The 57,012-nt window shown below is 71.8% G+C and carries 48 protein-coding genes (2 of these 48 cut by a window edge); 38 read left to right on the top strand and 10 right to left on the bottom strand.

The features are described 5' to 3' along the window. The 9 genes from LUTJ29_RS0103620 to LUTJ29_RS16000 form a co-directional block, all read left to right on the top strand. A protein-coding gene (locus tag LUTJ29_RS0103620; protein ID WP_027071356.1) for a dihydrodipicolinate synthase family protein crosses the window boundary here: on the top strand, positions 1 to 711 show its 3' portion. The gene continues 189 nt to the left of window position 1, outside the view; the window shows 711 of its 900 coding nt (coding positions 190-900); the start codon falls outside the window, past its left edge; its stop codon occupies positions 709 to 711. 11 nt (positions 712 to 722) lie between these two features. Beyond that, positions 723 to 2,309, top strand: coding sequence for an aldehyde dehydrogenase family protein (locus LUTJ29_RS0103615; RefSeq protein ID WP_232221152.1), 1,587 nt, complete (start codon positions 723 to 725; stop codon positions 2,307 to 2,309). Continuing rightward, the gene (locus LUTJ29_RS0103610) at positions 2,306 to 3,508 is read left to right on the top strand and encodes a Xaa-Pro peptidase family protein (RefSeq protein WP_027071354.1); all 1,203 of its coding nucleotides are present in this window, start codon (positions 2,306 to 2,308) and stop codon (positions 3,506 to 3,508) included. Before LUTJ29_RS0103615 ends, LUTJ29_RS0103610 begins: the two co-directional genes overlap by 4 nt. A gap of 65 nt (positions 3,509 to 3,573) precedes the next feature. Next, positions 3,574 to 5,142 (top strand): APC family permease, encoded by a 1,569-nt coding sequence (locus LUTJ29_RS0103605; protein WP_027071353.1) that lies wholly within the window; start codon positions 3,574 to 3,576, stop codon positions 5,140 to 5,142. Between the two features lie 40 nt (positions 5,143 to 5,182). Next, on the top strand, positions 5,183 to 7,498 hold the full coding sequence (locus LUTJ29_RS0103600; RefSeq protein WP_027071352.1) for a prolyl oligopeptidase family serine peptidase: 2,316 nt from the start codon (positions 5,183 to 5,185) through the stop codon (positions 7,496 to 7,498). A gap of 20 nt (positions 7,499 to 7,518) precedes the next feature. Beyond that, the gene (locus tag LUTJ29_RS0103595; protein ID WP_027071351.1) at positions 7,519 to 9,318 is read left to right on the top strand and encodes a DUF885 domain-containing protein; all 1,800 of its coding nucleotides are present in this window, start codon (positions 7,519 to 7,521) and stop codon (positions 9,316 to 9,318) included. 360 nt (positions 9,319 to 9,678) lie between these two features. Further along, positions 9,679 to 12,648 carry a TonB-dependent receptor gene (locus tag LUTJ29_RS0103590; protein ID WP_084524610.1) on the top strand — a complete coding sequence of 990 codons (2,970 nt, stop codon included), beginning with the start codon at positions 9,679 to 9,681 and terminating at the stop codon, positions 12,646 to 12,648. Between the two features lie 117 nt (positions 12,649 to 12,765). Beyond that, on the top strand, positions 12,766 to 14,379 hold the full coding sequence (locus LUTJ29_RS0103585; protein WP_051322668.1) for an amidohydrolase family protein: 1,614 nt from the start codon (positions 12,766 to 12,768) through the stop codon (positions 14,377 to 14,379). A 3-nt stretch (positions 14,380 to 14,382) separates the two neighbouring features. Beyond that, entirely contained in the window at positions 14,383 to 16,800 is a 2,418-nt protein-coding gene (locus LUTJ29_RS16000) for a glycoside hydrolase family 127 protein (protein ID WP_084524608.1), read from the top strand. 51 nt (positions 16,801 to 16,851) lie between these two features. Here LUTJ29_RS16000 and LUTJ29_RS0103575 read toward each other — a convergent pair whose 3' ends face one another. Beyond that, positions 16,852 to 17,868, bottom strand: coding sequence for an Ldh family oxidoreductase (locus tag LUTJ29_RS0103575; RefSeq protein WP_027071348.1), 1,017 nt, complete (start codon positions 17,866 to 17,868; stop codon positions 16,852 to 16,854). A gap of 130 nt (positions 17,869 to 17,998) precedes the next feature. Here LUTJ29_RS0103575 and rsmD point away from each other — a divergent pair, with 130 nt between their 5' ends. From rsmD to LUTJ29_RS0103540, 7 genes are all read left to right on the top strand, one after another. Continuing rightward, positions 17,999 to 18,562: a 16S rRNA (guanine(966)-N(2))-methyltransferase RsmD gene (gene rsmD / locus LUTJ29_RS0103570; RefSeq protein ID WP_027071347.1), complete on the top strand. Its 564-nt coding sequence runs from the start codon at positions 17,999 to 18,001 to the stop codon at positions 18,560 to 18,562. 69 nt (positions 18,563 to 18,631) lie between these two features. Continuing rightward, positions 18,632 to 19,135: a pantetheine-phosphate adenylyltransferase gene (gene coaD, locus LUTJ29_RS0103565; protein ID WP_027071346.1), complete on the top strand. Its 504-nt coding sequence runs from the start codon at positions 18,632 to 18,634 to the stop codon at positions 19,133 to 19,135. Between the two features lie 37 nt (positions 19,136 to 19,172). After that, a complete protein-coding gene (locus LUTJ29_RS0103560; RefSeq protein WP_027071345.1) occupies positions 19,173 to 19,658 on the top strand; it encodes a hypothetical protein in 486 nt (161 codons plus the stop codon). A gap of 119 nt (positions 19,659 to 19,777) precedes the next feature. Continuing rightward, positions 19,778 to 20,032: a YfhL family 4Fe-4S dicluster ferredoxin gene (locus LUTJ29_RS0103555; protein ID WP_027071344.1), complete on the top strand. Its 255-nt coding sequence runs from the start codon at positions 19,778 to 19,780 to the stop codon at positions 20,030 to 20,032. After that, entirely contained in the window at positions 20,029 to 21,780 is a 1,752-nt protein-coding gene (gene ggt, locus LUTJ29_RS0103550) for a gamma-glutamyltransferase (protein ID WP_027071343.1), read from the top strand. The genes LUTJ29_RS0103555 and ggt overlap by 4 nt, the downstream gene beginning before the upstream one ends. Before the next feature lie 10 nt (positions 21,781 to 21,790). Next, positions 21,791 to 22,693, top strand: a complete 903-nt coding sequence (locus tag LUTJ29_RS0103545; protein ID WP_027071342.1) for an MBL fold metallo-hydrolase — start codon at positions 21,791 to 21,793, stop codon at positions 22,691 to 22,693. Beyond that, complete coding sequence (locus LUTJ29_RS0103540; protein ID WP_027071341.1) at positions 22,690 to 23,091, top strand: MAPEG family protein; 402 nt, start codon at positions 22,690 to 22,692, stop codon at positions 23,089 to 23,091. The genes LUTJ29_RS0103545 and LUTJ29_RS0103540 overlap by 4 nt, the downstream gene beginning before the upstream one ends. 7 nt (positions 23,092 to 23,098) lie before the next feature. On the opposite strand, the gene LUTJ29_RS17990 is transcribed toward LUTJ29_RS0103540, so the two are convergent. After that, complete coding sequence (locus LUTJ29_RS17990; protein WP_051322667.1) at positions 23,099 to 23,479, bottom strand: helix-turn-helix transcriptional regulator; 381 nt, start codon at positions 23,477 to 23,479, stop codon at positions 23,099 to 23,101. Positions 23,480 to 23,961: 482 nt separating this feature from the next. Here LUTJ29_RS17990 and LUTJ29_RS0103530 point away from each other — a divergent pair, with 482 nt between their 5' ends. Next, positions 23,962 to 25,659: a glycoside hydrolase family 9 protein gene (locus LUTJ29_RS0103530; protein WP_232221151.1), complete on the top strand. Its 1,698-nt coding sequence runs from the start codon at positions 23,962 to 23,964 to the stop codon at positions 25,657 to 25,659. Positions 25,660 to 25,681: 22 nt separating this feature from the next. Here the strand turns inward: LUTJ29_RS0103530 and upp are convergent, their stop codons facing one another. Continuing rightward, positions 25,682 to 26,314 (bottom strand): uracil phosphoribosyltransferase, encoded by a 633-nt coding sequence (upp, locus tag LUTJ29_RS0103525; protein WP_027071339.1) that lies wholly within the window; start codon positions 26,312 to 26,314, stop codon positions 25,682 to 25,684. Positions 26,315 to 26,452: 138 nt separating this feature from the next. Here upp and LUTJ29_RS0103520 point away from each other — a divergent pair, with 138 nt between their 5' ends. Continuing rightward, positions 26,453 to 29,011, top strand: a complete 2,559-nt coding sequence (locus LUTJ29_RS0103520) for a TonB-dependent receptor (RefSeq protein ID WP_027071338.1) — start codon at positions 26,453 to 26,455, stop codon at positions 29,009 to 29,011. A gap of 39 nt (positions 29,012 to 29,050) precedes the next feature. Then, positions 29,051 to 30,187 carry a phytase gene (locus tag LUTJ29_RS0103515; protein ID WP_051322665.1) on the top strand — a complete coding sequence of 379 codons (1,137 nt, stop codon included), beginning with the start codon at positions 29,051 to 29,053 and terminating at the stop codon, positions 30,185 to 30,187. 25 nt (positions 30,188 to 30,212) lie between these two features. Here the strand turns inward: LUTJ29_RS0103515 and LUTJ29_RS0103510 are convergent, their stop codons facing one another. Then, positions 30,213 to 31,709, bottom strand: a complete 1,497-nt coding sequence (locus LUTJ29_RS0103510) for an aminotransferase class III-fold pyridoxal phosphate-dependent enzyme (protein ID WP_027071336.1) — start codon at positions 31,707 to 31,709, stop codon at positions 30,213 to 30,215. Positions 31,710 to 31,882: 173 nt separating this feature from the next. On the opposite strand from LUTJ29_RS0103510, the gene LUTJ29_RS0103505 reads away from it, so the two are divergent. From LUTJ29_RS0103505 to secF, 9 genes are all read left to right on the top strand, one after another. Beyond that, positions 31,883 to 32,314 carry an Lrp/AsnC family transcriptional regulator gene (locus tag LUTJ29_RS0103505; RefSeq protein WP_027071335.1) on the top strand — a complete coding sequence of 144 codons (432 nt, stop codon included), beginning with the start codon at positions 31,883 to 31,885 and terminating at the stop codon, positions 32,312 to 32,314. A 488-nt stretch (positions 32,315 to 32,802) separates the two neighbouring features. After that, positions 32,803 to 33,837: a tRNA preQ1(34) S-adenosylmethionine ribosyltransferase-isomerase QueA gene (queA, locus tag LUTJ29_RS0103500; RefSeq protein WP_027071334.1), complete on the top strand. Its 1,035-nt coding sequence runs from the start codon at positions 32,803 to 32,805 to the stop codon at positions 33,835 to 33,837. Between the two features lie 110 nt (positions 33,838 to 33,947). Next, the gene (locus LUTJ29_RS0103495; RefSeq protein ID WP_084524606.1) at positions 33,948 to 35,024 is read left to right on the top strand and encodes a Fe(3+) ABC transporter substrate-binding protein; all 1,077 of its coding nucleotides are present in this window, start codon (positions 33,948 to 33,950) and stop codon (positions 35,022 to 35,024) included. Positions 35,025 to 35,077: 53 nt separating this feature from the next. Further along, a complete protein-coding gene (locus tag LUTJ29_RS0103490) occupies positions 35,078 to 36,781 on the top strand; it encodes an iron ABC transporter permease (protein WP_084524604.1) in 1,704 nt (567 codons plus the stop codon). Further along, complete coding sequence (locus tag LUTJ29_RS15990) at positions 36,778 to 37,785, top strand: ABC transporter ATP-binding protein (RefSeq protein WP_198012651.1); 1,008 nt, start codon at positions 36,778 to 36,780, stop codon at positions 37,783 to 37,785. Before LUTJ29_RS0103490 ends, LUTJ29_RS15990 begins: the two co-directional genes overlap by 4 nt. Before the next feature lie 32 nt (positions 37,786 to 37,817). Continuing rightward, entirely contained in the window at positions 37,818 to 38,963 is a 1,146-nt protein-coding gene (gene tgt, locus LUTJ29_RS0103480) for a tRNA guanosine(34) transglycosylase Tgt (RefSeq protein ID WP_084524602.1), read from the top strand. Positions 38,964 to 39,064: 101 nt separating this feature from the next. Next, entirely contained in the window at positions 39,065 to 39,406 is a 342-nt protein-coding gene (gene yajC, locus LUTJ29_RS0103475) for a preprotein translocase subunit YajC (protein WP_027071330.1), read from the top strand. Positions 39,407 to 39,535: 129 nt separating this feature from the next. After that, a complete protein-coding gene (secD, locus tag LUTJ29_RS0103470) occupies positions 39,536 to 41,422 on the top strand; it encodes a protein translocase subunit SecD (RefSeq protein WP_027071329.1) in 1,887 nt (628 codons plus the stop codon). A gap of 19 nt (positions 41,423 to 41,441) precedes the next feature. Beyond that, positions 41,442 to 42,407 (top strand): protein translocase subunit SecF, encoded by a 966-nt coding sequence (gene secF, locus LUTJ29_RS0103465; RefSeq protein ID WP_027071328.1) that lies wholly within the window; start codon positions 41,442 to 41,444, stop codon positions 42,405 to 42,407. 847 nt (positions 42,408 to 43,254) lie between these two features. Here secF and LUTJ29_RS0103460 read toward each other — a convergent pair. Further along, the gene (locus LUTJ29_RS0103460) at positions 43,255 to 44,085 is read right to left on the bottom strand and encodes an inositol monophosphatase family protein (protein ID WP_027071327.1); all 831 of its coding nucleotides are present in this window, start codon (positions 44,083 to 44,085) and stop codon (positions 43,255 to 43,257) included. 100 nt (positions 44,086 to 44,185) lie between these two features. Here LUTJ29_RS0103460 and LUTJ29_RS0103455 point away from each other — a divergent pair, with 100 nt between their 5' ends. The 3 genes from LUTJ29_RS0103455 to LUTJ29_RS0103445 all read left to right on the top strand — a co-directional run bounded on the left by LUTJ29_RS0103455 (position 44,186) and on the right by LUTJ29_RS0103445 (position 48,082). After that, the gene (locus tag LUTJ29_RS0103455; protein WP_186442000.1) at positions 44,186 to 44,950 is read left to right on the top strand and encodes an RNA methyltransferase; all 765 of its coding nucleotides are present in this window, start codon (positions 44,186 to 44,188) and stop codon (positions 44,948 to 44,950) included. A gap of 151 nt (positions 44,951 to 45,101) precedes the next feature. Beyond that, a complete protein-coding gene (locus LUTJ29_RS0103450; RefSeq protein WP_084524662.1) occupies positions 45,102 to 45,956 on the top strand; it encodes a phosphate/phosphite/phosphonate ABC transporter substrate-binding protein in 855 nt (284 codons plus the stop codon). Beyond that, complete coding sequence (locus LUTJ29_RS0103445; protein WP_027071324.1) at positions 45,953 to 48,082, top strand: EAL domain-containing protein; 2,130 nt, start codon at positions 45,953 to 45,955, stop codon at positions 48,080 to 48,082. Before LUTJ29_RS0103450 ends, LUTJ29_RS0103445 begins: the two co-directional genes overlap by 4 nt. Positions 48,083 to 48,092: 10 nt before the next feature. On the opposite strand, the gene LUTJ29_RS15985 is transcribed toward LUTJ29_RS0103445, so the two are convergent. Further along, positions 48,093 to 48,743: an exopolysaccharide biosynthesis protein gene (locus LUTJ29_RS15985; protein WP_051322664.1), complete on the bottom strand. Its 651-nt coding sequence runs from the start codon at positions 48,741 to 48,743 to the stop codon at positions 48,093 to 48,095. Further along, positions 48,733 to 50,070 (bottom strand): hemolysin family protein, encoded by a 1,338-nt coding sequence (locus LUTJ29_RS0103435; RefSeq protein ID WP_027071323.1) that lies wholly within the window; start codon positions 50,068 to 50,070, stop codon positions 48,733 to 48,735. The genes LUTJ29_RS15985 and LUTJ29_RS0103435 overlap by 11 nt, the downstream gene beginning before the upstream one ends. Before the next feature lie 243 nt (positions 50,071 to 50,313). On the opposite strand from LUTJ29_RS0103435, the gene LUTJ29_RS0103430 reads away from it, so the two are divergent. Together LUTJ29_RS0103430 and LUTJ29_RS0103425 are read left to right on the top strand one after the other, a co-directional pair. After that, positions 50,314 to 50,940, top strand: a complete 627-nt coding sequence (locus LUTJ29_RS0103430) for a DUF47 family protein (protein ID WP_027071322.1) — start codon at positions 50,314 to 50,316, stop codon at positions 50,938 to 50,940. Positions 50,941 to 50,953: 13 nt separating this feature from the next. Further along, complete coding sequence (locus tag LUTJ29_RS0103425) at positions 50,954 to 52,081, top strand: inorganic phosphate transporter (RefSeq protein WP_027071321.1); 1,128 nt, start codon at positions 50,954 to 50,956, stop codon at positions 52,079 to 52,081. Positions 52,082 to 52,179: 98 nt separating this feature from the next. Here LUTJ29_RS0103425 and LUTJ29_RS0103420 read toward each other — a convergent pair whose 3' ends face one another. Next, complete coding sequence (locus LUTJ29_RS0103420; protein WP_027071320.1) at positions 52,180 to 52,590, bottom strand: hypothetical protein; 411 nt, start codon at positions 52,588 to 52,590, stop codon at positions 52,180 to 52,182. A gap of 42 nt (positions 52,591 to 52,632) precedes the next feature. On the opposite strand from LUTJ29_RS0103420, the gene LUTJ29_RS0103415 reads away from it, so the two are divergent. The 3 genes from LUTJ29_RS0103415 to LUTJ29_RS0103405 all read left to right on the top strand — a co-directional run bounded on the left by LUTJ29_RS0103415 (position 52,633) and on the right by LUTJ29_RS0103405 (position 54,101). After that, entirely contained in the window at positions 52,633 to 52,983 is a 351-nt protein-coding gene (locus LUTJ29_RS0103415; RefSeq protein ID WP_051322663.1) for an MGMT family protein, read from the top strand. Between the two features lie 87 nt (positions 52,984 to 53,070). Then, positions 53,071 to 53,718, top strand: a complete 648-nt coding sequence (locus tag LUTJ29_RS0103410) for a rhomboid family intramembrane serine protease (RefSeq protein ID WP_027071318.1) — start codon at positions 53,071 to 53,073, stop codon at positions 53,716 to 53,718. A 98-nt stretch (positions 53,719 to 53,816) separates the two neighbouring features. Continuing rightward, on the top strand, positions 53,817 to 54,101 hold the full coding sequence (locus LUTJ29_RS0103405; protein ID WP_027071317.1) for a hypothetical protein: 285 nt from the start codon (positions 53,817 to 53,819) through the stop codon (positions 54,099 to 54,101). 195 nt (positions 54,102 to 54,296) lie between these two features. On the opposite strand, the gene LUTJ29_RS15980 is transcribed toward LUTJ29_RS0103405, so the two are convergent. Continuing rightward, positions 54,297 to 54,746, bottom strand: a complete 450-nt coding sequence (locus LUTJ29_RS15980) for a hypothetical protein (RefSeq protein WP_051322662.1) — start codon at positions 54,744 to 54,746, stop codon at positions 54,297 to 54,299. A gap of 48 nt (positions 54,747 to 54,794) precedes the next feature. Between LUTJ29_RS15980 and LUTJ29_RS0103395 the strand changes: the two genes are divergently transcribed. Together LUTJ29_RS0103395 and LUTJ29_RS0103390 are read left to right on the top strand one after the other, a co-directional pair. Continuing rightward, positions 54,795 to 56,072, top strand: coding sequence for an SDR family oxidoreductase (locus tag LUTJ29_RS0103395; RefSeq protein WP_027071316.1), 1,278 nt, complete (start codon positions 54,795 to 54,797; stop codon positions 56,070 to 56,072). Further along, the gene (locus tag LUTJ29_RS0103390) at positions 56,053 to 56,529 is read left to right on the top strand and encodes a DUF2269 domain-containing protein (RefSeq protein WP_027071315.1); all 477 of its coding nucleotides are present in this window, start codon (positions 56,053 to 56,055) and stop codon (positions 56,527 to 56,529) included. The genes LUTJ29_RS0103395 and LUTJ29_RS0103390 overlap by 20 nt, the downstream gene beginning before the upstream one ends. A gap of 33 nt (positions 56,530 to 56,562) precedes the next feature. Here LUTJ29_RS0103390 and LUTJ29_RS0103385 read toward each other — a convergent pair whose 3' ends face one another. Then, positions 56,563 to 57,012 carry the 3' portion of a M13 family metallopeptidase gene (locus LUTJ29_RS0103385; RefSeq protein WP_027071314.1) on the bottom strand. The gene runs 1,566 nt beyond the window's last position, so only the last 450 of its 2,016 coding nucleotides appear in the window; its start codon lies beyond the right edge, outside the window; it ends in the stop codon at positions 56,563 to 56,565.

Below are 57,012 nucleotides of genomic sequence, written 5' to 3'. Positions count from 1 at the left end.
GTGCGCACCCTCGTGAAGGCGCTGGGCGACGTGCCCGTGATCCCGGGCATCGGCTCGCTGTCGACCGGCGAGGCGGTGAAGCTGGCGCAGGCCTGCGAAGGCGAAGGCGCGCGCGGCCTGATGGTGCTGCCGGCGTACGCGTACTCCACCGACTGGCACGAGACCCGCGCGCATTTCGCCGCGGTGGCCGGGGCGACGAAGCTGCCGATCCTGCTGTACAACAACCCGATCGCCTACAAGACCGACTTCACCGCGGAGCAGATCGTGGCGCTCGCCGACGAGTTCCCGCAGGTCGAAGCGGTCAAGGAGTCCTCCGGCGACATCCGCCGCCTGGCCGCCATCCAGGCGCTGTGCGGCGACCGGCTGGTGCTGATGACCGGCATCGACGACGCCATCGTCGAGGGCCTGGCGATGGGCGTGACCGGCTGGATCGCGGGCCAGGTCAACGCCTTCCCGCGCGAGTCGGTGGTGCTGTTCGAGCGCGCCCGCGACGGCGGCTACGCCGCGGTCAAGGAACTGTACGACTGGTTCCTGCCGACCCTGCGCCTGGACACGATTCCCAAGTTCGTGCAGGCGATCAAGCTGACCCAGCAGATGGTGGGCTGGGGCAGCGAGCGGGTGCGCGCGCCGCGCCTGGTGCTGGAAGGCGCCGAGCGCGAGCACGCGGTGCGCGTGATCGAGCAGGCGATCAAGACCCGCCCGGAGCTGTGACGGTGGCCGGACTGCAGCAGGTACTGGTGGGCGGGACGTGGCGCGATCCGGTCGAACCGGCTGGCGAACTGCGCGCGCACGACCCGGCCACCGGCGAAGCGATCGGTCCGGCCTATCCGGTCAGCGGCCGCCGTGAGGTCGGGGAGGCCGTGGCGGCCGCGATGGCGGTGGCGGAGGAATTCTCCGCCGCCGACCCCGAACGGATCGCCGCCTTCCTCGACGGCTATGCCGCCGGGATCGAGGCCGAGGCCGAGGCGCTGGTGGCGCTGGCGCATGCCGAAACCGGGCTGCCGGCCTCGCCGCGCCTGCGCGAGGTGGAGCTGCCGCGCACCACCGGCCAGCTGCGCCAGGCCGCGCGCGCGGTGCGCGAGTGGAGCTGGGCGCATCCGGTGGTCGACACCGCCACCGGGCTGCGGGCGGCGTTCGGCCCGCTCGGCAAGCCGGTCACGGTGTTCGGCCCGAACAACTTCCCGTTCGCATTCAACGCGATCGCGGGCAGCGATTTCGCCTCGGCGATCGCCGCACGCAACCCGGTGATCGCCAAGGTGCACCCGCTGCACCCGGGCACCAGCGAGAAGCTGGGCCGCATCGCCCATGCCGCGCTGCTCGCCGCCGGCCTGCCCGCCGCCGCGATCCAGCTGCTGTACCGGGTCGATCCGGCGTGCAGCGGCCTGCTGGTGGGGCATGCGGGCATCGGCGGGGTCGGCTTCACCGGCGGGCGTGCCGGCGGGCTGGCGCTCAAGGCCCAGGCCGATGCCGCGGGCGTGCCGTTCTACGCGGAGATGTCCAGCATCAACCCGGTGTTCCTGCTCGACGGCGCGCTGGCCGAACGCGGCGACGCGCTGGCGCAGGAGTTCTTCGCGTCCTGCACCATGGGCAGCGGGCAGTTCTGCACCAACCCCGGCGTGATCGTGCTGCCGCGCGGCGACGCCGGCGACGCCTTCCTCGCCGCCGCGGCGGCGCGCTTCGACGCCGCCCCGGCGCAGGTGCTGTTCTCGGCCGACGGCAAGCGCCACCTGGCCCAAGCGGTCGACGCGCTGCTGGCCGCGGGCGCGTCCCGCGTCGCCGGCGGCGAGGATCCGGACCGCGCGGGCTACTGGGTGCAACCCAAGTTGCTGCAGGTCGACGGCGCGGCGTTCCTGGCCAACCCGGCCGCGCTGCAGACCGAGGCATTCGGACCAGTGAGCCTGGTCGTGCGCAGCGACGGCGCGGCGCAGTCGCAGGCCATCGCCCGCGCGTTCGAGGGCAACCTCACCGCGACCCTCTACCTGACCGGCGACGGCAGCGACGACGCCGCGGCCGCGGCGCTGGTCCCGCTGCTGCGCACGCGGGTGGGGCGGCTGATCGCGAACCGGATGCCGACCGGCGTGGCGGTCAGCCCGGCGATGAACCACGGCGGCCCGTACCCGGCGACCAGCCATCCGGGCTTCACCTCGGTGGGCATGCCCGGCGCGATCCGGCGCTTCGCCGGCCTGCACAGCTACGACAACGTGCCCGACCGGCTGCTGCCGCCGCTGCTGCGCGACGCCAACCCGACCGGCGCCTGGCGCCTGGTCGACGGCCAGTGGAGCCGCGAGGCCATCGGGGCGCAGGGGTGAGCGCGCAGATCGGCCACCTCGACCGGGAGTCCGCGCTGGCGGGTCTGCGTCCGTGGGCGCAGCCCGCGCCGCCGATTTCCGGCGACGAGTACCAGGCGCGCATCGAGCGCGCGCGGGCGCTGATGCGCGCGCAGGGCGTGGACGCGCTGCTGGTCGGCGCCGGCGCGTCGCTGCGCTACTTCGCCGGCGTGCCCTGGGGCGCCAGCGAGCGCCTGGTGGCGATGTTGCTGACGGCCAGCGGCGATCCGCTGCTGGTGTGCCCGGCGTTCGAGGAAGGCTCGCTCGATGCGGTGCTGCGGGTGCCGGCCGGCAAGCGGCTGTGGGAGGAGCACGAGGACCCCCATGCCCTGGTCGCGCAGGCGATGGCGGAGCGGGGTGCGCGCAGCCTGGCGCTGGACCCGGCCGCGGCCTTCGCCGTGCACACCGGCCTGCGCGCGCACCTGGACGCGTCCGCGATCGTGGATGCGGCCGCCATCATCGACGGCTGCCGCGCGCGCAAGTCCCCGGCGGAGCTGGCGCTGATGCAGCAGGCCTGCGACATGACCCTCCAGGTCCAACGCCTGGCGGCCGGCATCGCCCGCGAAGGTATCGGCACCGACGAGCTGGTGCGCTTCATCGACCAGGCGCACCGCGCGCTCGGCGCCGACGACGGGTCGACCTTCTGCATCGTCCAGTTCGGCCACGCCACCGCGTACCCGCACGGCATCCCCGGCGTGCAGCACCTGCGCGAGGGCGACCTGGTGCTGATCGACACCGGCTGCACGGTCCAGGGCTACCACGCCGACATCACCCGCACCTGGGTGTTCGGCAGGGCCAGCGACGAGCAGAAGCGGATCTGGGATCTCGAACACGCGGCGCAGGCCGCCGCGTTCGCCGCGGTGCGCCCGGGCGTGGCCTGCGAGGACGTGGATGCCGCGGCGCGCCGCGTGCTCGAGGCCGCCGGCCTCGGGCCGGACTATCGGCTGCCGGGACTGCCGCACCGCACCGGCCACGGTTGCGGCCTGGCGATCCACGAGGCGCCCTACCTGGTGCGCGGCAACCGCAGCGCGCTGGAGCCGGGCATGTGCGCCAGCAACGAACCGATGATCGTGGTCCCGGGCCGGTTCGGCGTGCGCCTGGAAGACCACTTCCACGTCACCGCGGATGGCGCGCGCTGGTTCACGCCCCCGTCGCCGGCGATCGACCGGCCTTTCGCATGACACCCCGACGGCATGGACGTCGCGCCGAACCTCCCATCCACCCGCTGCACCCGACCAGGTGATCCATGTCGCAACAAGGCAAGTTCCGCAAGTCCCTCAGCCTGACCGACCTGACCTTCATCGGGTTGGGATCGATCTTCGGGTCCGGGTGGCTGTTCGCCGCGAGCCACGTGGCCTCGATGGCCGGACCGGCCGGCATCGTGTCGTGGATCTTCGGCGGCATCGCCGTGTTCCTGCTCGGCCTTGTGTACTGCGAACTGGGCGCGGCGCTCCCGCGCGCCGGCGGCGTGGTCCGCTATCCGGAGTACTCGCACGGGCCGCTGCTGGGCTCGCTGATGGGCTTCATCACCCTGATCGCGTTCTCCAGCCTGATCGCGATCGAGGCCGTGGCCAGCCGCCAGTACGCGGCGGCGTGGTTCCCGTCGCTGACCCAGGCCGACGGCACCAGCCCGACCCTGCTGGGGTGGATCGTGCAGTTCGGGCTGCTGGTGCTGTACTTCCTGCTCAACTACTTCAGCATCAAGAGCTTCGCGATCTCCAACAACATCGTCAGCATCTTCAAGTTCATGGTGCCGACGCTGGTGATCGTGCTGCTGCTGACCCACTTCAACGCCGACAACATGCAGGTCCACGGCTTCGCCCCCAGCGGCATGGCCGGCATCCAGGCGGCGATCTCCACCGGCGGCATCATCTTCGCCTACCTCGGGCTGACCCCGATCGTGTCGGTGGCCAGCGAGGTCAGGGATCCGCAGCGCACGATTCCGTTCGCGCTGATCCTGTCGATCGTGCTGTCGACGGTCATCTACGTGCTGTTGCAGCTCTCGTTCCTGGGCAGCATCCCCGCCGGGCAGCTCGCCAATGGCTGGACCGGGATCGACAAGCTGTACACGCTGCCGTACCGCGACATCGCCGTGGTCCTCGGACTGGGGTGGCTGGCGTGGCTGGTGGTCGCGGACGCGGTGGTCTCGCCCAGCGGCACCGGCAACATCTACATGAGCGCCACGCCGCGCGTGATCTACGGCTGGGCGCGCGGCCTGGGCATCCGGTCGCTGACGAGGGTGGACGCGAAGTCCGGCATCCCGCGGCCCGCGCTGTGGCTGAGCTTCGCGCTGTCGGTGTTCTGGACCCTGCCGTTCCCGTCGTGGGAGAAGCTGATCGGGGTGGTGTCGGCGGCGCTGATGCTCAGCTACGCCGCCGCGCCGGTGGCGGTGGCGGCGCTGCGACGCAGCGCGCCGGGCATGTCGCGGCCGTTCAGGGTGCGCGCGCTGGCGGTACTGGGCCCGCTGTCGTTCATCGTCGCCGCGCTGATCGTGTACTGGTCGCGCTGGGAGACGCTGTCCTGGCTGCTCGGCCTGCAGGTGGCGATGTTCGCCGGCTACGTGCTGTACCGGCTGCCCTCGCGCGAGGGCAGGGCGCAGCTGCTGCGCCAGGTGCAGTGTTCGGCGTGGCTGATCGCGTTCTACCTGATGGTCATGCTGGTGTCGTACCTGGGCTCGTTCGGCGGCATCGGCGCGATTGCCCATCCGTGGGACACGCTGGCGGTCGCGGCGATTGCCTACGCCGTGTATGAATGGGCCGCGCGCGCCGGATTGCGCCGCGAGGAACTCGAGCTGGAGGAAGACGACGGCGCCTGAGGGCACAACCGCGGCGCGTGGCCGCAAGGGAGGAGGCGAGATGGGAAAGACCCTGGTCCTGGTGCTGCTGGCGCTGTGCACGGGCGGGCTGGCGGCGGCGCCGGTGCTGGCCGGCGATCCGCCCCCGGGCGGGCTGCGCGCACAGTGGATCGGGCTGACCCGCGACGTCGCCTGGCCGGCCACGTGGCAGGACGCCGGCCGCTTCCACTACCGCAAGACGGTCGAGGGCGGGTTCGCCTTCTTCGGCTATGAGCTCGATGGCGGAGGCAAGGCGCCGGCCTTCGATCATGTCGCGATCGCGCGGGCGCTGGCCGCGGCCGGCGGCGGCGAACACGCGCCCACGCAGCTGCCGTTCGAGCAGTTCCGGTTCGAGGACGACGGCGCGGCGATCGCGTTCTCCACGGACGAGGCGCGCTGGCGCTGCACGCTGGCGCCGGCGGCCTGTGCCAGGGTGCCGCCACGGCCGGGACGGCCACGCGCCTTCGGCGTGGTGCGCGACCTGGCGGTGCCGGCCGACAACCAGCCGCGGCGCTCGCCCGACGGCCGCCACGAGGCGCTGGTGGAGGACGGGCGGGTGCTGGTGCGGCGCGTGGACGATGGCCGCACCGTGTTCCATGCCGCGGCCGCCGACGACGGCCGGTTCGACGATCCGGAGACCATCGCCTGGTCCCCGGATTCGCGCTGGCTCGCGCTCTACCGGGTGCGCCCGGGCGACCGCCGCGAGGTGGTGCGCGTCGAGGCCGCGCCGCGCGACCAGCGCCAGCCGCGGGTGCACGTGCAGCTCTACCCCAAGCCCGGCGACGCGGTGGACATCGAGTCGCCGGTGCTGGTCGACCTGGGCTCGGGCCGGCGCCACGAGATCGACGCGGCCCTGTTCGCCAACCCCTACCGGCTGTCGCCGATCCAGTGGCGGCGCGACAGCGGCAGCTTCGCCTTCGAGGTGGTGCACCGCGGACACCAGCGCGTGGACCTGTTGGCGGTGGACGTGCCCGCGCCCGGCGCCGCGGCGCAGGCGCGGATCGTGGTGGCCGAGCCCAGCGACACCTTCGTCGATACCTGGCGCGGTTTCCGCCACGACGTCGCTGGACTCGGCGAGGAGATCATCTGGCTGTCCGAGCGCGACGGCTGGCGCCACCTCTACCTGTTCGACGGCCGCAGCGGGCAGGTGCGCCACCGCATCACGCAAGGCGAGTGGGTGGTGCGCGAGGTCCTGCACGTGGACGAAGAGCGCCGCGAGGTCTGGTTCACCGCCAGCGGCATGGACGCCGGGCGCGACCCCTACTTCCGCCAGCTGTTCCGGGTCGGCCTGGACGGACGCGGCCTGGTGCGCCTGACCGATGCCGACGCCGACCACGATGTGTCGGTTGCGCCCGACGGCCGCCACTTCGCAGTGGTGTATTCGCGCGTCGACATGGCGCCGGTGATGGAGCTGCGGCGGGCCGACGGCGCGCTGGTGGCCCAGATCGAGCGCGCCGACATCTCGCGCCTGCTCGCGGCCGGCTGGAAGGCGCCCGAGGTGTTCGTGGCCAAGGGCCGCGACGGGGCCACCGACATCTGGGGCCTGGTGGTGCGCCCGCGCGACTACGACCCCGCGCGGCGCTACCCGGTGATCGAGAACATCTACGCCGGCCCGCACGATTCCTTCGTGCCCAAGACCTTCTGGCCGTTCGGCTACCACAGCGGCGGCGACAAGGTGGTGGGCATGCAGGAACTGGCCGACCACGGCTTCATCGTCGTGCAGATCGACGGCATGGGCACCGCCAACCGGTCCAAGGCCTTCCACGACGTGGCCTGGAAGAACCTGGGCGATTCCGGTTTCCCGGACCGCATCGCGTGGCACCGGGCGCTGGCCGCGCGCGACCGGTCCTACGACATCTCGCGGGTGGGCATCTACGGTGCGTCGGCGGGCGGGCAGAGCACGCTCGGCGCGCTGCTGTTCCACCCTGACTTCTACCGCGTCGGCGTGGCCTGGAACGGCTGCTACGACAACCGCATGGACAAGATCAGCTGGAACGAGCAGTGGATGGGCCTGCCCGAAGGCGAGGGCGACCACTACTCGCGCGCCTCGGGCGTGGACAACGCGCACCTGCTGCAGGGCGAACTGCTGCTGATCCTCGGCGAGCAGGACAGCAACGTCGATCCCGCCTCGACCATGCAGGTGGTCGATGCCCTGGTCCGCGCCGGCAAGGACTTCGACCTGCTCGTGTTCCCCGGCGGCGAGCACACCGTGGGCCGCTCCACCGGACCGATCGACTACGCCCACCGCCGCCAGGCGGATTTCTTCCGGCGCCACCTGCAGGGCGTCGAACCGCCCCGCAGAAACCGCGCCCACCCGAACCCGCAGACCACCCGATGATGCCCGCAGGAGACTTTCCGATGCGCCCACCCAGCCGTACCCGCACGCACCTGTCCACCCTCGCGCTGTCGCTGTCGCTCGCCTTGGGCGCCGCGGTGGTTCCCGCCGCCGCCCAGACGCCCCCGGACGCGGCCGCGCTGGCGCCGCCGGCCAACGCCGCCGAAGCCAGGCTGCGGGAACTCTACGAGGCGGAATGGCAGTGGCGGCAGCAGGAGTTCGCCCGCGAACGCATCGACGGGCGCTGGCAGGCCGCCGGCCGGCTGCCCTCGGTCACCGCGGACAGCTGGGCCCGCCGCGCCGCCTACTGGAGGCAGGCGCTGGACGCGCTCGACGCGATCCCGGTCGACCAGCTCGGCCCCGAGGAGCGGATCAACGCCGCCGTGTTCCGGGCCTCGCTCGAGGCGAACCTCAACGGCGCCGTCTGGCGCACCTACGAAGCGCCGTTCAACAGCGACACGTTCTTCTGGGGCGGGCTCAACCCGCGCCAGCCGTACCAGAGCGAAGCCGACTGGCGCCGCTTCATCGGCCGCCTGCGCGACGTGGGCCGCTATTTCGACGAGCACATCGCCAACATGGAGGCCGGCCTGGCGCGCGGCTGGAGCGTGCCCCGTTCCTCGGTGGAGGGCCGCGACAGGACCATCGAGCCGTACACGCTGACCACCGACGACAACCCGTTCCTGGCCACCTTCGCCAACATGCCGGTGACGATCAAGGAGCCGCTGCGCTCGCAGCTGCAGGCCGAGGGCCGCAAGGTGGTGCTCGAGCACGTGGTGCCGGCGTACTCGAAGCTGCTGTCGTTCATGCGCGAGGAATACCTGCCGCGCACCCGCACCACCACCGCCGCGGCCGACCTCCCGAACGGGCGCGAGTTCTACAGGACCCAGATCAAGGAGTACGTCACCCGCGACATGACCGCGAAGGAGATCCACGAGCTCGGCCTGGCCGAGGTCGCGCGCATCTCCCGCGAGATGCGCGAGGTGATCAAGCGCGCCGGCTTCGAGGGCAGCTTCGAGGAGTTCCTGCAGTTCCTGCGCACCGATCCACAGTTCTACGCGAAGACCCCGAACGAGCTGCTTTACTACACCGCCTGGATCGCGAAGAAGGTCGATGGCGAACTCAAGCACGTGGTCGGCACCCTGCCGCGTTACCGGTTCACCATCCTGCCGGTGCCCGACGACATCGCGCCGATCTACACCTCGGGGCGCGGCGGGCTCGACTCGTGCCTGTTCAACACCTACGACCTGCCGCAGCGCCCGCTGTACAACCTGCCGGCGCTGGTGGTGCACGAATGCGCGCCGGGCCACAGCTTCCAGGCCGCGCTGGCGCTGGAAGCCCCGGCGCGGCCGGACTTCCGCCAGCAGACCTACTTCTCCGGCTACGGCGAAGGCTGGGGCCTGTACACCGAGTGGCTCGGTACCCTGATGGGGATCTACCAGACCCCGTACGACGACTTCGGCCGCCTGACCTTCGAGATGTGGCGCGCGGCGCGCCTGGTGATCGATACCGGCCTGCACGAGTACGGCTGGACCCGCCAGCAGGCGATCGACTACCTCACCGCGCACACCGCGCTGGCGCCGCTGGACATCGTCAACGAGATCGACCGCTACATCGCCTGGCCGGGCCAGGCGCTCGCCTACTACATCGGCTACAAGACCATTCGCGACCTGCGCGCCGAGGCCGAGCGCGAACTGGGCGACGCGTTCGACCAGCGCCCGTTCCACGACACCATCCTCAACCTCGGCTCGGTGCCCCTGCCGACGCTGGAGGAGGAGGTGCGCGCGTTCATCTCCCGGCAGAAGGCCGAGCTGGCCCGGAAGTAGGCCCGCCACTCCGGTCGCGGCCCCGGGTCGCGGCCCCTTGCACGGAGCCGTCGCGGCGCTTTGCCGCGGCGGCTTTTTCGTGCTCGCACTCCGCCCGCGCAGGGAGCGGGAAGGCCCTGCGGGTTTATCGCGCTGCACCATAATTGTGCGGATTTCCACATCCAATTCCGTCAATCAACACAAGACCCGGCGGGGGGCTGGCGACGAGACTGGAATCACGGAAGTAACACACAGCTGCGCATCAAGCAGTGGCAATGGACTGCGGATGCGATCCGGTAGGGACGCACGCGGGTCGATCGTCTACGTGCGATTTCCTGCATCGGCAGGGGGTCGCCAAGCCACCAGAATCGGGGAAGCGCCATGACCGTAGCCACCTCTTCCATCCAGCGCCATGTGAAAGCCCGGCCGCAGCCCCCGCAGCTGCCGCCCCTTCGTCGCCTCGCCACATCGCTGGCGCTCGCCATGCTCGGCGGCGCGATCGCCACGACCCCCGCCTTCGCCCAGGAGCAGGACGAAGACGCCGCCTCTTCGCAGGCGGCGGTCAGCCTCGATGCGGTGACGGTCACCGGTTCGCGTCTGATGCGCAAGGACCTGAGCGCGCCCAGCCCGACCACGGTGGTCTCGCGCGAGGAGATCGCCCACTCCGGAAGCGCGACGATCGAGACCGTGCTCAACGAGTTCCCGCAGCTGGCCGCGGGCAACACGTCCAATGTCAACAACGGCGGCGGCTCGGGCGTGCTGACCGCGAACCTGCGCGGCCTCGGCGCGACCCGCACGCTCACCCTGGTCAACGGCCGCCGCTTCACCCCGGCGAACTCCGACGGCCTGGTCGACCTGGCCAGCGTCCCCGACGCGCTGATCGAGAACGTCGAGATCATCACCGGCGGCGCGTCGGCGGTGTACGGTTCGGACGCGATCGCGGGCGCGGTCAACTTCATCCTGCGCAAGGACTTCGAGGGCCTCGAGGCGGTTTACACCCGCGGCGAGACCGCCGAGGGCGACGGCGCCTACGACAAGTTCGACCTGACGATCGGCGGCAACTTCGCCGACGACCGCGGCAACGCGGTGCTGTCGATCAGCCGCACCGACCGCGAACCGGTCCTGCAGGCGGACCGCGAGTTCTCGCGGGTGCCGCTCGACACCGTCGGCGGCCGGCTGGTCCCGGGCGGCTCGGGTTCGATCCCGGGCACCCGCATCGGCCTGAGCGGCCCGCAGCTCGAGTCGCTGGTCGGGGTCGACCTCTCGCCGTCCGGCGCGTGCACCGCGATCAACGGCATCCGCTTCGGCGAGGGCGGCGTGCCGCTGCCGTACTGCGCGCCCGAGGACGCGTACAACTACGCCGACCTGAACTACCTGCAGCGCCCGCTCGAGCGCACCCAGGTCAGCGCCCTGGCGCACTTCCGCGTCAGCGACTCGGTCGAGGCCTACGGCGAGGCCTACTACTCCAACAGCCGCAACCAGTACCAGCAGGCGCCGGACTCCTTCACCCCGCTCACGCCCGGCGCCGGTTCCTCGACCCTGCTGGTGCCCAACTACGCCAACAACCCGGTGCTGCTGCCGGCAGTGCGTGAGTTCTTCGCCAACAACGCCCACATCTTCGACCCGGACGGCGACGGCACCGCGGCGATCGTGGGCGCCGGCCGCCGCGCCGACGAGCTCGGCCCGCGCTACTACACCTACGAACGCTCCAGCTACAACCTGGTCGGCGGCCTGCGCGGCGAGTTCGAGGCCGGCGGCGGGCACTGGTGGCGCTGGGACGCCTTCGTGCAGGAGCAGCGCAACCGCACCGACACGGTCAACAACAACCAGATCAACCAGGCGCGCCTGGCCCAGGCGCTCGATGCGGTGGTGGTCGACGGCAACCTGGTCTGCGCCAACACCGCCAGCGGCTGCGTGCCGGCCAGCATCTTCGGCCTGGGCTCGATCAACGCCGACGCGGCCGCGTTCCTGACCCCAGAGCGCGCCAGCCGCGACATCTTCGACCGCACCATCGTCGGCGCGAGCATGAGCGGCACGATGTTCGACCTGCCCGCCGGCTCGGTCTCGCTCGCCTTCGGCGCCGAGTACCGCAAGGACGAGTATGCGTTCCAGCCCAGCGCGATGGACGTGTCCGGCGACTACGGCGCGGTGTCGCAGACGCCGATGTCAGGCGAGTACAGCGTGCGCGAGGTGTTCGCCGAGTTCCGGGTGCCGCTGCTGGCCGGCGCGCGCTTCGCCCACGACCTCGCGATCGAGGGCGCGGCGCGCTACTCCGACTACTCCACTATCGGCGGCGTCAACACCTGGAAGCTGGGCGCCGAATGGGCGCCGACCGACTGGATGCGCCTGCGCAGCGCGTACAACGTGGCGATCCGCGCGCCCAACATCAACGAACTCTACTCGCCGCAGGCGCGCGGCTTCACCGCCGGCGTCGATCCGTGCACCGTGGCGGCCAATCCGACCCCGGCGCAGCGCGAGCTCTGCATCCAGCAGGGCGTGCCCGCGGCCGACATCGACACCTTCACCCAGGCATCGGTCGGCTTCGAGCGGACCACGGGCGGCAATCCCAACCTCGACGAGGAAACCTCCAAGACCTTCACCTTCGGCGCGGTGTTCTCGATCCCCGCGATCGAGGGCCTGAACTTCGCGGTCGACTACTTCCAGGTCGAGGTCGAGGACGCGATCACCAGCATCAGCGCCAACCAGATGCTGAGCGACTGCTTCAGCCGCCTGGATCCGGATTCGCCGAGCTGCCAGGCCATCGTGCGCCTGCCCAACGGCCAGATCGACGACGTCCGCTCGACCCTGCAGAACATCGGCCTGCTCAAGGCGAGCGGGCTCGACTTCCAGGCCGACTACCGCTTCCCGGTCTCGTGGGGCCTGGGCGGGAACGAGGGCCAGGTGTCGCTGACCCTGCTCACGAGCTGGCTGTTCGAGCGCTCGATGCAGGTGATCGCCGACCAGGGCGAGGTCGATTGCGCCGGCTTCATGGGCGGCGGCTGCGGCGGCGGCACCGGCAACATCCTGATCCCGGACCTGAAGGTGAACTTCTCGGCCGGCTACCGCAGCGGCCCGCTGTCGGCCCGGCTGCAGGCCAGGATGATCAACGACTTCCGGCTGCGGGAGGGCATCACCGCCGCGGTCCAGGAGTCGCCGCGGACGTGGTACTTCGACGCCAACGCCAGCTACGACGTGACCGGGAAGCTGCAGCTGTTCGGCGGCGTCGACAACCTGTTCGACCGCGATCCGCCGCTGCTGGGCACCGCCCTGGCGGGCGACGCCAACACCGACGTCGGCGTCTACGACGTGCTCGGACGGCGCTACTTCGTGGGTGTGCGCCTGAAGTTCTGACCGGGTCGGGGGGCCGCGCGCGGCCCCCTCCCTTCGTTTCCACGCGAACCGCCGCCGCCTCCTCCCCGAACTCCCCGGCGGCGGCGGTTCCATTTCCCATCGCCATCGGAGGTCGACTTGATCCGCCTGGTCCGTTTCCTGTGTTGCGCGTTCGCGCTGGCCATGGCGCCGGCGGCGGCCGCGCCCGATTCGCGTGCGCAGATCCCGGCGCGCGACGCCGGCGAAGGGCCCTACGAGCGCCTGGTGATCCGCAACGTGAACGTGATCGACGGGACCGGTGCGCCGATGCAGGGCCCGTTCGACGTGGTGGTCGTGCGCGACCGGATCGCGGAGATCGTGCCGATCGGCGCCCCGGGGGCGATCGTGCCGTCGCGGCGGGCCGCGGCGGGCGACCGCGAGATCGATGGCACCGGCTTCACCCTGATGCCCGGGTTCGTCGACACCCACGTCCACCTGCACACGCTCGACGACGGCCAGGGCGTGCCCCCGGAATACGTGCTCAAGCTGTGGATGGCGCATGGCGTGACCAGCGTGCGCGAGCTGGGCAGTGGCCGCCCGATCGAGTGGCTGGTCGACGTCAAGCGGCGCAGCGAGCGCAACGAGATCGTCGCCCCGCGCATCGACGTCTATCCGTTCTTCAACGCCATCCAGCCCGGGATCAACGACGCGGACACCGCGCGCCAGGCGGTCCGCAACGCCCGCCGCCGCGGCGCCGACGGCATCAAGTTCATCGGCTCGATCCCGGAGGACGTGCTCTACGCCGCCCTGGACGAGGCCGAGGCGATCGGCATGCGCACCACGATGCACCACGCCCAGCAGCTGGTGGCGTACGCCAACGTGCTGCAGACCTCGGCGCGCGGCCTCGACTCGATGGAGCACTGGTACGGCCTGCCCGAGGCCATGTTCACCGACCGCCGGCTGCAGCGCTGGCCTGCGGAGTTCAACAACACCGATGAGCAGATGCGCTTCGCCGAGGCCGGGCGGCTGTGGGAACAGGCGGCCGAGCCGGGCTCGCCGCGCTGGAACGAGGTGATGGAGACCCTGCTCGAGCGCGGCTTCGGCCTCAGCCCGACCTTCACCGCCTACCTGGCCAGCCGCGACCTGATGCGCATGACCAACGCCACCTGGCACGCGCAGTACACGATGCCGGCGCTGTGGGACTTCTACCGCCCCAGCCGCCTGCACCACGGCTCCTACTGGTTCGACTGGACCACCGAGTTCGAGATGGACTGGAGGCGCAACTACCGGCTCTGGATGCAGTTCGTGAACGAGTACAAGAACCGCGGCGGGATGGTCGGCATCGGCAGCGACTGCGGCTACATCTACAACCTGTACGGCTTCGGCTATGTGCAGGAGATGGAGCTGCTGCGCGAGGCCGGGTTCAGACCGCTCGAGGTGATCCACGCCGCCACCGGCATGGGCGCGAGGATCCTCGGGCGCGAAGACAGCGTCGGCAGCGTGCGCGTCGGCCGCAAGGCCGACCTGGTGCTGGTGCGCGGCAACCCGCTCGCCAACCTCAAGCTGCTGTTCGGTACCGGCACCATCCGCCTGGACGACGACGACCGCGTCGAGCAGGTCGGCGGCGTCGACTACACGATCAAGGACGGCATCGTCTACGATGCCGCGGCGCTGCGCGCGGACGTGCGCGCGATGGTCCGCGAGGCCAAGGCCGCGCGCGGCCTGCCGGACGGGCCGATGCCGCTGGTCGCCGCCCCGCACGCGGAGCACTGAGCCATGCAGACAGGTTCCCGTTCGCTTGCGCCGACCCGGGCCCCCGATAATCGCCGGGATCCGGCTGGCGCCCCGCCGGCCGATGCCGGCCGCCGCCGCTTCCTCGCCTGGAGCGCGGCGGCGCTGGCGCTGGGCTGGAGCGGGTTCGCCGGCCGCGTGCTGGCCTTCGCCCCGGGGCGGGTGGCGCCACCGGCGCCCGGCAGCGTCAGGCTGCTGCCCTCGCTGTTCTCCGAGTCGGTGGCGGCCACCCGTCGCTACCTGATGCGGCTCGACCCGGGTCGCCTGCTCCACAACTTCCACCAGCAGGCCGGGCTGCCCCCGCAGGGGGAGGCGTACGGCGGCTGGGAAGGCGACACCATCGCCGGCCACACCCTCGGCCACTACCTGAGCGCCCTTGCGCTGATGCACGAGGGCAGCGGCGACGCCGAGTGCCGCGAGCGCGTGGACGCGATCGTCGCCGAGCTCGCGCGCTGCCAGGAGGCCGGCGGCGACGGCTACGTCGCCGGTTTCACCCGCAAGCGCGCCGACGGCGTGGTCGAGGGCGGCCGCGCGGTGTTCGACGAGATCGAGCAGGGCCGGATCGAGGCGTTGCCGTTCCGGCTCAACGGCAGCTGGGCGCCGTTCTACACCTGGCACAAGCTGTTCGCGGGCCTGCTCGACGCGCACCGCTGCTGCGGCAACGATCTCGCGCTGGAAGTCGCCACGCGCCTGGCCGGATACGTCGAGCGCAAACTCGCGCCCCTGGACCACGCGCAGATGCAGCAGGTGCTGGACTGCGAGTTCGGCGGCATGCCCGAGAGCCTCGCCGTCCTGTCGCAGCGCACCGGCGACGCGCGCTGGCTGGCGCTGGCCCGGCGCTTCCGCCACGACCGCGTGCTGGACCCGCTGGTGGCCGGGGAGGACCGCCTCAACCGGCTGCACGCCAACACCCAGATCCCCAAGCTGCTCGGCGCGGCGCGCGGCTTCGAGGCCGACGGCGACCGCGGCGACGCGGCCGCGGCGCTGTTCTTCTGGGAACGCGTGGTCCACCACCACAGCTACGCGATCGGCGGCAACTCCGACCGCGAGTACTTCCAGGCCCCCGGCACGCTGCCTCACTACATCACCGAGCAGACCTGCGAGCACTGCAACACGCTCAACATGATGCGGCTCAGCCGGATCCTGCACGGCTGGGAAGGCCAGGCGCGCTACTTCGATTTCTACGAGCGCGCGCTCTACAACCACGTCCTGTCGCAGCAGCACCCCGACGGCGGACGCTACACCTACATGACGCCGCTGCTCACCGGCGAGGCGCGCAGCCATTCCGACCCGGAAGGGCAGTTCTGGTGCTGCGTGGGCACCGGGATGGAAAGCCATGCGCAGTACACGGATGCCATCTACGGCTTCCGCGACGGCGAGCTGCTGGTCAACCTCTACATCCCCTCGACCTTCGACGATCCCGCGCGCGGCCTGTCGCTGCGGATGGAGTCGGGACTGCCCGACGACGGGATCGTGCGCATCACGCTCGGGCCGCTGCGTGCCGGGGCCCTGCCGGCGCTGCGGCTGCGGGTGCCGGAATGGGCCGGCGACTGCCGGATCCGGGTCAACGGGCGCGAGGTGAAGCCCGGGATGCGCGATGGCTACGCGCGGATCCGCCGCGCCTGGCGCGAGGGCGACCGGATCGAGGTCGGGTTCGCGATGCCGCTGCGGCTCGAGCCCTGCGCCGACCACCCCACGCTGGTGTCCCTGCGGCGCGGGCCCTGCGTGCTCGCGGCCGACCTCGGCCCGGCGGACGAGCCGTGGGACGGAATCGAACCGTGGTTGCCGGACGGCATCGAGGCGGCATTCGGCGAACCGGAGGGCGGACGCTGGCGCGTGCCGCTGCCGACGCATCCCCAGGGCCTCGACTTCGTGCCGTTCCACGCCCTGCACGAACGGCGGCAGGCGGTCTACTTCCACCGCCTGGACCCCCGGCAGCGGCGGCGCCACGAGGCCGAACAGGCCGGGCGCCGCGCCCGGGAACAGGCGCTGCGCGAGCAGAGCCTCGACCACGTCGTGCTCGGCGACCCCGGGAGCGAGCAGGCCCACGCGCTGGCCGTCACCGGCGACTCGTACGCGGCCAACTACCGGCGGGTAAGCGGCCGCGACGTGCGCGACGGGGGCACGCTGCGGTTCACCCTGCGCGGGGCGCGCCCCGCGGCGGCGCTGCGCCTGCGCTACTGGGGCGAGGAACACCGCCGCCGTTTCGCCATCGAGATCAACGGCCGCGAGCTCGCGCACGAAGTACTCGACGGCGGACGCGGCCACGACTTCGTGATGGTCGACTATCCGCTCCCCACCGACCTGCGCGACCCGCCTGCCGACGGCTGGCAGGTGCGCATCGTCCCCGATGCGGGCTATTCCGCGGGGCCGGTGTTCGGCGCCTGGCTGCTGGCGGGCTGACCACGGCGTCGGCCGCCCGCCTCCGGCGGTCCGGGAGGCGGCATGGCCGGGTCAGTCGAGCAGCGCGAGCAGGTCCGCGTGCAGCTGCGCCGGGATCCGGACGCCTTCGGCCAGGCTGCGCCGGCGTGCCTGGTAGCGGCGCTGCGAGGGCAGGCGCGCGCCGGTGCCGTCGAAGGCGTCGAGGAAGGCCCCGGCCCGGGCCAGGTGTTCCTCCGCGCGGTCCCCAAGGAAGCGGTGCGGATCCATGGCCAGCACCAGTTCGCCGTGGTAGGGCGAGGCGCCGGCGCCGTCGTCGTGGCGCAGCGATTCGAGGCTGGTCAGGTCGCCGATCAGCGGGCCGGCGATCAGTTCGATCATCGTCGACAGCGCCGAGCCCTTGTGGCCGCCGAAGGTGAGCATCGCGCCGCCGTCGAGGACCTGCGCCGGGTCGGTGGTGGCATTGCCCTGTGCGTCGACGCCCCAGCCCTCGGGGATGGCTTCGCCGGCACGGCGCCGCAGTTCGATCTCGCCGCGCGCCACGGCGCTGGTCGCGAAATCGAAGACGTAGGGGGGTGCGCCCCTGCGCGGCCAGCCGAAAGCGATCGGATTGGTCCCAAGCAGCGGCACGCGGCCGCCGGCGGGAGCGACCCAGGCATGGCTGGGATTGCAGGCCAACGCGACCAGGCCCATGTCGGTGAGGCGTTCGATCTCGGGCCACAGTGCGGAGAAGTGCACGCAGTGGTTGATCGCCATCGCCGCCAGTCCCTGCGTGCGCGCCTTCTGCGCCAGCAGCGGCAGGCCGGCCTCGAACGCGAGCAGCGAGAACCCGCCGCGCGCGTCGACGCGCACGATCGCCGGTGCCTGGTCGTGGACCTGCGGCTCCGCGTCGCCCACGACCTTGCCCGAGCGCAGCGAATGCACGCACACCAGCGTGCGGTAGAGGCCGTGCGCGGCGCAGCCGTCGCGCTCGCCGGACACCATCAGCCAGGTCAGGGTGCGCACGTGCCCTTCGCTGAAGCCGGCCTTCGCCAGGATCGATGACACCAGGGCCGCGGCCTCGTCCAGCGTGAGGGCGACGGAATCGTTCATCTGCGACCACCTGTTGGATTGACGGCGGGAAGGGCAGGGGACTATTGCCCATCCTCCGCGGGAGGTGAAGCCCGCACCGCGGTTTGTGCCGGAATGACGCGGAACGCGCGGCTCGTTGCACAATGCGCGCATGGCGAACCACGCGAAAGGGCAGGTGCGGATCATTGGCGGCAAGTGGCGCAACACGCGACTGCCGGTGGAAGACGCGCCCGGCCTGCGTCCCACGTCCGACCGGGCGCGGGAAACGCTGTTCAACTGGCTCCAGCCGATGCTGCCGGGCGCACGCGTGCTCGACCTGTTCGCCGGCAGCGGCGCGCTCGGGCTGGAGGCGCTCTCGCGTGGCGCGAAGGAGGCCGTGCTGGTCGAACGTGACCGGCGAAGGTGCGAGTGCCTGCGTGCCGTCGCCGGCCGCCTGGAGGGCGGCGGGGCCGCGAGGATCGTGCACGCCGACGCGCTGGCGTTCCTGCGCGCGCCGACCGGGGAGCGCTTCGACCTTGCCTTCGTCGACCCGCCGTTCGACGACGGACTCTGGGACGCGGCGATCGCGCACCTCGATCCCTGGCTGGGCGAGGCCGCCTGGCTGTACGTGGAATCGCCGTTGCGGCGCAGCATGCATCCGCCGGAAGGCTGGCGCCTGCACCGCGAGGGCGCGACCCGCCACGCGCGCCACGCGCTCTACCGCCGGGGAGGCTGAACAGCGTCGCGCGGCGCTGCTACACTGGCCCGGACCCCGACACCTGCAGCGGCGACGCCAAGCGAATCCATGAGTCCGGCCCGCACCCGTACCGCGGTCTATCCCGGCACGTTCGACCCGATCACCAACGGCCATATCGACCTGGTGCATCGCGCCGCCCCGCTGTTCGAGCGACTGGTGCTCGGCGTGGCCGCGAGCCCGAGCAAGCGCCCGACGCTGCCGCTGGACCTGCGCGTGCGGCTTGCGCGCGAGGCGCTGGCGGAATACCCGAACGTCGAGGTGCATCCGTTCGAGACCCTGCTCGCCGACTTCGTGCGCAAGATGGGCGGCGGCATCCTGCTGCGCGGGCTGCGCGCGGTGTCCGACTTCGAGTACGAGTTCCAGATGGCGAGCATGAACCGCCACCTGATCCCCGAGGTCGAGACCCTGTTCCTGACCCCGGCCGAGGAGTACGGGTTCATTTCCTCGTCGCTGGTGCGGGAGATCTCGCGGCTCGGCGGCGACGTGTCGGGCTTCGTCCCGGCCGCGGTGGCCGAGGCGCTGCAGGCCGAATGGCGGCGCGAGCCCGGCTGATTTCGTCGTTCCACATCTCTAGAACGGGAGTACCACCATGAAACTGATGAAGACCCTGGCGCTGGCCGCGTGCCTGGTGCTGCCGCTCGCGGCCTGCAAGAAGGAGGAAGCGGTCGTGGTCGAGAAGGCGCCGGTGCCGGCCCCGACCACCGACGACAAGGCGGCGTGGCAGGCCTACCTCAACGACCAGATCCCGCGCCACATGGAGGGCATCACCAACCAGCCCTACGTGTACCGCGTGCCGGCGACCGACAACCCGGACGATCCCGAGGAGTACAACCGCCTGCTCGACAAGGCCAAGCTCGACGTCGCGCGCGGCATCGTCAAGGGCAACATCCTCGCCTACGCGGGACTGGATCCGACCAGGACCGCCGACCTGGTGGTGGCGGCCTTCGAGCAGGTCCCGCCGGACACCATGAAGGGCGTGCGCGTGGTGTACATCGGCGACGCCGCCAACAACGAACGCGTCAAGGCGGTGGTCGAGCCGGCCGGCGTCGAGTACGTGTTCGTCGAGGCGAAGTAAGCCCCCGGTCGCGCCCGCCCGGCGGGCGCGGCCTTCCCCATGCCCCCGCGGGGGGCGTGCGGGAGCCGCCTTTCCAGCGATGGAACGGTTCCCGCCCGGGCGGCGCGTACAATGCGCGCATGGCCCTGAAGATCAACGAGCTCTGCGTCAACTGCGACGTCTGCGAGCCGGTATGCCCGAACCGGGCGATTTCGCAGGGCGAAACGATCTACGTGATCGACCCGGCGCTGTGCACCGAATGCGTCGGCCATTTCGACGAGCCGCAGTGCGTGGCCGTGTGCCCGGTCGAGTGCATCGACCCCGATCCCGAACATCCCGAAAGCGAGCCGCAGCTGCTGGCCAAGCTGCGCCGCTTGCAGCAGGAGTCCGCATGAAGCGATTGTCGACCGTCGTCCTGGCCGCGTGGCTGCTGCTGGTCGCGCCCCTGTCCGCCCTGGCGGCGGCCGCGCCCGAGGCGCGCCCGCCCGGCGCCGCCATCGCGTCCGCGCACGCGCTGGCCACCGAAGCCGGGTTCGAGACCCTGCGCGCGGGCGGCAACGCGTTCGACGCCGCGGTCACGGTCTCGGCGGTGCTGGCGGTGGTCGAGCCGATCTCCTCGGGCCTGGGCGGCGGCGGCTTCTTCCTGCTGCACGACGCGCGCAGCGGCCGCGACGTGTTCGTCGATGCGCGCGAGACTTCGCCCGCATCCGCCACCCGGGAGCGCTACCTCGCCGCCGACGGCGGCTTCGACCGCGACCGCGCCATCAACGGGCCCTGGTCGGCGGGCATCCCCGGGCTGCCGGCGGCGCTGGTGCACGTGTCGGGCAAGTACGGCGAGCTGCCGCTGTCGGTGTCGCTGGCGCCCGCGATCCGCATCGCGCGCGAAGGCTTCCCGGTGTACGAACGCATGGCCCGCGGCTACCAGATGCGGCGCGAGGTGATGGAGCGCTATCCCGGCACCCGCGAGGTGTTCCTGGCCGGCGGCGCGCCGCCGCGCGAGGGCGAACTGTTCCGCCAGCCGGACCTGGCGCGCACGCTCGAACTCCTCGCCGAGCGCGGCTACGACGGGTTCTATCGCGGAGAAGTGGCCGCGAAGCTGGTCGCCGGCGTGAACGCCGAGGGCGGGCAGTGGACGCTGGAGGAACTGGCCGCCTACACCGTCCGGGAGCGCGAGCCGATCCGGTTCCGCTATCGCGACTGGGACGTCGTCACCGCGCCGCCGCCGTCCTCGGGCGGCATCGCGCTGGCGCAGATGCTGCAGATCCTGGAGGGCTGGGACCTGGCCAAGCTCGACCAGGTGCAGCGGACCCACCTGGTGGTGGAGGCGATGCGCCGCGCCTTCCGCGACCGCACCTTCCACCTCGGCGATCCCGACTTCGTGAAGGTGCCGCAGCGCCTGCTCACCAGCCGCGACTACGCCGCCGGCCTGCGCGCCACGATCAACCCTGCGCGCGCCACGCCCAGCGACCTGCTCTCCGGCGAGGCGACCCCGCTCGAGGACGAGGAGACCACCCACTTCTCGATCATCGACGCACAGGGCAACCGCGCCGCGGTGACCCAGACGGTGAACCTGCTCTACGGTTCGGGCCTGGTGCCGCCCGGGACCGGGGTGCTGCTCAACAACGAGATGGACGACTTCGCGCTTCGGCCCGGCACGCCCAATGCCTTCGGCGTGATGGGCTACGAAGCCAACGCGCCTGCGCCGGGCAAGCGCATGCTCAGTTCCATGACACCGACGTTCCTGGTGTCGCCCGACCGCGTGGCCGTGCTGGGCACGCCGGGCGGTTCGCGCATCATCACGATGGTGCTGCTGGGGATCCTCGGCTACGACGCGGGTCTGGACGCGCAGGCGGTGGCCGCGCTGCCGCGCTACCACCACCAGTGGGTGCCGGACCGGATCGAGGCCGAGAGCGGGGCGTTCCCGCCGGACGTGGCGCAGGGCCTGCGTGCGCTCGGCCACGAGCTGCAGCTGCCGGGCGACGAGGCCGACGGCGGGCGCGGCTCCAGCCACGTCTGGGGCAACCTGCAGACGGTCGAATGGCGACGGACGGACAACACGCTGCACGGCGGCTCCGACCCGCGCAATCCGGTCGGGCGCGCCCTGGTCGAGGCGATGGACGCACCGCGCGGCGTGCGCGAGTGACGGGGCGGCGATGAAGCTCTGGTCGATCGAAGGCAATTCGCAGCGGCTCGACGGCGGTTCGATGTTCGGCAACGCGCCGCGCGCGCTGTGGGCGCGCTGGGCCACGCCCGACGACGCCAACCGCATCCAGCTGGCCACGCGCGGCCTGCTGGCCACGCCGCTCAACGGCAAGGTGGTGCTGTTCGAGACCGGCATCGGCGCGTTCTTCGACCCGCGCATGCGCGAGCGCTACGGCGTCGCCGAGTCGCACCACGTGCTGCTGGATTCCCTGCGCGCGGCCGGGTTCGAACACGGCGACGTCGACGTGGTGGTGCTCAGCCACCTGCATTTCGACCATGCCGGCGGCCTGCTGGCGCCGTGGCAGGCCGGCCGCGAGCCGGAGCTGCTGTTCCCCAACGCGACCTTCGTGGTCGGGCGGCGCCAGTGGGAGCGCGCCCTGCGCCCGCATCCACGCGACCGTGCCAGCTACATCCCGGACCTGCCCCGCCTGCTGGAGGCCAGCGGGCGGCTGGAGCTGGTCGACCGGGACCGCGCGCCGTCGCTGGGCGATGCGGTGCGGCTGCACTGGAGCGACGGCCACACCCCGGGCATGATGCTGGCCGAGATCCGCGGCCCGGACCTGCGCGACGGCGAGCCCCACGGCGGCGTGGTGTTCTGTGCCGACCTGGTGCCCGGCGTGCCCTGGATCCACGTGCCGATCACCATGGGCTACGACCGCAGCCCGGAGCTGCTGGTCGACGAGAAGCAGGCCTTCCTCGAGGACAAGCTGAGGCGCAACGTGCACCTGTTCCTGACCCACGACCCGGACACCGCGCTGGTGCAGCTGGGCCGCGACGAAACCGGGCGCTTCGTCGCCGCCCATGCGTTCGCCCGGCTGGCCGCGCGGCCGCTGGGCGGGGAGGGGGTGGCATGATCCCGCGCATCACCCTGTTCATCGCCTCGCTGCACGCGCTGATGTTCGTGGCGCTGAGCCTGCGCGTGGTCGGACGCAGGCGCGCGGCGCGCGTCGGCGTGGGCAGCGGCGGCGACGAGGCGCTGTCGCTTCGCATGCGCGTGCACGGCAACTTCGCCGAATACGTGCCGCTGGCGCTGCTGATGCTGGCGCTGCTCGAGCTGTCCGGCCTGCCGGCAGCGCTGCTGTGGGCCCTCGGCCTGGTGCTGCTGCTCGGACGGGTGCTGCACGCGGTCGGCCTGGGCAGCTCGCCGGGCTATTCGTTCGGGCGTTTCAGCGGCGCCCTGCTCACCATGGTGGTGCTGGTGGCCGAGGCCCTGGCGGGGCTGTGGCGCTTCCTGGTGCCGTACGCGCTCTGAGTGCCGGTCAGGCCGGCCGCTGCCGGCGCTGGCGCTGCGGCGCCTGGGCCTCGATCACGGTCAGGATCGCCTGGCGGAACTGCTCGCTGCAGGCGCGGAACGCTTCCAGCAGCCGGCGTTCGACCGGATCGTCGACGAACTCGGCGTCGGCGGCGGGAATGCCGTCGCTGGGCGCATGCGGGGTACCCCGGCCGGTCGCCAGCCATTCGTAGGACACGCCGGTCGCGACGGCGAGCTCGGCCAGCCGTTCCGTGGACGGATAGACCCGCCCCTTGGCGCTCTCCCAGTTGGCCACGGCGCTGCGGCTGACGCCGAGGGCGGCTGCCAGGTCGGCCTGGGACATGCCCACGCGGACCCGGGCGGTGCGGATGCGGGTGCTGATTTTCATCGTCTCTCCTGCCTGCCTCGTGGTGCTCCGCACCGGCCGGGTGTCGCCTGCGACAGTGATATTGACGTGTCAGTAATTCTGGCAACGCTTGTCCAGCTTCGTTGTCAAAATTCCACAAGTCCCGATTCCATTTGGACATATTTTGAACACGTCAGCAATACTGACTGCTTTTGGGATCCCCGGCCCATTGCGTGTCCCGCGGACATGGGCGAGGGTAGGCCGCGTGTGGTCGCGTCGGCTCCAGGGACCGGAGTCATAGGAGCAGTGCCGCAGGGAAACGCTGGAAGCAAGCGCAGGTTTGGTTGGGTCGGCGGCTTGTCCGTCGACCCAACCGGACCGGTCCCGTCCCCCGTCGGGTCGTTTCCCTGCCACGAGCGGCTCCGCCTTGCAGGCGGCGCCGGATGCCGCCAGCATCAGGGCCGTCCCGCCTGGAGGCCCGCTCCGTGTCCCGACTTCTTCCGGGAATCATCCTGCTTGCCGCGCTGCCTGCCGCGGCCACGACCGTCTTCCCCGAGGCGTCCGTCGTCCGTCCCGCCATCCACCTGAACCAGCTCGGGTTCCTGCCCGACGCGGGCAAGCTCGCCGTGGTCGAGGGCGCGGAGCGCGTGCCCTTCCAGGTGTTGCGCGAAGACGACGGCACCGTGGTCCTGGAGGGCGTCGTGCCGGCGGCCAGGCACTGGCCCGCGTCGGGGCGGCCGGCGGCGGCCGTCGATCTCGGCGCGCTGCGCGCCCCCGGACGCTACCGGCTGCAGGTAGGGGCAGGCGTGTCCGATGCTTTTGCCGTCGCGCCGGGCGTGTACGCGGAACTGGCCGACGCCGCACTCAAGGCCTACTACTTCAGTCGCTCCGGCACGGCGCTGGCGCCGGAGCACGCTGGCGACTATGCGCGGCCAGCCGGCCACCCCGACCTCGAGGTGGAGATCCATCCGTCCGCCGCCAGTGCCGGGCGGCCCGCGGGCAGCGTGATCTCCGCGCCCGGTGGCTGGTACGACGCCGGCGACTACAACAAGTACGTGGTGAACTCGGGCATCACCACGCACACGCTGCTGGCTGCCTGGGAGGATTTCCCTGGCTGGTTCCGCGACCGCGACCTCGGCATCCCCGAGAGCGGAAACGCGGTTCCGGACCTGCTCGACGAGGCATGGTGGAACCTGCGCTGGATGCTGGCGATGCAGGATCCGGCGGACGGCGGCGTTTACCACAAGCTCACCAACCTGCGATTCGACCCGATCGTGATGCCGGACCAGGCGCGCGAGCGCCGCTACGTGGTGCAGAAGAGCACCGCGGCCGCGCTCGACTTCGCCGCGGTGATGGCGCAGGCCGCGCGCGTGTACGCGCCGTTCGACGCGCAGTTCCCGGGACTGCCGGCGCGCATGCGCGCCGCGGCGGAGCGCGCGTGGGAGTGGGCGCAGGCCCATCCGGATGTGCCGTACCGCCAGCCGGACGACGTCTTCACCGGCGCCTATGGCGACGGCAAGCTCGACGACGAGTTCGCCTGGGCCGCGGCCGAGCTGTTCGTTCTGACTGGGGACGAACGCTACCTGCAGGCCTTCGAGCGCCACGCCGCCGAGCCCGTGGTGCCATCGTGGGCGGACGTGGGCGCACTGGCGTGGGGCACGCTCGCGCGGCACCGCGAGCGCCTGCCGGACGAGGCATGGCGCGCCCGCGTGGCGGACGCCGTGGCCGGGCTGGCGCGGGCGCTGGCTTCGCGCGCGCAGCACTCGCCCTGGCGCCTGGCAATGCAGCCGGAGGACTTCGTCTGGGGCAGCAGCGCGCAGGCGCTCAACCAGGGCCTGGTGATGGTCCAGGGTTACCGCCTCACCGGCGAGCCCGCACTGCTCGACGCCGCCCAGTCGCAGCTCGACTACGTGCTCGGGCGCAATCCGCTGGGCGTGTCGTTCGTCACCGGCCATGGCCTGCGCACGCCGCGCAACATCCACCACCGGCCGTCGCAGGCCGACGGCATCGACGACCCGGTGCCGGGACTGCTGTCGGGCGGACCCAACCCGCGCCAGCAGGACCTGCGCGACTGCGAGGGCGTGGCGTATCCCTCGTCGCTGCCCGCGCTGTCGTGGATCGACCACGAATGCAGCTACGCCAGCAACGAGGTCGCGATCAACTGGAACGCGCCGCTGGTGTACATGGCCGCGGCGGTGAGCGTGCTGACGCCGGGGCGCTGACGCGCGCCCGGCGCGGGCGGCCTCAGCCCACCCGGGTGCCGAAGATGCGGTCGCCGGCGTCGCCCAGGCCCGGCAGGATGTAGCCGTGCTCGTCGAGCCGCGCGTCGATCGCGGCGGTGTAGACCTCGACGTCCGGGTGCGCGGCCTCCAGCCGGCGCAGGCCCTCGGGCGCGGCGACCAGGAAGATGCCCTTGATCCGCCGCGCGCCGGCGCGCTTGAGCATGTCGATGGTCGCGACCAGGGTGCCGCCGGTGGCGAGCATCGGGTCGAGGATCAGTGCGTCGCGCTCGTCCAGCCGGCCGGTCAGGCGTTCGAAGTAGGGCACCGGCTGCAGCGTCTGTTCGTCGCGCTGCAGGCCGACCACGCTGACCTTCGCCGCCGGGATCAGCGCCAGCACGCCGGGCAGCATGCCCAGGCCCGCGCGCAGGATCGGCACCAGGGTGATCTTGGCGCCGGCGATGCGGCGCACCTGCACCGGGCCGGCCCAGCCGGTGGTGGTGGCGGTTTCGGTCTCGAGGTCGGCGGTGGCCTCGTAGGCGAGCAGGGTGCCCAGCTCGGTCACCAGTTCGCGGAACGACTTGGTGCTCAGCGAGGCATCGCGCAGCAGGCCGAGCTTGTGCTGGACGAGGGGATGGCGGACTTCGATCGCGGTCATGTCGGTGGCACGCACGTGGGCGCTCGAAGTGTGACCGATCCATGATGGCCCGGGAAGGCGGCGGGCGCGCTGTCACGCAGCTGAAACCGGGCGGACATAGCGTGCGCAGCGTTTCCCGCTTCCCCGGTCCCGCCGCCCATGTCGCGCCGCCACCCGCTCCACCTCGCCATCGCCCTCGTGCTGGCATCCTGCGCCTCCGCCGGCTTCGCCCGGGACGCGGCTCCCCCGATGCCCGGCCCGTCCCCCGTCGACCTCGACACGATGGTGGTGCGCGCGCAGTACGAGTCCCAGCTCCGGGCGGTGGATGCCAAGCGTTCGAGCGACGCGATCCAGGACGGCGTGTCGGCCGACTCGATGGGCCAGTACCCGGACCAGAACGTCGGCGAGTCGCTCTCGCGCCTGCCCGGCGTGAGCGTCACCCGCGACCAGGGCGAGGGCCGCTACGTCGTCATCCGCGGCCTGGACGCGGCCCTGAATTCGGTGACCGTCGACGGCATCGGCATGGGCACGCCGGAGGACGGCAGCCGGGCCGCGCCGCTGGACGTGATCCCCTCCGAATCCACCGAGCGCCTCACCGTGGTCAAGGCAGCCACCCCGGACATGCCGGGGGATTCGCTGGGCGGAACGATCATGGTCGAGTCGGCATCGGCCTTCGACCGCGACGGCCGCAGCATGCGGCTCAAGGCCGAGGCCAGCCACCAGAACCTCAGCGGGGAGACCAGCCCCAAGGCGGCGTTCAACTTCAGCGACGTCTATGGCGGGACCGTCGGCGTCGTCTTCGGCATCAGCTGGCAGGACCGCGACTACGAATCGGACAACGTCGAGATCGAGTACGACGACCAGTTCGCGGACGTCGCCGGCGGCCGCCTGCTGCCGCTGGAGCTGCAGCAGCGCAAGTACACCATCAACCGCGAGCGCACCGGGCTGAACCTCAACCTGGACTGGCGCCCGGACAGTGACCGCAGGTACTACCTGCGCACCCTGTACACCGACTTCACCGACGCCGAGACCCGCCAGCGCAACATCATCCCGCTGGGCGAGGGCGACATCGCCGGCTACGACGGCGACAGCTGGCAGGTGGAGAACATCGCGGCCGACGACTTCAGCCGCCGCCTGCGCTACCGCACCAAGGAAGAGCACACCTTCACCGCCAGCGCCGGCGGCATGAACCGCGTCGGCCGCGCGCGGTTCGACTACCAGCTGGGCTACACCAGGGTGCGCGAGCGGGTGGACGACGAGGTCGAGATGCGCTTCGAGTACCTGGGCGGGGAGGACATGGCGATCCGCCTCGGCCCGGGGGCGATCCCGTCCTTCGACGTGATCGACCCCGCCGGTGGCGACGGCTGGCTGCGCAACGCCGGTTATGGCCTCGATCGCCTGGTCGTGGCGCCCAAGCAGGTGGACGACGAGGCGCTGAGCGCGAAGTTCGACTTTACCTGGACCGGCGAGGCGGCGACCTGGAAGGCCGGCCTGCTCGGGCGCTGGCGCGACCGCGACGTGGACGTGGACGAGGCCGAGTTCCGCCGCGGGCCCGACATCGACCCGGACGACTGGACCACGCCCGCGCCGTCCTTCCGGCATGGCGTGTTCGGCGAGGGCCTGTCGTCGCGGGCGATGCGGCAATGGCTGCGCGACCACCGCGACGGCTTCAGCGCGCGCCCCCAGGACGTGGCCGGGAACACGCTGGTGTCGCTGGTCGAAGACTACGTCGCGAGCGAGGACGTGCTGGCCGGCTACCTGATGGCGACGGTGGACGTGGGCAGGTTGCGCGTGATCGCCGGTACCCGGGTCGAGCGGACGCGGTTCGAGGCCACCGGCTGGAGCGTGGACCTGGACGGGGACGGCGTGCTGTCCGCCAGCCCGTCGTCCGGCCGGAGTTCCTACACCAGCGTGCTGCCGGGCCTGCACCTGCGCTACGACACCGACGGCGACTGGGTGCTGCGCGGCGCCCTGACCAGGACCATCGCCCGGCCGGGCTTCGGCGACATCTCCCCGCGCGCCAGCATCAACCGCGACGACGAGGAGGCCAGCCTGGGCAACCCGCGGCTCGACCCCTACGAGTCGACCAACATCGACCTGTCGCTGGAGCGCTACATCGGCGCGTCGGGCCTCTTCTCCGCCGGCCTCTTCCACAAGTCGATCGACGGCTACATCGTCGAGACCCGGACCAATCGCCATCCGGACTTCCCGGGCTACGACGTGGGCCTGCCGGTCAACGGCGAGGACGCGAAGGTGCTGGGCGTCGAGTTGAACTGGCAACAGAAGCTCGACTTTCTGCCAGGGCCCTGGAGCGGCCTGCTGATCGGCCTGAGCGGCACCTGGCTCGACACCGAGTTCGTCGCCGGGATCCCGGACCGCGCCGGTGAGGCCTTTACGCTACCGCGTTCGTCCGAGCGGCTGTACAGCGCGCACCTGGGCTGGGAGAACCATCGCGTCAGCGCCCGCCTGGCCGCCGTGTACCGCAGCGAGTACCTGGAGGAGATCGGCGACGATCGCCGCTACGACATCCGGGTGGCGCCCAACACCCAGCTCGATTTCCGCCTGGACTATGCCGTGGGCGGGCGTTGGAGCCTGTACTTCGAGGCGTCCAACCTGCTCGACGAGCCGCTGGAGCTCTACCAGGGATCCCCGGCCTCCACGCTGCAGCACGAACTCTATGGCCGCAGCTATGCGGTCGGCATGAAGCTGCGGTTCTGACGCGCGCGACGCGCCGGCCGCATCCACCGGAGAAGCACCATGACGTCCAGATTCCCATCTTCGCATGCGTGTGCATCGCTACTCGTGCTCGCGCTGGCCGCCTGTTCGGGCGGGCCGGACGCGGCGGAGGCCGGCCCGCCGGACGCACGGGCCGATACGCCGCGCAGCGGACAGGCGCGCGACATCCCGGTCGTCGCCGAAGCGTTCCGCAGCGCGATGACGCCGGACGACAACATCGATTCGGTGGCGGCGTGGAGTGCGCCCGACGGCGGGGTCTGGGTGATCGCCACCGCGAAGGCGACCGACCGGCTCGTGGTGTACGACGGGCACACCGGGCAGACGCTGCGCACCGTCGGCGGCCCGGGCACGGGCGCGGGCGAGTTCGACCGTCCCAACGGCGTCGCGGTGGTCGACGATCTGGTGTTCGTGGTCGAGCGCGACAACCGCCGCGTGCAGGCCCTGCGATTGCCCGGGTTCACCCACGTGACCAGCTTCGCCGGGGAAGACCTGGCCAAGCCCTACGGCCTGTGGGTGAACCCGGTCGACGCGGGCTACGAGCTCTACGTCACCGATGCCTACATGGCCGGCGAAGACGCCGGGGGCGAGGACATCGTGCCGCCGCTGTCCGGTCTGGACCGGCGCGTGAAGCGCTACCTGGTCAAGCGCGATGGCGCGGGCTACCGGGCGCAGCTGGTATCGGCCTTCGGCGACACGAGCGAGCGCGGTGCGTTGCGGGTCGTGGAGTCCATCTGGGGCGATCCGCTCCACGGCCGGCTGTTGATCGCCGAGGAGGACGAGACCTACGCCAACGAGCTCAAGGTGTACGACCTGGAGGGCAACTTCTCCGGGCGCACCATCGGCGGCGACGTGTTCCGGGCGCAGTCGGAGGGCATCATGCTCAAGGAGTGCGCGGATGGCGCCGGCTGGTGGATCACCACCGAGCAGGGCAAGGGCCGCACCGTGTTCCACCTGTTCGACCGCGCCACGCTCGACCACGCCGGTGCGGTGACCGGCCGCATGGTCGCCAACACCGACGGCATCTGGCTGCACCAGGCGGCGAGCGCGCGCTTTCCCCAGGGCGTGCTGTACGCGGTGCACGACGACCAGGGCGTAGTGGCGTTCGACTGGCGCGACATCGCCGACGCACTGTCGCTGCCTGCCTGCGAGACGGACTGAGCGCGCCGGTGGCCGCCGGCGGGCCTCAGGCCGCCGTGTCGCGGTCGCGCCGCGGCCCCTCGCGCAGGGCGCGGCCGACCATGGACACCAGCAGTTCGAGTTCGTCGGACGTGGTTTCGAAGCGCGGAGTGAAGCGCAGCGAGTTGGCGCCGCCGTGGATCACGCCAATGCCGTGCTCGCGCAGCCACTCCTCGGTCGAATCGGCGCCGTAGCACTTGAACTGCGGGGTGAGTTCGCAGGAAAACAGCAGGCCGGTGCCCTGGACCCCGGTGATCAGGCCGTCGAGCCCGGCTTGCAGCGCCTGCAGCCGCTCCACCGCCTCGCGCCCGCGCTCGCGGATGTTGGCGCGCAGCTCCGGGGTGAGCTGGTCGAGCACCGCGCAGGCCACGTCCAGGGCGCGCGGATTGGTGGTCATCGTGTTCCCGTATACGCCCGTGCGGTACAGGCCCGCGGCGCGCTCGGTCACCGCCAGCACCGACAGCGGATACTGGCCCGCGTTGAGCGCCTTGGAATAGGTTTCCATGTCCGGCGCCTCGATGCCCTCGAAGCCCGGGTAGTCGACGATCGACAGCACGCCGTGGGCGCGCAGGCCGGCCTGGATCGAATCGACCAGCAGCAGCGAGCCGTGCGCCCTGGTCAGCTCGCGCGCCGCGTCGTAGAACGCGCGCGGCAGGGCGCGACCGGGGTCGCCCTCGCCCATCACCGGCTCGAGGAACACCGCCTCGACGAACCAGCCGTTGGCCTCGGCGTCGGCGAACGCGCGGCGCAGCGCATCGACGTCGTAAGGCGTGATCGCGATGAGCGAATCCTCGCCGCGGAAGCTGGCCAGGTGCTGCAGGTAGGTCTTGCGGGTGGAATCGGAGTACAGCGCGGGCCGCTCGGTGCGGCCGTGGAAGCTGCCCTTGACCACGATCCGCTTGACCGTCGCGCCGGCGTGGCGCGCGCCCGGATCGGTCATCAGCCGGGTGTTGACGTCGGCGATGCGCGCCGCCAGGCCCACCGCCTCGGAGCCGGAGTTCAGGCACAGGAAGTGCGAGAACGGGCAACCGCCGATGCTGTGCCCGATCTCGCGGCGCATGGCGCGGTCGAAGCGCAGCTGCGACAGGCTCGGCGTCATCACGTTGGCCATCGCCTGCGGCCGGGCCATCGCTTCGAGCACGGCCGGCGGCGCGTGGCCGAGGCCGAGCATGCCGTAGCCGCCCGAGTCGTGGACCACCGCGCCCTTGAGGGTCACGATCCACGGTCCGCGCGCGGTCAGGGCCACGTACGGATTGACCGCGTCGGTCGCGTAGAAGTTGACGTAGCCGGCCTGCACTGCCTGGATCTGCGCCGGCTCGTCCAGTTCGAGCAGGTCGGCAAAGCCGTCGCGGATGCGCCGGTGCTCGGCCACGGCGGCATCGATCGCCTCGCGCAGCTCCGGGTGGCCCGCCGCCATGCGATCGATGGTGGCGTCGTCCAGGCCGGTGGTGCGGCGCTGGCCGCCGTGGGCGCGCAGGGGGGCGAGGGCATCGGTCACGGACATCGGCGTTCCTCCGGAAGTGGGGCCGCTGCCGCCGGTGGGCCGGCGTCGTCGGGCGGGAGGCCAGCAAGCGGCATTGGATTCCAATTATCGGGGGCCTGTTCGTCGCATGACAGGGCCGATCCGAGCAAAATTCAGTATGATTTCGGCATATCGACGAAGGTTCTGGACGATTCATGAAGATCACCCCGGCCGACCTGCAGCTGCTGTCGGCGCTGCGCGAGAACGCCCGTGCCTCGACTGCCGAGATCGCCCGCCGGCTGGGGCTGTCGCGCACCACGGTGCAGAGCCGGATCGACCGGCTCGAGCGCGATGGCGTGATCCGCGGCTACACCGTGCGCGTGAACGAGGACGTCGAGCGCAACCACATCCGCGCCCACATCCTGATTACCGTGCTGCCCAAGCAGATGCCGGCGGTGGTCCAGGCGCTGCACGCGATGCCTGAGGTGCGCAGCCTGCATTCGGTGAGCGGCGCGCACGACCTGGTGGCCATGGGCGTGGTGCCGACCGTGGGTGACATGGACGAGCTCACCGACCGCATTGGCGCGGTCGACGGCGTGGAGCGCACCACCTCCGCGGTGATCCTCTCCACCAAGTTCGAAAGGTAAGCGTCCTTCGCCGCAGGCGAAGGACACCACCGCCCCTCCCCCGCCCGCGGGGGAGGGTGGAACCGCTTGCGAAGCAAGCGGTGGGGTGGGGGCAGGCTCCGTGGCGAAGCTGATCGGTGCTGCGCGTGCCCCCTCCCGGCCTCCCCCGCAAACGGGGGGAGGAGCGGATGGCGCGTCGCATGTGCCCCTCCCCTGCCCGCGGGGGAGGGGGAACCGCTTGCGGAGCAAGCGGTGGGGTGGGGGCAGGCTCCCTGACGAAGATGGTCGGTGCTGCGCATGCCCCCCCTCCCGGCCTCCCCGCAAGCGGAGGGAGGAGCGGATGGCGCGCGGTCGGGGCGGGTCCCCTGCGGGCAAGCGGTGCTGTCTGGGGGGGGCGTCGGAAAGTCGAGGCGGATTTGCGGCCGCGGGTGCCCCGTCGCCCCTCCCCCCGCTTGCGGGGGGAGGCTGGGAGGGGGGCCGGCGAACGGCCGCCGCCCTACAATTCCCCGATGAAGAAGTCCGACTTCCACTACGAACTGCCGCTGGAGCTGATCGCGCAGGAGCCGCTGCCCGAGCGCTCTGGCAGCCGGATGCTGGTGCTTCCGCCCGGCCAGGCGCCGCCGGTGGATGCGCGCATTCGCCAGCTGGGCGACTGGCTGCGGCCGGGCGACCTGCTGGTGTTCAACGACACGCGCGTGATCCCGGCGAGGCTGTTCGGGCAGAAGGACACGGGCGGCCGGGTCGAGATCCTGGTCGAGCGCCTGTTGCCGGGCAACCGCGCGCGCGCCCAGCTCGGCGCCAGCAAGCCGCCGAAGCCCGGCGCGCGCATCGCGATCGACGCCGGCGGCAGCGCGGTGGTGCTCGCCCGCGAGGGCGGCTTCTATGACCTGCAGTTCGAGGTCGGCGCCGCGCTCGAATCCTGGCTGCTCGAAGCCGGGCGCCTGCCGCTGCCGCCCTACATCCGCCGCGAGCCCGGCCGCGACGACGCCGAGCGCTACCAGACCGTGTTCGCGCGCGAGGCCGGCGCCGTCGCCGCGCCCACGGCGGGCCTCCATTTCGACGAACCGCTGCTCGCCGACCTGCGCGCGCGCGGGATCGGGTTCGGCCACGTCACCCTGCACGTGGGCGCCGGCACCTTCCAGCCGGTGCGCAGCGAGGACCTGCACCAGCACGCCATGCACAGCGAATGGCTCAACGTCGGCGCGGCGCTGGTGTCGCAGGTGCGGCGTACGCGCGAGGCGGGCGGTCGGGTCGTGGCGGTCGGCACGACGGTGGTTCGCGCGCTGGAAAGCGCGACGGTGGACGGCGAACTGCACCCGTTTTCGGGCGAGACCTCGATCTTCATCTTCCCCGGCTACCGGATCGGCAGCGTGGATGCGCTGCTGACCAACTTCCACCTGCCCGAATCGACCCTGCTGATGCTGGTGTCCGCCTTCGCCGGGCGCGAGCGCATCCTGGCCGCGTACACGCACGCGGTGCGCGAGCGCTACCGGTTCTTTTCCTACGGCGACGCGATGCTGCTGCTGGGCGACGCCTTCGACTGAACGACGCAACCTCCCGTTCCGCTGGCGCGGGTGCCGCGCCGGACGCGGATGAGTACAATTCTCATTTCCGCGCCGGTGCCGCCGGCCACCCAATGCACAGGAGCGACCCGATGCCCCCAATTCACGCCGTCCGCGTGGCCGCGACCGCAGCCCTGCTGTTGCTGGCCGCCTGCGGGCGCAACGGCGGGCCGGCGCCGGCCGACGGCCCGGGCGCCGCGCCCGCCGACGCCGGCGAGGTCAACCTCTACACCACGCGCGAACCGGGCCTGGTCCAGCCGCTGCTCGATGCATTCACCGCCTCCACCGGGATCCGGGTCAACACGGTGTTCGTGCGCGACGGCCTGCTCGAGCGCGTGCGCGCCGAAGGCGAGCGGTCGCCGGCCGACGTGCTGATGACCGTGGACACCGGCAACCTGCTCGACCTGGTCGACAACGGCCAGACCCAGGCGATCCGGTCCCGGGTGCTGGAGGAGGCGATCCCTGCGCACCTGCGCGGCGGCGACGGCCACTGGTTCGCGCTGTCGCTGCGCGACCGGGTGCTGTACGCCGACAAGGCCCTGGACCTCGACGCGTTCACCTACGAGGAACTGGCCGATCCGAAGTGGAAGGGGCGGGTGTGCATCCGCTCCGGCCAGCACCCGTACAACACGAGCCTGATCGCGGCCATGATCGCCCACGCCGGCGTGGAGCGGACCGAGCAGTGGCTGCGCGGGGTCAAGGCCAACCTCGCGCGCAAGGCCGCCGGCGGCGACCGCGACGTGGCCCGCGACATCCTCGCCGGCATCTGCGACATCGGCATCGCCAACGCCTATTACGTGGGCCGGATGAAGAACGCCGAGCCGGGCAGCGAGCAGCACCAGTGGGGCGAGGCGATCCGGGTGATCCGCCCGACCTTCGCCAGCGCCGCGGACGGCGGCACCCACGTCAACATCAGCGGCGCCGCCGTCGCCAGGCACGCGCCCAACCGCGACAACGCGGTGAAGCTGCTCGAGTACCTGGTCTCCGACGAGGCGCAGAGCCTGTACGCGCGCGCCAACTACGAGTACCCGGTGAAGGCGGGCGTGGAGCTCGACCCGGTGGTGGCCGGCTTCGGCGCGATGAAGGTCGATGCGCTGCCGCTCACCGAAGTGGCCAGGCGCCGCCGCGAGGCCAGCGAACTCGTCGACAGGGTGGGCTTCGACCACTGACGATCGCGCACAGGCAGGCCGGCGCCCGCCGGCCACCCGTTGCCGACGCCGACATGAGCGCCATCGCCACCGCCGACGCTGCTGCATCCATCCCATCGGCCCGGCCGCGCCCGGATGGCTGGCTGCTGGCCGCGTTCGCGATCGCGGCGCTGGTGGTGCTGCCGCTGCTCGCGCTGGGATGGACCGCGGCGCAGGGCAGCGACGGCCTGTGGTCGCACGTCGTCGCCAACGTGCTGCCGCGCGCGGCGTGGAACACGGCGCTGCTGCTGCTCGGCGTGGGCGCGCTGGTGGTGGCGATCGGCACCGGCGCGGCGTGGCTGGTCACCGCCTACGAGTTCCCGGGGCGCAGCATGCTGGCCTGGGCGCTGCTGCTGCCGCTGGCGGTGCCGACCTACATCGTCGCCTACGCCTACCTCGACCTGCTGCATCCGCTGGGCCCGGTGCAGGGTGCGCTGCGCACGCTGCTCGGGTTCGAGGGGCCGCGCGATTTCCGCCTGCCCGACATCCGCGGCCTTGCCGGCTGCATCGTGCTGCTGGGCTTCGTGCTGTACCCCTACGTGTACATGACCACCCGTGCGATGTTCATGACCCAGGCCGCGAGCCTGCTCGAGGCCGGGCGCAGCCTGGGCACCGGCGGCGCGGCGCTGTTCGCCCGCGTGGCCCTGCCGCTGGCGCGCCCGGCGATCGCGGTCGGCGCCGCGCTCGCGCTGCTGGAGACGCTCAACGACATCGGCGCCTCGGAGTTCCTCGGCGTGCAGACGCTCACGGTCTCGGTCTACACCACCTGGATCTCGCGCAGCGACCTGCCCGGCGCCGCCCAGATCGCGCTGGCGATGCTGGTGCTGGTGGTGGGCCTGATCGCGCTGGAGCGGCACGGTCGCCGGCGCCAGCGCTACGCCACCACGTCGCGGCCGCGGCCGATGCAGCGCCGGCGCCTGCGGGGCGGCGCGGCGTGGCTGGCGTTCGCGCTGGCCGCGCTGCCGGTGCTGGTGGGCTTCGCGGCCCCGACCGCCTACCTCGTGGCCGAGACCTGGCAGCGGCTGGGGCCGGGCGCCGGCGTGTCGCCCACGCTGTGGACGAGCGCCTGGAACACGCTGCGGGTGGCCGCGCTCGCGACCGTCGCGACGATGGCCGCCGGCCTGGTGCTGGCCTGGGCCCTGCGCCTGGCGCAGGGCCGCCGCCGGCCGCGCCCGGCCGCGGCCGCGCTGCGCCTGGGCAGTCTCGGCTACGCGGTCCCCGGCACGGTGCTGGCGATCGGGCTGCTCGTGCCGATGGGCGGGTTCGATGCCGCCGCCGGCCGCGTGCTGGGCGGGTTTGGCATCGAACCCCGGCTGCTGTTGATGGGCTCGTCCTGGGCGCTGGTGCTCGCTTACGTGCTGCGCTTCACGACCATGTCCGCCGGCGGCATCGAGGCCGGGCTGGCGCGCATTCCGCCGTCGCTCGACCAGGCCGCGCGCGGACTCGGCGATGGGCCGGGCAGGATGCTGCGCCGGGTGCACCTGCCGCTGCTGCGGCCGGCGCTGGCGGCGGCGGCCCTGCTCGTGTTCGTCGATGCGATGAAGGAACTGCCGGCGACCCTGCTGCTGCGCCCGCTGAACTTCGAGACCCTGGCGACCTGGCTGTACGCCGACGCCGCGCGCGGCGCCTACGAGGATGGCGCGGTGGCCGCGCTGCTGATCGTGCTGGCCGGCCTGCTGCCGGTGATCCTGCTCGCGCGGACCGGGCTCGCGTACGGACGCGGGGGGGTGGTGCGGTGAACGGCGACGCGCAGGCGCCGATGCTGGAGCTGCGCGGGATCCGGGTGGCGTACCCGGCCCCCGGCGGCCCGCGGGTGGTCGTGGACGGACTGTCGCTCGCGCTCGGCGGCGGCGCGATCGGCTGCCTGCTCGGCCCCTCCGGCTGCGGCAAGACCACGGTGCTGCGCGCGATCGCCGGATTCGAGCCGGTGCAGGCCGGCAGCGTGGTGCTGGACGGTGCGGTGCTCTCGTCGCCGGGCACGACCGTGCCGCCGGAGCGGCGCGGGATCGGGATGATGTTCCAGGACTACGCGCTGTTCCCGCACCTGGACGTGGCCGGCAACGTCGGCTTCGGACTGTCGCGCCGGTCGCGGCGCGCGCGCGCGGCGCGCGTGGCCGAGGTGCTGGCGCTGGTCGGCCTGTCGGACCGCGCCGACGCGTGGCCGCACGAGCTGTCCGGCGGCCAGCAGCAGCGGGTGGCGCTGGCGCGCGCGCTGGCGCCGTCGCCGTCGCTGCTGCTGCTCGACGAGCCGTTCTCCAACCTCGACGTCGACACCCGCGAACACCTGGCCGCCGAACTGCGCGCGATCCTGCGGGCCACCGGCACCACCGCCCTGCTGGTCACCCACGACCAGGCCGAGGCGTTCGCGATGGCCGATGCGATCGGGGTGATGGACCGTGGCCGGATCCTGCAGTGGGCCGATGCGCCGACCCTGTACACGCGCCCCTGCGATCCGTTCGTGGCCGGCTTCATCGGTCGCGGCCGGGTGCTGGCGGCCGCCGCGCTGGGGCTCGCGGGCGGCGGCCGGGTGCTGCTGCGTCCCGACCGGCTGCGGCCCGACCCCGCCGGCCGCATCCGCGCCGAGGTGGTGTCGGTGAGCTTCCGCGGCCCCGGCAAGGTGGCGTTGCTGCGCCTGGATGGCGGCGACGTGGTCGAGGTCGACCTGCCCGCGGATACCGACCAGGCGCCGGGTTCGACCCTGGCGATGCGCCTGGAGGAGGACGGACTGGTCCGCTTCCCGTAGCCTGTCGCGTCCCGTCCAGTCCCGCGCCGCCCATGTCCCGCATGCAGTTCGAACTCCTCGCCACCGACGGCGCCGCCCGCCGCGGGCGCCTGTCATTCCCGCGCGGGACGGTGGAGACCCCGGCGTTCATGCCGGTGGGCACCTACGGCACGGTGAAGGGGATGCTGCCGGAGCAGGTCCGGGCGACCGGCGCGCAGATCATCCTCGGCAACACCTTCCACCTGTTCCTGCGCCCGGGCCTCGAGGTGATCGAGGCCCACGGCGGCCTGCACGGCTTCGCGCGCTGGGACGGGCCGATCCTCACCGACTCGGGCGGCTTCCAGGTGTTCTCGCTGGCGCACCGGCGCAGGATCACCGAGGCCGGCGTGACCTTCGCCGCGCCCACCGACGGCTCGAAGGTGTTCCTCGGGCCCGAGGAGTCGATGCACATCCAGAAGGTCCTGGGCAGCGACATCGTCATGATCTTCGACGAGTGCCCGCCGGTGCACGTCGACGGCAGGCCGGTCGACAGGCGCGTCGTCGAGCGTTCGATGGAGCTGTCGCTGCGTTGGGCCGAGCGCTCCAGGCGCGCCCACGAAGGCAACGACGCGGCCCTGTTCGGCATCGTCCAGGGCGGCGTCCACCGCGACCTGCGCACGCGCTCGGCCGAAGGGCTGAAGGCGATCGGCTTCGACGGCTACGCCATCGGCGGACTGGCCGTGGGCGAGACCGAGCACGAGCGCAACGCGATGCTCGACCACACCTGCCCGCAGCTGCCGGGCGACCGGCCGCGCTACCTGATGGGCGTGGGCCGGCCCGAGGACCTGGTCGAGGCGGTGGCCCGCGGCGTGGACATGTTCGACTGCGTGATGCCGACCCGCAACGCGCGCAACGGGCACTACTTCACCTCGACCGGCGTGGTCCGGGTGCGCAACGCGAAGTACGAGCAGGACCTGCGCCCGATCGAGGAGGGCTGCGGCTGCCCGGCCTGCGCCGGCGGCTACAGCCGCGCCTACCTGCGCCACCTCGACCGCTGCAACGAGATGCTGGGCCCCATCCTGGGCACCCTGCACAACCTCTGGTACTACCAGGCGGTCATGGCCCGGATGCGGGAATCGATCGAGGCGGGAACCTTCGCCGCCTTCCGGGAGTCCTTCCATGCGGCCCGGCGCGATGCGCAGGTCCCGGCCCGGGACTGACGCCCCGGTACCGGGAGCCGGGGCCCCGGGGCGCCCGCCGGGTGGCCGGTCCGGCACCGTGGCATAATTCCCGGCTGTTTTCCGTCAATGGACCCGATCCGATGAACCTGCTCGACCTGCTGATCGCCCCGGCCCATGCCCAGGCCGCCGGCGCCGCCCCCCAGGGAGGCGGGCTGGGCGTCCTGCTGATGCCCATCGCGCTGATCGCGATCATGTACTTCCTGATGATCCGGCCGCAGATGAAGAAGCAGAAGGAGCATCGCGCCATGCTCGAGAAGCTGGCGGTGGGCGACGAGGTCATCACCAGCGGCGGCATCGGCGGCGTGGTGCGTTCGCTCGGCGAGAGCTTCGTGACCGTCGAGATCGCCGACAGGGTCGAGATCCGCGTGCAGAAGGGCGCGATCATCCACGTGCTTCCGAAGGGCACGCTCAAGGCGGCCTGATCCTGCGCACGCGACGCGCCACGGGCCACGGGCCCGCGGTGCGTCCCGGACGCTCACCTCGTCCTGCCCTCGCGGGCGGGCACGGCGCGGGGCCGCGAGGCCCGCCCGATTCCGCAGACGACTCCCGCAATGCTCGAATTTCCCCGCTGGAAATACGCCGTCATCCTGGTCGTGGTGCTGCTCAGCGCCTTGTATGCCGCGCCCAACCTGTTCCAGAAGGACCCCGCGGTCCAGGTGACGAAGAACCGGTCGTCGGCGGTGGTCGACGAGGCGCTGGCCGAGCGCGTGCGCACGATCCTCGGCGAGGCCGGGGTCGAAGGCGCCCGCGTCGAGCTCGAGGGCGATCAGGTGCTGGTGCGCCTTCCCGATGCCGGCACCCAGACCCGTGCCGCGGACGCGCTGCGCCCGGCGCTGGGCGAGGACTACACCGCCGCGCTGAACCTGGTGCCGACGACGCCGGCGTGGCTCGAGGCGCTGGGCGCGCGGCCGATGTCGCTCGGCCTCGACCTGCAGGGCGGCGTCCACTTCATGATGCAGGTCGACCAGAAGGCGGCGCTGGAGAAGCGGCTCGATTCCTACGCCGACGCGATCCGCGCGGCGCTGCGCGAGGCCCGCATCGGCTACACCGCCGCCGAACGCCGCGCCGACGGCACGGTCCAGGTCACGCTGACCAATGCCGGCGACGCCGCCCGCGCGCGCAGCGAGATCGAACAGGCGTTGGCCGGCATGCGCGGATCGGCCGCGCTGGGCACTACCGGGCCGATGCTCGAGGTCGAGGGCAACCGGATCGTGGTGCGCCTGTCCGAGGGCGAGCTCAACCGGATCGCCACCGAGGCGATCGAGCAGAACCGCAACGTCATTTCCAACCGCATCAACGCCATCGGCGTCGCCGAGCCGGTGCTCCAGCGCCAGGGCGACGACCGCCTTGTGATCCAGCTGCCGGGCCTGCAGGATACCGCCGAAGCCAAGCGCCTGATCGGCGCCACCGCGACGCTGGAGTTCCGCGCCGTCACCGGCGACGAGGTCCAGGCTGCGGCCGCGCTCGCCGACAACAGCATTCCGGCCGGTTCGCGCATCTATTACGACGACGCCGGCCGTCCGCTGCTGCTCTCGCGCCGCCTGCTGGTGTCGGGCGACGAACTGGTGAACGCGCAGCCGACCACCGATCCGCAGACCGGCCTGCCGGCGGTGTCGATCACGCTCAACAGCGCGGCAGGCAAGCGCATGTTCGACCACACCCTGGAGAACGTCGGCAACCGCCTGGGCATCGTCTACGTCGAGCGCATCCCGACGGTGACGATGGTCAATGGCGAGGAAGTGCGCTCGTCGCGCACCGTCGAGCGCGTGATCAGCTCCTCGACCATCCGCGGCGTGTTCGGCAAGGACTTCCAGACCACAGGCCTGAGCCGCGAGGAAGCGACCGCGCTGGCCAAGCAGCTCAAGGCCGGCGCGCTCGCCGCGCCGATGGATTTCGTCGAGGAAAGCGTGATCGGCCCGACCCTGGGCGCGCAGAACGTGGCCCGCGGCACCAAGGCGGTGGTGTACGCGTTCCTGTTCACGCTGGCGTTCTTCGCCATCTACTACCGCATGTTCGGCCTGATCACGTGCGTGGCGCTGCTGCTGAACCTGCTGATGGTGGTGGCGGTGATGAGCCTGTTCGGGGCGACGATGACCCTGCCGGGCTTCGCCGGCCTGGCGCTGTCGATCGGCATGTCCGTGGACGCGAACGTGCTGATCAACGAGCGCATCCGCGAGGAACTGCGGGCGGGGATGCCGCCGCGCACCGCGATCGCGACCGGCTACGACAAGGCGTCGGGCACGATCTTCGACTCCAACATGACCGCACTGCTGGCGGGCGTCGCGCTGTACGCGTTCGGCACCGGCCCGCTGCGCGGCTTCGCCGTGACCATGGTCATCGGCATCCTCACCTCGGTGTTCACCGCGGTCACCGTGTCGCGCGGCATCGCCACCCTGATCTACGGCGGCAAGCGCAAGCTCAAGTCGATCGCCATCTGACCGCCGGGAGACCTGGACCATGGCACTTTTCCCCCTGCACCTGATCCCGAACAACACGCGCATTGACTTCATGCGCTGGCGGATGCTGACCGTCGGCTTCATGGCGGTGCTGATGCTGGCGTCGGTCGGGTTGATCGCGACCAAGGGTTTCAACTACGCGCTCGACTTCACCGGCGGTACCTCGGTCGAGCTGCTGTTCGAGAAACCCGCCGACGTGGACGCGGTCCGCGACCGGCTCGAGGAGGCGGGCTACCCCGGCGCCCAGGTCCAGACCATGGGCACGGCGACCGACCTGATGATCCGGCTGCAGCCCAAGGACGGCGGCACCGACGCGGAGGCGATCAACCGCACCGCCGATGAGGTGCTGGCCGCGGCGAGCTCGGAGGACAACCCGGCCACGATCAAGGGCCGGTCCTACGTCGGCCCGCAGGTCGGCCAGGACCTGGCCCGCAACGGCATCTACGCGATCGTGTTCGTGGTGCTGGGCTTCCTGATCTACATCGCGTTCCGGTTCGAGTGGAAGTTCGCGGTGTCGGCGATCATCACCACCCTGGGCGACGTGCTGATCGTGGCCGGATGGTTCTCGCTGGCGGGGCGGGAGTTCGACCTGACGCTGCTGGCGGGCCTGCTCACGGTGATGGGCTTCTCGATCAACGACACCATCGTGGTGTTCGACCGCGTGCGCGAGAACTTCCGTTCGATGCGCGCCGAGCCGCTCGAGATCCTCAACACGTCGATCAACCAGACGCTATCGCGCACCATCATCACCTCGGTGGTGGCGTTCCTGACCGTGCTGGCGCTGTATATCTACGGCGGTGGTTCGCTGGAGGGCATGTCCGAGGCGATGATGATCGGCATCGTGATCGGCACGGCGTCGTCGATCCTGGTGGCCTGCCCGCTGCTGACCATCGGGCCGCTGAGGGTGAGCAAGCAGGACCTGCTGCCCAAGGCGCGCGACGAGGAGGCGCTGGCGCGCCGGCCCTGATCGCTGTCCGGACGCTGCCATGAAGAAGGCCGCGCACTGCGCGGCCTTCTTCTTTTCCGGGAGTGCGGCGTCGGAGGGGCGCGCACGTGGTGGGGCCGGGCATGGTGCATCACGCTCGACAGTCCGGTGTCGCGGGGAGGGCCGCCGGGTCCGCCCGGCCTGCTCCGCGAATGTCCTCCGGCCTCCGCCTGCGGACGGAGGCCTCCTCCTCGAGTTCGCTGCGCAGGCCGGGCGGCCCCGGCGCCAGGTGGCTCCGGAGGCCGGAGCACGCTTTTCGCCGTCGAAGGTGGCCGGGTGGCGAACGACACCAGGTCACGGTGTCGCTTTCCGGGTCACTCGCGCCAGACAGGTGCAGGGTGCCGACGGGTCGAGGCGCTCGAGTGGGCATCGAGGCTGCGGGAGCCGCCGGGTCCGCCTGGCCTGCTCCGCGAATGTCCTCCGGCCTCCGCCTCCAGGCGGAGGCCTCCTCCCTGAGTTCGCTGCGCAGGCCAGGCGGCCCCGGCGCCACTTGGCTCCGGAGGCCGGAGTGCACTTGTCGCCGCCGGGAAGGTGGCCGGGTGGCGGATGGCATCAGGTCGCGGCGTCGCTTGCCGGGACACTCGCGCAGACAGGTGGAGGGTGCCGACGGGTCAAGGCGCTCGATGGGTCGTCGAGGCTGCAGGTGCCGCCGGAACCGCGCGGGCTGCTCCGTGAATGTCCTCCGGCCTCCGCCTGCGGGCGGAGGCCTCCTCCCCGGGTTCGCTGCGCAGGCCAGGCGGCCCCTGCGCCACGTGGCTCAGGAGGAGGGAACGCGTTGTTCCGCTGTTTCGCTGTTTCGCTGTCGCCGACGGTGGCCGGTTGGCCGCGATCAGGCGAACGCGGCAGCGTACCCGGAAGAGACGATCGCCTTCTGCACGGCGTCGGTGACCTTGACGTTGCCGGCGATCAGCTGGCGGCCGGTGCCCATGGCGACGTGCATCGGTCCGGTCGGGGCGCCCCTGAAGTCGCAGACGCGGCCGCCGGCTTCGCGCACCAGCAGGACGCCGGCGGCGATGTCCCAGGGCTGCACGCCGGCTTCGAAGTAGGCGTCGCAGCGACCGGCGGCGACCCAGGCCAGGTCGAGGGCGGCCGAGCCGGTGCGGCGCACGTCCTCGGCGTCCTTCATCAGCAGCTTCACGCAGTCCAGGTGCGGGTCGAGGCGGGCGCGTTCGCGGGGCGGGAAGCCGGTGACCAGCATCGCGCCGGACAGGTCCTTGCGCTCGGCGACGCGGATGCGCTTGTCGTTGAGCTGGGCGCCGGCGCCGCGCGAGGCGATGAACAGCTCGTTGCGCAGCGGGTCGAACACCACGCCGTGCAGCGGCTCGGGGCCCTCGCACAGGGCGATCGAGACGCACCAGTGGGGGATGCCGTGGAGATAGTTGCTGGTGCCGTCCAGCGGGTCGATCACCCAGGTGTAGCGGCTGCCGCCGCGGCTGCCCTTCTGCGCGCCGCCTTCCTCGCCGAGGATAGCGTACTCGGGATTGGCGCGCCGCAGTTCGCGGATGATCGCCTCCTCGGCCAGCCCGTCGACTTCGCTCGCGTAGTCCAGTCGCCCCTTCTCGACCACGTTCAGCGCGTCGAGGCGGTGCATGTGCCGCACCAGGACGTTGCCACCGGCGCGCGCGGCCTTGACCATGATGTTGACGGCAGGGGCGAGCATTGCGGACTCCGGGGCGCGGGCGGGACGGGTGGCGGGTGGCAAAGAGCGGACCGGCGCGGTGGCCGGGCGCGCAGTTTACCATTCGCGCATGAGCGATTCCCTGCACGCGGCCGCGCGCCTGCGCATCGTCCTGGTCGGCACCCAGCACCCGGGCAACATCGGCTCGGCGGCGCGGGCGATGAAGACGATGGGCCTGCGCGACCTGGTGCTGGTCGCCCCCGGGCGCTTCCCCCACCAGGACGCGGTGGCGATGGCGGCCGGGGCCGGCGACGTGCTGGAATCGGCCCGCGTGGTGCCGGACCTGGCCACGGCGGTCGCCGACTGCCGGCTGGTGCTGGGGTGCACCGCGCGCAGCCGGCGGATCGCACTGGACGAGCTGCTGCCGCGCGAGGCCGCGGCCCGGGCGGTCGCCACCGCCGCGGCGCCGGCCGGGACCACGGCGGCCGTGGTGTTCGGCCGCGAGCGCACCGGGCTGGACAACGACGAGCTGCAGCTGTGCCACGCGGCGGTGACCATTCCCGCCGATCCGGAGTACAGCTCGCTGAACCTGGCCGCCGCGGTCCAGGTGCTCAGCTACGAGCTGCGCCTGGCGATGCTCGGCCCGCGCGAGGCCCTGCCCGCGGTGCCGGCCCCCGACGGGGACGTGCCGGCCAGTCACGCCGAGCTCGAGGGCTTCTTCGCCCAGCTGGCGGACACCCTGGACGCGATCGATTTCCACAAGGGCCGGGCGCCGGAGTCGGCGCTGCGCAAGCTGCGCCGGATCTTCCTGCGCGCCGCGCTCGACGATCGCGACGTGCGCCTGCTGCGCGGCGTGCTCGCCGACGCCCAGCGCATGGCCCGGCTGGCGGCCGAGCGTGGCCCTTGACCCGCGCGCCTACCGGGGGCGCGGGTTTTCGGCTAGGCTCGCCGCGTCGCCTGCCTTGACCAGGAACCATTCCTTGCCCGTGCCGTTCCCCGGTTTCCGCCTGCCCCGGCTGCTGGTGGTGCTGTTGCTGCCGTGGCTGGCCCTGGCCGGGATGGCGCGCGCGGACGACGGGGTGCTCGTGCTCGGCCGCATCAGCGACGACCCGGCGGCGCACTACGAGCAGCTCAAGCCGCTGCTTGATTACGTGGTGCCACGGATGGCCGACGTGGGCATCCGCGAAGGCCGGATCCTGATGGCGCGCGATGCGCAGCAGATGCTCAGCTACATGCGCCGCGGCCGGGTGGACTGGGTGACCGAGACCGCGGCCACCGCGATGGTGCTGGCCGAGCGCAGTGGCGCGCAGCCGCTGCTGATGACCGAGCGCGATGGCGTGTCCAGCTACCGGACCCTGTTCTTCGTCCGCGCCGACAGCCCGGTGCAGGAGCTGGCCGACCTGCGCGGGCGCAGCATCGCGTTCCAGAACCCGATGTCGACCAGCGCGTACTACGTGCCGGCGACCGAACTGCTCGACGCCGGGCAACGGCTGGAGATCCTGCTCTCGCCGATGGACCGGCCGGCGCCCGACTCGGTGGGCTACGTGTTCGGGCGCTCGGAACTCAACGTCTCGGCCTGGGTGCACAAGCGGCTGGTGGATGCCGGCGCGATGAGCAACCTGGACTGGATCAACCCGCAGCGCGTGCCGCCCTCGTACCGCCGCGACTTCCGCATCGTGCGCGAGACCCCCGAGTTCCCGCGCGCGGTGGAGATGGTGCGCGGCGACCTCGATCCGCGGGTGCGCGAGCGCCTGCGCGAAGTGCTGCTCGGCGCGGCCGATGACCCGGACGCCCGCGAGGCGCTGCTGCGGTTCTTCATGACCACCCGCTTCGCGCCGATCGATGCCGACACCGAGCGCGCGCTCCAGCACCTGCGCCGCGGCGTGGCGCGGGTGGCGCGGGAGGTCGAATGAGGACCCGCATCGGGCTGAGCGCCCGCTTCGCGATGCTGGCGGTGGTGGTGCTGGCCTGCGTGCTCGGCATGGTGGCGCTGGTGTGGGACCGCCAGGAGGCCATGCACCGCGAGGCGCAGGAGCTGAGCGTGCAGGCGATCAGCGAGTTCTCCTCGACCCGGCTGCTGTCGCGCGGGCAGGCGGCGACCGTGCAGCTGGCCGAGTCGCTGGTCAACCCGGTGTACTACTTCGACCTGGACGCGATCGGGGTGGCGGTGCGGGCAGTGCTGCGCCAGCCGGACGTGAGCTACGTGATCGTCTACGACAACGAAGGCCAGGTGATCCACGACGGCAGCCCGGACATCTCCACCTACGGGCAGACGATGTCCGATCCGTTTGCCTACGAAGTGCTGGGGCTGGAAGCGGCGCACGTGCAGTCGAACGACACCCTGGTGGACATCGCCGCGCCGATCCGGATCGGCGACCAGCGCCTGGGCGGGGTCCGCGTGGGCTACTCGCTGGCGGCGGTGAAGGCCGAGGAGGCGCGCGTGGGCGGGGTGATGGCCAGCCGGCTGCAGGCCATCGGCCGCAGCCAGCTGCTGTGGCTGGGCGTGCTGCTGGTGGGAATGGTGGGGCTGCTGGTGACCATCGGCGTGGTGCTGCAGCGGTCGCTGGTCTCGCCGGTCCAGCAGATGGCCGACGCCGCGCGCCAGATCGAGGCCGGCACCCTCGACGCCGACGTGCCCGCCTCGCGGCGCAAGGACGAGGTGGGCGACCTGATGCGGGCCTTCGCCCACATGCGCGACAGCCTGGTGCGGCACGACCGCGACATCCGCCGGATGGCCTACACCGACGCGCTGACCGGGCTCTCCAACCGCCTGGCGTTCCGCGAACTGCTCGACGAGCGCGTGGCCCAGGGCCACGGTTCCGCGCACCAGCTGGCGCTGCTGTTCGCCGACATCGACGACTTCAAGCGGGTCAACGACACCATCGGCCACGACGCCGGCGACGAGGTACTGATGCAGTTCTCCGGCCGCATCCGCGAGGTGATCGACCGCCACGGCGGCGGCGGCTCGGAACTGGCGCGCTTCGGCGGCGACGAGTTCGTGATCCTGCTGCAGGGCCTGGCCGGGGAGGACGACATCCGCCCGCGCGCCGGCCGCGTGGCCACCGCGCTGGTGCAGGAACTGTCGCGGCCGATCAGCGTGCACGGCCGCCAGATCTTCCTCGGCATCTCGATCGGCATCGCCCTGTTCCCGGACGACGCTGCCGACGTGCCGGCGCTGATGAAGAACGGCGACATCGCCATGTACCAGGCCAAGGTGGCGGGCAAGAACTGCTACCGGTTCTACAGCCGGGTCATGGACCAGGCGGTCGAGCGCCGGGTGCGCATGGAGCAGGACCTGCGCGGGGCCTGGGAGCGCGGTGAACTGAGCCTGGCCTACCAGCCGGTGTACCGGCTCGACGACGGCCGCCTGGTGGGCGCCGAGGCGCTGCTGCGCTGGCGCCATCCCGAGCATGGCCACGTCGCCCCGGCGCTGTTCATCGACGTGGCCGAGCAGAGCGGTCTGATCGAGGCGATCGGGCCGCAGGTGCTGCGTGCGGCGTGCATGGACGCGCGCGGCTGGCAGGAGGAGGCGCCGGCGGCGCGCCAGCTGTTCGTCTCGGTCAACGTCTCGGCGCGGCAGCTGCGCGCCGGCGACCTGGCCACCCAGGTCGAGGCGGTGCTGCGCGAGACCGGGCTGCCGCCGAGCCGGCTGCACGTGGAGCTGACCGAGACCGCGGTCATCGGCGACGAGGCGCGCGTCAGCGGGCTGCTCGCGCGGTTGCGCAACTCCGGCGTGAAGGTGTGGCTGGACGACTTCGGCACCGGCTTCTCGGGGTTGAGCCACCTGCGCCGGGTGCCGGTGGACGGGGTCAAGATCGACCGCAGCTTCATCGCCGACGTGCTGCGCGACCCCGACGACCTGGCCCTGACCACGGCGATCATCGCCATGGCCCACTCGCTGGGCATCCAGGTGGTGGCCGAGGGCGTGGAGAAGGAGGGCCAGTACGCGCTGCTGCGCGAGCGCGGTTGCGACATGGCCCAGGGCTACTGGCTGGGGCAGCCGATGTCCAACGAGGACTTCAAGCGCCTGCTGGCCTGAGCGGCGGCGTTCAGGCCAGCAGCCCGCCGATCCACTGCGTGGCGGCCGCGGCCAGGGCGCCGGACAGCACCCCGAACACCACGATCACCACGATGCCCACGGCCCAGCAGGCGAGCATCAGCGCGCCGTCGCGTTCGAGCAGGGCCAGGGCGTAGACCAGCAGCAGGGCCCCGAACGGGTAGTTGGTGAACGGGATCGGCAGCGCCAGCAGGATCCCGAGCAGCACCAGCAGCAGGCCGGTGAACATCGCCGCCATGCGGTGGTCGATGACCGCGACCAGGCGCGGCTTCACCACGCGCTCCAGCCGCGCCAGCCACGGCCCGGCCATGCGCTGGAACGCCTGCAGGCTGGCGCGCCGCGGCCCGCGCCGGGCGACGAAGCGCGGCAGCCACAGCCGGCGCATGCCGACCAGCAGGTGCAACCCCACCAGGATGGTCAGTGGCCCGCCGATAGCGCCGCCCACGCCCGGGATCGGGATGAAGGCGGGCAGGGTGGACACCAGCAGCAGCATGCCGAACACCTGGCGGCTGAGCCCGGCGAGGATGTCCTCGAGCCGCAGGTGGTCCTCGGGGTCGCCGGTGGCGAGCGCGTCGAACAGTTCCCGGGTGCCCAGCCCGTCGCGGCGCGATCGCGGCGTGGCGTCCGGATCGTCAGCCGTCATGGTCGGCGGCGTCCCCCATGCGCCTGAGCAGCAGCTTGTCGATGCGCGGGCCGTCCAGGTCGACGACCTCGATCCGCCAGCCGTTCCAGTCGAAGTACTCGCCGACGTGCGGGATCCGCCCGAACCAGGCGATCACCATGCCCGCCGCCGTGTGGTAGTCGTGCTCGTCCTCGCCCGGCAGGTTGCCGCCGCCGAGCAGTTCGCGGGTGGTGTCGACCGAGATGCCGCCGTCCACGAGCAGCGAGCCGTCCTCGCGGGTGGAGATCTGCGGCACCGCGTCCGGCCCCTCGCCGGTCTGGTTGCGGCCGATCACCGCCTCCATCACGTCGTTCACCGTCACCAGGCCGGTGACGTCGCCGTACTCGTCCACCACCAGGGCCAGCGAATGCTGCTCCTCGCGCAGGATCTCCAGCAGCTTGAGGGCGGTGGTCGATTCGGACACGAACAGCGGTTCGCGCATGTACTTGAACAGGTCGAAGCCGGGCTCGTCGAGGCGGTCGATCAGCGACTTGATCTCGAGTACGCCGACCACGTCGGCGTCGCTGCCGCGGTACACGGGGTAGCGAGAGAACGGCGTGGCGCGCATCTGGGCGAGGTTCTCCTCGAAGCCCTCGGCGATGTCGAGCCAGGCGATGCGGGTGCGCGGGGTCATCAGGCTGGCCGCGGTGCGGTCGCCCAGGCGCAGGACCCGGTTCATCATGTTGCGCTCGTCGGCATCGATTACGCCCTGCTCGTGGCTCTCGCTCAGCAGCAGCCGGATCTCCTCCTCGGAGACCTTCGCGGCCTGGGTGTCCTTGAGCCGCAGCAGGTGCAGGATCGCGCCGACCGAGGCGCCGAGCAGGCGCACCGCCGGGTAGGCCAGGCGCGAGAGCCAGTGCATCGGCAGGGCGACCCACGAGGCCAGGCGCTCGGGGGCCAGCAGGGCCAGGCGCTTGGGCACCAGTTCCCCCAGGACGATGCTCAGGTAGGTGATCAGGCCGACCGCCACCACCGTGCCGGCCACGGTGGCGTAGCTGCCTTCCTTGAGTAGCGGCGCGGGAGCGGCCATCGACGGGAACCATTCGAGCAGGTGTGCGCCGATCGACCGGCCGATGGCGTCGCCGCCGAACATGCCGGTCAGGATCCCGATCAGGGTGATGCCGACCTGGACCGTGGACAGGAAGCGCTCGGGGTGCTCGGCCAGGTCCAGGGCCCGCCGGGCTCCGCGCTGGCGGGCGGCGGCCAGCTGCTTGAGCCGCGCCTTGCGCGAGGTGACGACCGACATCTCCGACAGCGCGAAGAACGCGTTGCAGGCGATCAGGACCAGGACGATGAACAGCTCAAGCACGGCGGCGGGCCCGGCCGGCGGCCATCGCCGGGGTCAAGGGGGAACGGGGGCTGCCGGTGCGGCGTCGGGGTGGGCTGGGGTCGTCGTCCATGGGGCGGCGGCGCGGCGCGTGCGCGGTCGGCAATGATAGCACCGGCCCGGGCGGGGTCCGGGTGCGCCGGCCGGGATTGGCCGGGGGCGGCGCCGAGCGGTCATAATTCCGCCCCTACGGCCGTCCACCCCGAGGCGGCGGGACCCTCCCCGATGTTTTCCTTGCAGACCATTTTCGGCCAGGGCAACCAGTTCTATTCCCTGCTCGAGGAGGCCGCGGAGGCGGCCCACGACGCCGCCAAGGCCCTGCATGCCATGCTCCGCGAGGCCGACCGCCAGCCCGCGCTGGACGCCTTCAAGCTGGCCCGCCTGCGCGAGCGCGAGGCCTCGGACAAGATCAGCCAGGCCCTGGTGGACAGCTTCATCACCCCGATCGAGCGCGAGGACATCGAGGCGCTGGGCTCGGCGCTGTACAAGATCCCCAAGCAGATCGAGAAGTTCGCCGACCGCTACTCGCTGGCCACCCAGCACCTGGAGCACATCGACTTCGCCCCGCGCGCGGCGATGCTCGAGCAGGCGGCCGAGGTGGTGGTGCAGATGGTCAAGCAGCTCAGGCACATGAAGCTCGAGCCGATGAAGGCGCTCAACGACCGCCTGCGCGCGCTGGAGAACGAGGCCGACCGGCTGATGCTCGAGCTGTACCGGGACATCTACTCGGGCAAGCTCGACCCGCTGCAGATGTTCCTGCTCAAGGAATTCTTCGAGATCCTCGAGAAGGCCATCGACCGCTGCCGCGAGGCCGGCGTGGTGGCCTACGAGATCGTCCTCAAGAACTCCTGACCGGGCGCCGACCATGCTGACCCTGGTCCTGATCGTGGTGGCGACCGCGCTGGTGTTCGAGTACATCAACGGGTTCCACGACACCGCCAACTCGATCGCGACCGTGGTCGCGACCAAGGTGCTCTCGCCGATGCAGGCGGTGGGCCTGGCCGCGTCGATGAATCTGATCGGCGCCCTGGCCGGCACCGCGGTGGCCAAGACCATCTCGTCGGGCCTGATCGATGCGGGGGTGATCGAGGTCGGCTCGCAGCTGGTGCTGTGCGCGCTGCTCGGCGGCATCAGCTGGAACCTGATCACCTGGTGGCTGGGGCTGCCGTCCTCGTCCTCGCACGCGCTGATCGGCGGCCTGATCGGCGCGGCGATCGCGGCGGCGGCGAACAACTTCGACGTGGTGATCTGGTCCGAGCCGGCCGAACCGGTCTATCGCAGCGCGGGCGTGCTGTGGAAAGTGGTCGTGCCGATGGTGTCCTCGCCGGTGCTTGGCTTCGTCGCCGGCTTCCTGGTGATGGGACTGCTGTTCTTCATCATCTCGATGATGGCGCGCTCGGGCGGCTGGCTGGCGCGGATCGCGCGTCCGCGCTGGGTGAACGGCTTCTTCGGCAAGGCGCAGATCCTCAGCGCCGCCGGCATGGGCTTCGCCCACGGCATGAACGACGCCCAGAAGACCATGGGCATCGTCGCGCTGACCCTGGTGAGCGCGCAGGCGGCCGGCACCCTCGACGTGCTGCCGTCGTGGCTGGCCTTCCTGCATCCCTCCGACGCGGCGCTGGACCACGGCGACATCGACACCTGGATCAAGGTCACCTGCGCGGTGGTGATGGCGGCCGGCACCGCCGCGGGCGGCTGGCGGATCATCAAGACCCTCGGCCACAAGCTGGTCAAGCTGCACCCGATCCACGGCTTCGCCGCCGAGACCAGCGCCGCTTCGGTGATCCTGGCGGCCTCGCACCTGGGCATCCCGGTCTCGACCACGCACAACATCTCGTCCGCGATCATGGGCGTGGGCACGGCCAAGCGCCTGAACGCGATCAAGTGGGGCGTGGTCCACAAGATGATCTGGGCCTGGATCCTGACCATCCCGATGTCGGCCGGCATCGCCTACCTGCTGTTCCGCCTGATGCAGGCGATGGGCTGGGCCTGACCGGCCGTTCCGCGACCGGGCGCGGGCGGCGGGTGCCGGCGCACGCCGGCGGTGGGGCCGGCCCGGCGCCGCGGGCGGGCGTTCCGGCCGCCTGGGGGCTACAGCAGGTCGCCGTCGGCCGACAGCGCGCGCTCGAGCCGGTCGCCCATGCCGCCGATTTCCAGCACCACGCGGCTGACCTCGGCGGCGGTGAGGCCGTCGTAGGGGCGGTTCTCGCACAGCTGCAGGTAGGGCACGCCGTCGAGCTCGCCGATCGCCAGGTAGCCGACCCGGCTGTTCCAGTTGAAGGCCAGCGCGCGGCGCGCGTCGATCCCGGTGATGGGAGCGATCACCGTGCTGGCGCGCAGGTAGCAGCGTCCGTCGTCGTCCTGGAGCTCGGACAGGAAGATCGCCTGGTGCCGGCGCCCGCCGTCGAGCGACAGCTCGACGCAGACCACGTAGGGCTCCTGCATCGTGACCCGGAAGTCCCCGCCGAGCAGGTGGCGGCGGATCTGTTCGAAGTTCTGCATGGGACGCCCCCCCGACGATTCGAGCCGATATCCTAGTGCGCGATGGCTGCCCTGTCTGCCGACTCGCCCGCCGTGGCGCGGATCCTCGCCGCGGTCCGCGCCGTGCCGCGCGGGCAGGTGGCCGGCTACGGCCAGATCGCGCGGCGCGCGGGCCTGCCGCGGCGGGCGCGGCTGGTGGCGCGGGTGCTGGCCGGGAACGCCGACCCGGCGCTGCCGTGGCACAGGATCCTGCGCAGCGACGGGCGGATCGCGTTCCCGCCGGGCTCGCCTGGCTTCCGCGAACAGGTGCGGCGGCTGCGCGCCGAAGGCGTGGCGGTCGAGAATGGCCGGGTGCGGATGCCGCGCGCGGACACCGACCTGGACGCCGCGCTCTGGGGGCCGGACCGGGCCTGAGCGCCCGACGGGAAACTTCGTCCCGCGCGCCATGCGAAGGCGTGCCGCGCGCCGGCCGGTATGATGGGCGCGAGTGCAGGAGCGCCCATGTTCACCAATATCCCCCCCGTCACCAAGGGCCTGCTGATCGCCAACGGCCTCGTGTTCGTGCTCCAGCTGGTCCTGGGCCCCGCCCTGGATGCGCTGATGCTGTGGCCCTGGCTGCCGCCGGAACTGGCGCCGTACGCGCCGTACCGCTTCATGCCGTGGCAGCTGCTCAGCTATGGCTTCCTGCACGGCAACACCGCGCACCTGCTGTTCAACATGCTGGCGCTCTTCATGTTCGGCGCGCAGCTCGAGTACGTATGGGGCCAGCGCCGGTTCCTGACCTACTTCCTGGTGTGCGTCGCCGGCGCGGGCCTGTGCCAGCTGCTGGTGGTGTCGTGGAGCGTGCGCAACGGCGGCGGGCTGTACCCGACGGTGGGCGCCTCGGGCGGCGTGTTCGGCCTGCTGCTCGCCTACGGCATGCTGTTCCCGCACCAGCGGGTCATGCTGCTGATCCCGCCGATCCCGATGAAGGCGCGCACCCTGGTGATCGTGTACGGCCTGGTGGAGCTGGTGCTCGGGGTCACGGGCACCCGGTCGGGCGTGGCCCACTTCGCGCACCTCGGCGGGATGCTGTTCGGCTGGCTGCTGATCCGCCACTGGCGTGGCCAGCCTCCGTTCGGCGGGCGACGTTTGCGTCGCGTCGTCTGATGCCGCCGTCCGTGGCGGCGCGCCACGTCATGCCGGCTTGACGCCCGCGGCGCTAGGTTGGGCAATCGCGAGCGCCTGCAGGGCGAGGACGACTGCACATGGACATCATCTTCGTCGGCGGGCCCTGGCACGGGTCCTCCAGGACCTTCGAGTCGCTTCCGGCGAAGATCCCGGCCGGGGGTGTGGCGACGTACGTGCCGTGGAGCGACCACCCGGCCACTGCCGGTGTCCTGGCACCGCGGCTCGAACGCGCGCATGCCTACGTGTGCGACACGCTGATGCCGCCGGCCCTGCTGGAGCGCGTCCAGGACGTACTCGTGCACGGCAGCGTGCCGTCGCATGGCGTCCCGGAGGATCCCGGGCCAGCTGGCATGGCGGCCTGAAGTCGTGCGGAGTCGCAGGTGTGCGGTGCCATGCCGATGCATGCCATGACGCGATGCCGTGACGACATCGCTTCCCCGGTCGCGGAGGAGCTTTCCGCAGGCCAGCCGTCGGCAGCGATGGCGGTGGGCGCGGGGGGCGGCCAGGATGGCGGCGGCTTCCTTGCCGCGGCCGCCAGCCGGCGCGCTGCGATGCCGTCAGCCGGGCGCGGATGGCGCGCCGCGGCGTCGGGTGGCGCGTACGCCGGCATGGCCTCGCCGGGGCCTCGATCCCAGGTACAGGCCGAGCGCGAACGCGGCATAGGCCGAGAACATCCCGGCGGCGCCGATGCGGTGCTCGAATCCGGGGCTCAGCCGCCGCGGCACCACGTGGTAGTCGACCGCGTAGGCGAGTGCCGCGACGCCCGCCGCCCGCATCGCGCGTCCGGCGGGCGGAGCGTGGTCGGGCCGCAGCGCCTCGAATATGCCTGCCCACCACAGCGAGCTGGCGTGGTGGATGCCGTAGCCGACGCTCGTGTAGCGCGGCGATGCACGGCGCACCCGGCGTGCGCGCGGATACCACAGCCACTGGCTGGCGGCGTTGGTGCCCGCCGCCGCGGCGCCGGTGCGGAACCGGCTGAACACGGAGACCATCAGCGTGGACAGCACGCTCGCCAGGGTGCCTGAGCGCAGGGCACGCCGCAGGAGTCCCCGCCCATGCGCGTGATGGTGCTCGGCACCGGCCTGGTGGGCGACGCGCTTGCCCGCGGCCTGCGCGCGCGCGGCCATCAGGTGGTCCAGGCGGGGCGCGACCCGCGCGCAGGGAGCGGCACGGTCGCGCTCGACTTCAACGCGCTGCCGGCCGACGCCACGCTGGTGCGGGCGCTGGCCGAGGTGGACGTGCTGGTGAATACGGTAGGCATCTTCCGCGAGACAGCAGAGCAGTCGTTCGATGCAGTCCACGTGAACGCGCCGCTGCGCCTGTTCGATGCCGCGCGGGTCGCGGGCGTGGGGCGCGTGCTGCAGGTCTCGGCGCTCGGCGCCGACCCACGGTCGCCGATCCCGTTCCTGGCCAGCAAGGGACGCGCCGACGAGGCCCTGCTGGCGTACAGCCATCCGGAACGCTGCGTGGTGCGGCCGTCGCTGGTGTTCTCGCCCGCGGGCGCGAGCACCCGCGCCTTCTCCGGCATGGCCGGGCTGCCCCTGCTGCCGCTGCCGGAGGGCGGTCGGCAGGAGATCCAGCCCATCCACCTCGACGATCTGGTCGCGGTGCTGGTGCGGCTGGTGGAGGCGCCGGAGGTGCCCGACACGATCGATGCGGTGGGACCGCGACCACTGCCGCTGCGCGAATACGTCGAGCTGTTCCGGAACGCGCTGGCGATCGGCGGGATCACGGTGCCGGTGCCGGCGTGGTTGGCGCGCGCGGGTGCCTGGCTGGTCTCGCGCGCCATGCCCCGCGTGCCGGTGGACCCCGACGCGCTGGCGATGCTGGCCGGCGGCAGCACCGCCGATCCGGCGCCCGTCGCGAACTGGCTGGGCCATGCGCCGCGCGCGCCCCAACACTTCTTCGAGGGCCTGCCGCTGTCGCGCATGCGGCGCAACGCGCTGCTGGGCTGGAGCCTGCCGCTGATGCGCGCGGCGCTGGCGTTCACCTGGATCGCCACCGGCCTGATCTCGCTCTTTGTCTACCCGCGCGAACTCTCGCTGGAGCTGCTGGCACGGGTCGGGCTGGCCGGTGGCCTCGCCAACGCGGCGCTGTGGACGGCGGCACTGCTCGACATCGCGCTGGGCGTGGCCCTGCTGCTCATGCGCAGCAGGGCGCTGCTGTACGTGGCGCAGCTGGTGCTGGTGGCGACCTACACGCTGGTCATCACCATCTGGCTTCCCGAACAGTGGTCGCACCCGTTCGGGCCGGTGTTGAAGAACCTGCCGCTGCTGGCGATGATCGCGGCATTGGCCGCGCTGGACCGGGGCGATGGACCTGATCCTCGTTAAGTACCTGCACGTACTGTCGTCGACGCTCCTGTTCGGCACCGGCATCGGCACGGCGTATTACCTGTTCTTCGTGAGCCGGACCCGCGACGCGAAGGTGGTGGCGGTGGTGGCGCGCCATGTCGTGGTCGCGGACTGGATCTTCACCGCCACCACGATCGTGTTCCAGCCGCTGAGCGGGCTCTGGCTGGCGCGGCGCATGGGGACTCCCCTGGCCACGCCATGGCTGTTCTGGTCGATGGTCGCATTCGCGATCGCCGCGCTGTGCTGGCTGCCGGTGGTGCGGCTGCAGATGCGGATGCGCGACGTGGCGGTCGCGGCGGCGGCGGCCGGACGCGAACTGCCGGTCGAGTACGCGCGCCACCTGGGCGCGTGGACCGCGCTAGGGATCCCGGCGCTGGTGTCGTTCCTGGCGATCTTCTACATGATGGTGGCGCGCCGGGTGCCGTTCATCGGTTGAACGACGCCCGGCCCGTCCGCGGCGCGATGCGCCTTACTCGGCCTGGCGCCAGATCGACACCTGCTCCTCGGGCTTGCGCACCATCGGGTTGCCGGCCTTGCACTTGAACGCCTTGGCGAAGGCGGGCAGGTTCACCAGCGGCCCGTTCGCGCGCCACTGGCCCGGGGCGTGCACGCTGGTCGCGGCGGCCTCGGTGGCCGATTCGGCCGACAGCTGCTCGCGCCACAGCGCGGCCCAGGCGCGGAAGAAGGATTCGTGCGCGGCGTTGTCCGCCCCCGGCTGCGCGGCCTCGAGCGCGTCGAACGCCAGTTCCACCGCGGCCAGGTCGGCCATGTTGCCTTCGCGGGTCAGGGTGGCGTTGACCTTGAGCCCGTCGGCCGCCGGATAGTCGTAGTTGGCGTACTGCAGGGCAAGGCGGTCGGCGAGCGCGCCGTAGGCGGCCTCGTCGGCGGCCGTCCACCAGGTGCGGATCCCGCCCGAGGC

It is taken from the genome of Luteimonas sp. J29 (assembly GCF_000472505.1).
GTDB lineage: Bacteria > Pseudomonadota > Gammaproteobacteria > Xanthomonadales > Xanthomonadaceae > Luteimonas.
The sequence above is the reverse complement of the archived record's forward strand: the minus strand, read 5'-3'. Positions and strand labels throughout refer to the sequence as shown.

Coding starts and splice junctions, on each gene's coding strand:
- LUTJ29_RS0103605 (WP_027071353.1), top strand. CDS start 3,574: ATGTCGCAACAAGGCAAGTTCCGCAAGTCCCTCAGCCTGACCGACCTG.
- LUTJ29_RS0103600 (WP_027071352.1), top strand. CDS start 5,183: ATGGGAAAGACCCTGGTCCTGGTGCTGCTGGCGCTGTGCACGGGCGGG.
- LUTJ29_RS0103595 (WP_027071351.1), top strand. CDS start 7,519: ATGCGCCCACCCAGCCGTACCCGCACGCACCTGTCCACCCTCGCGCTG.
- LUTJ29_RS0103590 (WP_084524610.1), top strand. CDS start 9,679: ATGACCGTAGCCACCTCTTCCATCCAGCGCCATGTGAAAGCCCGGCCG.
- LUTJ29_RS16000 (WP_084524608.1), top strand. CDS start 14,383: ATGCAGACAGGTTCCCGTTCGCTTGCGCCGACCCGGGCCCCCGATAAT.
- LUTJ29_RS0103575 (WP_027071348.1), bottom strand. CDS start 17,868: ATGAACGATTCCGTCGCCCTCACGCTGGACGAGGCCGCGGCCCTGGTG.
- rsmD (WP_027071347.1), top strand. CDS start 17,999: ATGGCGAACCACGCGAAAGGGCAGGTGCGGATCATTGGCGGCAAGTGG.
- coaD (WP_027071346.1), top strand. CDS start 18,632: ATGAGTCCGGCCCGCACCCGTACCGCGGTCTATCCCGGCACGTTCGAC.
- LUTJ29_RS0103560 (WP_027071345.1), top strand. CDS start 19,173: ATGAAACTGATGAAGACCCTGGCGCTGGCCGCGTGCCTGGTGCTGCCG.
- LUTJ29_RS0103555 (WP_027071344.1), top strand. CDS start 19,778: ATGGCCCTGAAGATCAACGAGCTCTGCGTCAACTGCGACGTCTGCGAG.
- ggt (WP_027071343.1), top strand. CDS start 20,029: ATGAAGCGATTGTCGACCGTCGTCCTGGCCGCGTGGCTGCTGCTGGTC.
- LUTJ29_RS0103545 (WP_027071342.1), top strand. CDS start 21,791: ATGAAGCTCTGGTCGATCGAAGGCAATTCGCAGCGGCTCGACGGCGGT.
- LUTJ29_RS0103540 (WP_027071341.1), top strand. CDS start 22,690: ATGATCCCGCGCATCACCCTGTTCATCGCCTCGCTGCACGCGCTGATG.
- LUTJ29_RS17990 (WP_051322667.1), bottom strand. CDS start 23,479: ATGAAAATCAGCACCCGCATCCGCACCGCCCGGGTCCGCGTGGGCATG.
- upp (WP_027071339.1), bottom strand. CDS start 26,314: ATGACCGCGATCGAAGTCCGCCATCCCCTCGTCCAGCACAAGCTCGGC.
- LUTJ29_RS0103520 (WP_027071338.1), top strand. CDS start 26,453: ATGTCGCGCCGCCACCCGCTCCACCTCGCCATCGCCCTCGTGCTGGCA.
- LUTJ29_RS0103515 (WP_051322665.1), top strand. CDS start 29,051: ATGACGTCCAGATTCCCATCTTCGCATGCGTGTGCATCGCTACTCGTG.
- LUTJ29_RS0103510 (WP_027071336.1), bottom strand. CDS start 31,709: ATGTCCGTGACCGATGCCCTCGCCCCCCTGCGCGCCCACGGCGGCCAG.
- LUTJ29_RS0103505 (WP_027071335.1), top strand. CDS start 31,883: ATGAAGATCACCCCGGCCGACCTGCAGCTGCTGTCGGCGCTGCGCGAG.
- queA (WP_027071334.1), top strand. CDS start 32,803: ATGAAGAAGTCCGACTTCCACTACGAACTGCCGCTGGAGCTGATCGCG.
- LUTJ29_RS0103495 (WP_084524606.1), top strand. CDS start 33,948: ATGCCCCCAATTCACGCCGTCCGCGTGGCCGCGACCGCAGCCCTGCTG.
- LUTJ29_RS0103490 (WP_084524604.1), top strand. CDS start 35,078: ATGAGCGCCATCGCCACCGCCGACGCTGCTGCATCCATCCCATCGGCC.
- tgt (WP_084524602.1), top strand. CDS start 37,818: ATGTCCCGCATGCAGTTCGAACTCCTCGCCACCGACGGCGCCGCCCGC.
- yajC (WP_027071330.1), top strand. CDS start 39,065: ATGAACCTGCTCGACCTGCTGATCGCCCCGGCCCATGCCCAGGCCGCC.
- secD (WP_027071329.1), top strand. CDS start 39,536: ATGCTCGAATTTCCCCGCTGGAAATACGCCGTCATCCTGGTCGTGGTG.
- secF (WP_027071328.1), top strand. CDS start 41,442: ATGGCACTTTTCCCCCTGCACCTGATCCCGAACAACACGCGCATTGAC.
- LUTJ29_RS0103460 (WP_027071327.1), bottom strand. CDS start 44,085: ATGCTCGCCCCTGCCGTCAACATCATGGTCAAGGCCGCGCGCGCCGGT.
- LUTJ29_RS0103450 (WP_084524662.1), top strand. CDS start 45,102: ATGGCGCGCGCGGACGACGGGGTGCTCGTGCTCGGCCGCATCAGCGAC.
- LUTJ29_RS0103445 (WP_027071324.1), top strand. CDS start 45,953: ATGAGGACCCGCATCGGGCTGAGCGCCCGCTTCGCGATGCTGGCGGTG.
- LUTJ29_RS15985 (WP_051322664.1), bottom strand. CDS start 48,743: ATGACGGCTGACGATCCGGACGCCACGCCGCGATCGCGCCGCGACGGG.
- LUTJ29_RS0103430 (WP_027071322.1), top strand. CDS start 50,314: ATGTTTTCCTTGCAGACCATTTTCGGCCAGGGCAACCAGTTCTATTCC.
- LUTJ29_RS0103425 (WP_027071321.1), top strand. CDS start 50,954: ATGCTGACCCTGGTCCTGATCGTGGTGGCGACCGCGCTGGTGTTCGAG.
- LUTJ29_RS0103420 (WP_027071320.1), bottom strand. CDS start 52,590: ATGCAGAACTTCGAACAGATCCGCCGCCACCTGCTCGGCGGGGACTTC.
- LUTJ29_RS0103415 (WP_051322663.1), top strand. CDS start 52,633: ATGGCTGCCCTGTCTGCCGACTCGCCCGCCGTGGCGCGGATCCTCGCC.
- LUTJ29_RS0103410 (WP_027071318.1), top strand. CDS start 53,071: ATGTTCACCAATATCCCCCCCGTCACCAAGGGCCTGCTGATCGCCAAC.
- LUTJ29_RS0103405 (WP_027071317.1), top strand. CDS start 53,817: ATGGACATCATCTTCGTCGGCGGGCCCTGGCACGGGTCCTCCAGGACC.
- LUTJ29_RS0103395 (WP_027071316.1), top strand. CDS start 54,795: ATGCGCGTGATGGTGCTCGGCACCGGCCTGGTGGGCGACGCGCTTGCC.
- LUTJ29_RS0103390 (WP_027071315.1), top strand. CDS start 56,053: ATGGACCTGATCCTCGTTAAGTACCTGCACGTACTGTCGTCGACGCTC.